Genomic DNA, 57671 nt, shown 5'->3' with positions numbered 1-57671 from the left:
AACCTGCCAGTAGCTATTACCAGTTGCCAGCGGCGCCGGTAACGGTGGGTAGCTCAATGGCAGAAACGAAATCTCTTTATGTTGAGCCGGTGCAGGTAGCCAGTTATCTCAATGGCCGCGGGCTGGTATTGCAGTTATCTGATGTTGAACTGGTTACCGCGCGACAACATCTGTGGGCAGAGGCGCTGGATCAGCAATTACAACGGCAGTTACGCGATAGGGTGGTGGCACAAACGTCAGGTTATGCTGCAGTGTTGCAGGCCCGGCCCGACACCGTGCGTATTTCTGTGCAGTTGGATCAGTTTCATGGCCTGGCGGATGGGCATGCTATTGTCAGTGGCCGCTTTGCCGTGAGCACGCAGCAAGGCTCGCAGCCATTTAATATTCGTATCGCATTAACTGACGATGGTTACCCCGCGTTGGTGCAGGCGCTGGGGCAGGCAGTGCAACAGCTTAGCCAACAAATCACCCGGCAATTGACTGGCGCGGCATAATTCACAGCTGCTTATTAGCTTAATGCGATAAGCAGCTGCTATCATTTATTCAGATGGCTAGACATTTGAATGTCTTTACGTGTAGTGTACGCATGTTATGCAAATTGTTAGCATAAATAGCAGCTATCACGGAGTTTTATTTAGCGTACTAGCGTTAACTGCGCATAATGCAGGGTCGGCCGGATAAAATCAGGCTGAGCCGGCAGTGTTCAACTATTCTGACTATACCTGTGTGTGTCAGCAAGGTGCAGCCAACTGAAGGAGAAAACGGCTATGGTCGCAGAATTATTATGGGAAGCCGCAAACCTGATGTTAATTGGTATGGTGGCGGTGTTTGCCTTCTTATTACTGCTGGTGTTTGTTGTGCAGCTATTAAGCGCCGTTATGCAGCGTTATTTCCCGGTGAAAACCACAGATAAAACTACCAGAGTAGAGAGTGGCAGCAGCGGCCCCAGCCCGGCAGTCATTGCCGCTATTTCCGGCGCTATACATCAGTATCGCCAACAACAATAAGAGGACTCAGGCATGAGCAAGCCATTATTACTTACTGAACTTGTGCTGCGCGATGCGCATCAGTCATTACTGGCAACCCGGTTACGGCTGGAAGATATGCTGCCTATTGCGGCCAAGCTGGATAAAGTGGGCTATTGGTCGATGGAGTCCTGGGGCGGCGCTACCTTTGATGCCTGTATCCGTTATCTTGGCGAAGATCCCTGGCATCGTATCCGTGAACTGAAAAAAGCCATGCCTAATACCAAACAGCAAATGCTGCTGCGTGGGCAAAATTTATTAGGCTACCGCCACTACGCTGATGACGTGGTAACAGCCTTTGTTGAACGTGCACATGAAAATGGTGTTGATGTGTTTCGTATTTTCGACGCCATGAACGACATTCGCAACCTGCAAACCGCAGTTCAGGCTGCCATTAAGGTTGGCGCCCATGCCCAGGGTACCATTTCTTACACGGTTAGCCCGGTACACACTATTGATATGTGGGTAGATATGGCGCGGCAACTGGAAGACATGGGTTGTCATTCGGTATGCATTAAAGACATGGCCGGTTTGCTTAAACCCTACGAGTGTGAAGAACTGGTTACCCGTATTAAAGAAGCTACCAAAATTCCGCTGGCAATGCAGTGCCATGCCACCACGGGCTTAAGCACCGCCACCTATCAAAAAGCCATCGACGCCGGTATTGATATGCTGGACACCGCTATATCATCAATGAGTATGACCTATGGCCATAGCGCCACTGAAACTATGGTCGCTATTGTTGAAGGCACAGAGCGCGACACCGGGCTGAATTTAGAATTGTTGGCTGAGATTGCCGCTTATTTTCGTGATGTGCGGAAGAAATATGCTCAATTTGAAGGTTCATTAAAAGGCGTGGATGCCCGTATTTTGCTGGCGCAGGTGCCAGGTGGCATGCTAACCAATATGGAAAGCCAGCTAAAAGAGCAGGGCGCACTGGATAAACTGGACGCCGTGCTAAAAGAAATTCCCCATGTGCGCGAAGATCTGGGCTTTTTACCGCTGGTTACGCCCACATCACAAATAGTTGGCACTCAGGCGGTGTTAAATGTGCTTACCGGTGAGCGCTATAAAAGTATTACCAAAGAAACCGCCGGCGTTTTAAAAGGCGAATACGGCGCTACGCCGGCGCCGATGAATGCAGAGCTGCAGGCACGTGTATTGGCGGGTGCCAAAGCAATTACCTGCCGCCCTGCTGATTTGCTGCAGCCAGAGCTGGATAAATTGCAGGAAGAACTTAGCAGCCTCTCTAAAAGCGAGAATATCCGGCTGGCGGATCAGCAGATTGATGATGTGCTGACCTATGCGTTATTTCCGCAGGTGGGCTTAAAATTTCTGAAGAACCGTGATAACCCGGCGGCGTTTGAACCGGTACCAGAGCAGGAAAGTACAGATAGTAAGAAGGTGCCTGCCAAAGCCAAGACAGTTCAGAGCGGCCCCGCCAGCTATAGCGTGCGGGTAGATGGCAAGGTATATGAAGTTGAGGTTGCCCCAACGGGCGAGCTAAGTTCGGTTAAACCTGTGGTGTCAGAAAATATCCCCGGCAGCGCTTCAGTTACCGGCAGTGCCACGTTAAACGCACCACTGGCGGGCAATATCTGGAAAATTGTCACTAAAGTCGGTGCTAATGTTAAACGCGGCGATGTGGTGATTATTATGGAAGCGATGAAAATGGAAACCGAAGTGCGGGCAGTATCTGACGGTACTGTGGTCAATATTCATGTTGCGGCAGGTGATGCAGTTAGCACCGGCGATGTACTGATCAGCTTTGACTAGACTGAACTGAGGAATTTTCATGGACGCTGTTGCAACCTTAATCGCTTCAACCGGTTTGGTGCATTTTACTGCCGGTCAGGTCGTGATGATGCTGGTCGGTTTTATCCTGCTTTATCTGGCGATTGCCCGCGGTTTTGAGCCCCTGCTGTTACTGCCTATTGGTTTTGGGGCCATACTGACCAACATACCGCTGGCGGGTATGGGCGACCCGGGTGGCTTGTTGTATATGATTTATGATGTTGGCATCAGCACCGGCATTTTTCCGCTGCTGATTTTTATGGGAGTTGGCGCATTAACTGATTTTGGCGCCTTAATTGCCAACCCAAGAATGCTGTTGTTAGGTGCGGCGGCGCAGTTTGGTATTTTTGCTACCTTGTTAGGTGCTGTGGCATTAAATGCGGTACCGGGTTTAAGTTTTACGCTAAAAGAAGCCTCGGCCATTGCCATTATTGGTGGTGCAGATGGCCCCACAGCCATTTTCCTGGCCTCCCGGCTGGCACCTGATTTACTCGGTGCTATTGCGGTAGCCGCGTACTCTTATATGGCGCTGGTGCCTATTATCCAGCCGCCGATTATGCGTGCCTTAACTACTAAAGCCGAACGTAATATTCAAATGGTGCAACTGCGTACCGTTAGTAAGAAAGAAAAGATTATTTTTCCGCTGGCGGTATTGCTGCTGACTATTTTATTGCTGCCAAGTGCTGCGCCGCTGATTGGCATGTTCTGTCTGGGTAACCTGATGCGTGAATCGGGAGTGGTAGACCGGTTAAGCAAAACAGCCCAAAACGAGCTGATTAATATTGTGACCATTTTCCTTGGCCTTGCCGTAGGCTCAAGGCTTAGTGCAGATAAGTTTTTAACGCTGCAAACACTGGGTATTTTAGTGCTGGGTGCAGTTGCCTTTGCCATAGGTACGGCTTCTGGTGTCATAATGGCGAAGATTATGGCTAAGTTCTCCAAGCAGCCAATTAACCCGTTAATTGGTGCGGCCGGGGTGTCTGCAGTGCCCATGGCAGCGCGGGTGGTCAATAAGGTGGGGCTGGAAGCTAACCCGCATAACTTCTTGCTGATGCATGCCATGGGCCCCAATGTAGCAGGTGTAATTGGCTCTGCTGTTGCAGCCGGTATTTTACTGGCACTGGTTGGTTAGACAGATAAACCGACAGATAAAAAAGCCCGGTTCATTTGACCGGGCTTTTTTAATGGGGCTATTTTAATGGTTGTCAGTCAAGGTGCTGCGGTTGCGTCTGTGGCAGTTTTCGCCAGCAGTACCCGCTCTTTAGTCGCCAGCTGGGCAATTATCTGCTGTGCCTGTTGGCTGAATAATTGTTTTTCCTTGCCTTGCAGCGGTGTGGCTTGCGGTAACTTAACGGTTCTTGGGTTACGGTGCACGCCATCAATAACAAACTCATAGTGTAAGTGCGCGCCGGTAACCCGGCCTGTTGCGCCCAAACGGCCAATTGCCTGGCCCTGACGCACTCTGTCACCTTGTTTAACATCACGACGTGACAGATGCAGGTACTTTGTCACAATATTATTGGCATGCTGAATAAATACATAGTGGCCATTAACGTTGTTGTAGGTAGACGCAATAACACGGCCGTCACCTGCAGCCATAATCGGCGTGCCTACAGGAGCAACATAATCTACACCGTTATGGGCGCGCACTGTGCCCAGCACCGGGTGTAACCGGCGCGGGTTAAAGTTTGAGCTGACATACTGAAAGCTAACCGGTGCACGTAAAAATGCCTGGCGCATGCTGGCGCCATCGGGTTTGTAGTAGTTACCGTCAGTATGGCGTACGGCCTGATACACATGCCCCTGGTTCTGGAACTGCGCAGCAACAATATTACCGTTGCTGATAAACTCACCGTCAACATATTGGGTTTCGTACAATACGCTGAAGCTGTCGCCACCGCGGATGTCTAAACCAAAGTCGATATCCCAGCCAAAAATACCGGCCAGGCTCATAATTTGCGCTTCACTTAAGCCTGCTTCTATGCCCGCACTCCAGAAATTACTGCGAATTTCTGCACTGGCAAACTGGCTACGTAGCTCAACTTCTTTTTTCAGCTCTTCGGCTACAAAGTTACCTTCAGCATTACGGCTCACACGTAAAGTGGTTAAGTGGTTCAGCGCATAGCGTAATTCCTGCAACTCGCCCGTTTCGTTTAAACCAAATTCAAGTTGCTCGCCCGGAAACAGCCGGGTCAGAGTTTTTACGCTATTACCCAATGCCAGTACGTCCAGCATAACCTGTTGGCTGATATTGGCTTTTTTGAACAGGGCTGACAGCGCATCGCCTTTTTGTACCTGCAGCACAGACCAGTTTAACGACAGATCCTCTTCTGGCAGAGCAGGTAATTCAGAAATGGCTTGCTCAAGGGTTAAATCTTCAGCGCTTTGTGGAATATCCAGGCTGTAGCGTTTGCCTATTTCCAGACTGTCGCTTTTACTGCCTTTAGAGGCAGAGGCCTGTTCTGATGGTAATAATAAAACAATAGATAAGAACACCGAAGTGGCGACAATTAAGACGCGGTGTTGTTTGGGTATTTTAGTTACTAATTGGCGCATAATGCTAGTCTTGGCTCAGGAAATGCACAAAAACCGAGCATATACCGTTTTTTTGCCTGACACCAGACTTTTGTGCGTTTCCCCCAGCCTGAACATGCTATAGAATGCGGTTTCTTTGCGCAATCAGGTTAAAAATCAGGAGACTAAAATGGCGGACTGGGAACTGGCTTTAGCTGAATTAAAACGCGGCTGCGAAGAAATTCTGCTGGAAGAAGAGCTAATTGCCAAGTTAAAAGAGGGCAAGCCTTTAAAAATAAAGGCCGGCTTTGACCCAACAGCACCAGATTTACACCTTGGTCATACCGTTTTGATCAATAAATTGCGGGCTTTTCAGCAGTTAGGCCATGAGGTGATTTTTCTGATCGGTGATTTCACCGGCATGATTGGTGATCCAAGCGGAAAAAACGTCACCCGCAAACCGCTAAGCCGTGAAGACGTGCTGGCCAATGCCGAAACTTATAAAGAGCAGGTGTTTAAAATACTCGACCCGGCTAAAACCCGCGTAGCATTTAACTCAGAGTGGATGGGCGAGCTGGGCGCAGCTGGTATGATTAAGCTGGCATCGCGCCAAACCGTGGCACGTATGCTGGAGCGCGATGATTTTAAAAAGCGCTTTGCGAACAATCAATCAATTGCCATTCATGAGTTTTTATACCCGCTGGTACAAGGCTGGGATTCTGTGGCGTTACAAGCCGATGTTGAAATGGGCGGAACCGATCAGCGCTTTAACCTGTTGATGGGCCGTGAGCTGCAAAAAGATGAAGGCCAGCGTCCACAAACTGTGATGATGGTACCGCTGCTGGAAGGCCTGGATGGCGTGCAGAAAATGTCGAAGTCTTTGGGCAACTATGTTGGTATTACCGATGCCCCGAATGACATGTTCGGCAAAATTATGTCTGTTTCAGACGAACTGATGTGGCGCTACTACGATTTGCTCAGCTTTAAGCCGGTTGAACAAATTACGGCATTAAAGCAGCAGGTTGCCGATGGTGCTAACCCGCGCGACATTAAAATTATCCTGGCAAAAGAAATTATTGCCCGTTTTCACGATGAAGCTGCTGCAGAGGCAGCGCATCTGGACTTTACCCAGCGCTTTAGTAAAAACGCCTTACCGGAAGATATTCCCGACGTTAGGGTAAGCTGTGATGCCGACGCTATGCCGATTGCCAACCTGCTAAAAGAAGCCGGTTTGGTTGACAGCACCTCAGAAGCTATTCGTATGATTAAGCAAGGTGCGGTAAAACTAAACGGTGAAACCCGGATTGAAGATGCCAAGCTGGAAGTGGTAAAAGGCAGTACAGAGATTTATCAGGTAGGAAAACGCAAGTTCGCCCGTATTACATTGATATAGTTAAAAAATAAGCTCCGATGGCCTGAATGTCAGCGGAGCTTAATATTACGCCTCCGCCTACAGCTGTATCATTAATGCAAACCTTATTGATAATCGTTGCTATTTAAAATAAAATGCAACTTCCTCATGCAGTCAAAGGTTTGTTTCCATGTCTACTATTCAATTCCGCTTGTTGCCGGTTGCTACGGCGGTATCGCTGGCAATCGTGACCATGTCATCTGCTGATGCTTTTGCTGAAGAACAAAGCAGTAAAGCAGTAGAAAGGCTTGAAGTTAAAGGCTCTTACACCGTAAACGAAGTTGTTGACACGGCAACCGGCCTTGGGCTGACACTGCGTGAAACGCCACAGTCCGTGAGTATCATTACTGAACAACGGATGCGTGATCAAAATATGAATACTATTTTGGACACGGTAAAACATTCTGTAGGTGTATCTTCTAATGAGTTGGATAACGTACGTAGCTCGTTTAGAGCACGTGGCTTTGACGTGAGTAACTATCAAATCGACGGTGTACCTATTGCCTGGAGTTTAGCTGGTGATGCGGGTGAAACAGTAGCCGATGTTTCGTTATATGAGCGAGTAGAATTTGTACGCGGCGCTACAGGGTTATTAACGGGTGCTGGTGATCCATCTGCTTCTATTAACCTAGTGCGCAAACATGCCAATAGCACAGATCTGACCGGTTATGTGAATGTTGCCGTAGGTCGTTGGGACAAACAACAAGTTACCGCTGATGTGAGCAATGGGTTAAATGACTCAGGCAGTATTCGTGGCCGGGTTGTAGGTAAATATGTAAAAGGTGATTCGTACTGGGATCAGTATGAAGAAGATACCAGCGTATTGTACGGGGTATTAGAAGCCGATTTAACCAATTCAACACTATTACGGGTTGGTGCGAGCTATCAAAATCGCGACCCTAAAGCGGCAACCTGGGGGGCTTTGCCAGGTGTGTTTAGCGATGGCAGTCTAGCTGTTTGGGATCGCTCTAAAACGTCGGGTGCCGACTGGACTCGCTGGGAAACCACCAATACTAACTATTTTGTGAATATTAATCATGGGTTTAGCAATGGTTGGCAGTTAGTGGCTAACTATAACCGTATGGAATACGAAAAAGACTCCAAATTGTTGTACATAAGCGGCCCTTTCAATTTGGATACTGGTCAGTATGAAGGCTTAGATAAAGAAACGGGCTCTGGATTGAATGTTCAGCGCTACCGGGCTTATGGTGAAACAAAGCAAGATAGTTTTGATATTCAACTAAAAGGCGATTACCAGCTGTTTTCGCAGCAACATGAGTTTGTTGTAGGCGCTATTAGTAGCAAGCAAGCTATTGAGACTGATTCATATCAGCCGTTAGGTGGTGGAATTTGTGGTGGTTATGATTGTATACCGGTAAGTAATTTCTACAACTGGAACAGTCTGGCCGAGTTAGCAGAGCCGGCATGGGATGAAACTCCAGTACGCGCTGAAGATGTGACCATTAACCAAAAAGGCCTTTACGCAGCTACCCGTATTGCTGCAACCGATAGCTTAAAGTTTATTGTTGGTGGCCGTATCTCTAACTGGGACCGTGCAGGTTTATGGTACAGCGCTAATGAAGATTTTGGTGACACAGGCGTATTTTTGCCTTACTTAGGCGCGTTGTATGATCTGACTGAGCAACACCGGATTTATGCGAGCTACACCGAAATTTTTAAAGTGCAAAATGCTTATGATGCCAATGATCGTATCCTCGACCCGTTGGAAGGAAAAAGCTATGAGCTGGGCTTGAAAAGTACCTTCTTAAACGATCGTTTACACACAACCGTAGCTATCTTCCAAATCAATCAAGATAACTTGGCTGAATCAACAGGTAGTGTGGGCCCTGGTAACCGCCCAGTTTCCAGAGCAATTGATGGTACCGAGAGTAAAGGCTTTGAGTTAGAGGTTGTTGGTAAACCAGTTGATGGCTGGAATATCAGTGCTGGCTATTCGCAATTTAAAGCCGAAGATAGCTATGGTAACGAGGTAAATACCGATAGCCCACGTAAGCAGTTTAAGTTGTTTACCACCTATCAGTTCTTAGATGTCTTGCCAGAATTAACCATTGGTGGTGGTGTTAATTGGCAAAGTGATACATACAAGACAGATGGTACCTTGCGTTTAGAGCAAAAAGCCTATGCTTTGGTTGATTTGATGGCGCGTTATGATATTGCCGATAATATGAACCTGCAATTTAACGTCGCTAACTTGTTTGACAAAGAATACTATAACTATATGACGGTATTTGATGTTGCCTATACGCAGTATCGCTATGGCACACCACGTAATGTTACCGTTAGTTTTAACTACGCTTTTTAACTAACGTACATTCTAAAGTCAGCGATATTTAAGCGCGTTATACAGATTGCCCGGCAGGGCAATCTGTTTTTGCTGTCCCATCACCCTGCGCCATTATTGCTGCTGGCGAAAGCTCACTCCCCCGCATAGCCCCGGCCTGAAACTGGCTGACACACTCTTTTTGTTGGCACAGTGGAAAAACAGCCACTTCACTTCTAAAGTTGTAACACTTGTCAATAAACTACAGTATAAATTAGCGGTTTATTGAATTAGCTTATAACAACAAGGTTACGCAGGGTATGGATACTTTTGAGCTTAGTCAGCTGCAGGATGCCATAGTGCATTGTGCAGTTGATGCCATTATTGTTATTGATCAGAAAGGTTTAATTTGCTTTTTCTCGCCCTCGGCAGAAAAATTGTTTGGTTATACTTCTGCCGAATGTGTCGGCCAGAATGTCCGTATGTTAATGCCGGAGCCATTTCATAGTGAGCATGACAGCTACCTGGCTAATTATGTTACGCGGGGTATGAGCGCCAAAATTATTGGCTCTGGCCGTAATGTACGGGGTAAACGCAAAGACGACAGCGTTTTTCCTATGCACCTCTCTGTGGGCGAAGCCAAAGCTGGCGTTAAACGCTATTTTGTTGGTATTTGTCATGATTTAACAGCATACGAAGCCAGCGTTAAAGCGCATCTTAGTTTACGCTCTATGCAGGATGCACTGCTGGAAGCTGCGGTAGATGGCATTATTTCTATTGATGAATGGGGCATAGTGCAAAGCTTTAACCGCGGCGCTGAGTTGTTATTTGGCTATAAAAAGCACGAAGTTATTGGCCAGAATGTCAGCATGCTGATGACCGCCGCGCACGGCAGCCGGCATGATAGTTATCTGCAAAATTATAAAGGCGGAGGTAAGGCTAAAATTATTGGCATTGGCCGCGATGTGCAGGCTCAGCGCAAAGACGGCTCAGTGTTTCCTATGCATTTATCGGTGGGCGAGTCGCATACTGAACATGGCCGGTTGTTTGTTGGCGTCTGCCATGATTTATCTGAGTTTAAAGCTGTATTGCAGCGGCTGACGTCTGCAGAGCAGCGTTATCGTGACATAGTCGAGAATCAAAAAGAGTTTATCTGTCGTTTAAGCAAAAATTCGCGACTTACCTTTGTTAACAATGCGTTTGGACGCCAGCTCAACCAGCAGGTTTTCCAGATGCTGGGTATTTCTATCTTTGAGTTTATTCATGCTGACGAGCGCTATAACGTTGAGTCGTTACTGGAGCAAATGCGCCATGCTGAACTGCCGCAAACAATTTCATTGCTGGTACGGATGCAGGGTGCTGATAACAGCATACATTGGGTTGACTGGACATTCAGCACATTAACCGGTAAAGCCAATTCGGTGGATGAAATTCAGGGGGTGGGTATTGATATTACAGAGCAGATAAAAGCAAAAAATCATGCGAAGTTTCTTACCAACTTTGATGCGTTAACGGGTTTATTAAACCGGGACGGTTTGCTGGAGCAGTTTAACCGGCGGCCTGATAAAACGCAGGCTTATGCTGTACTGTTTATTGACAGCCATCGCTTTCGCCTTATTAATGAGAAATATGGCCATGATTTTGGCGATCTAATGCTGATAGAGGCTGCCCACCGTTTACAAAGCATGCTGCCTGAAGGTTCTTTTGCCTGCCGTCCTGGCGCCGATGATTACATTTTGTTGGTGCCGGTTGAAGACCGCAGCAGCTTATTGTGTTTTGCCCAGTATTTGGTTGAACAATGTGCAGAGCCATACTGGCTGGCAAACCAGAAAATTTCCCCCTCGGTATGTATTGGTATCAGTACCTACCCGGATGATGACACCGATTTAAACGTACTGATCCGCCAGGCTGAGTCGGCCATGTTTGCAGCCAAGCAGCAGGCTTTGCCGTTAAGTATGTACCATGAAGATATTCACAATGCGTTGACCCGGCAACTTGAAATAGAGCAGGGGTTACGCCTGGCGCTGGAGCAGGATTTACTTAGCGTAGTGCTGCAGCCGAAGTACCATTTGTTAAGCAAAGAACTGGTGGGGTATGAAGCCTTAGTGCGCTGGCACGATGCTGAGCTGGGTTTTGTAGCGCCGGACATTTTTGTAGCCGTGGCAGAAGCGGTAAATCTGGGTAAAAAGCTCGATTGCTGGGTAATTAAAAGAGCGTTGCAGCAAATAAAACTATGGCGTCAGGCAGGTTTGCAGCCACAACCTGTTGCGGTAAACATTACTGCCAAACACTTTTCTGATCCGGCGCTAAACCAGTATGTGATAAATAAGCTGCAACTAATGGAATTACCGGCAGAATGCCTGCAACTTGAAATTACCGAAGGTGTAGCGATGGACAATTCACCGGCTATTTTGGAAAACCTGAATGCATTTCGCAGCGCAGGTATTAAAGTTGCGATTGATGATTTTGGTACCGGCTATTCTTCATTATCGTATCTTACATCCTTACCGATTGATTATATTAAGATCGATAAAACCTTTGTCCAGGCGCTGGAAAATGGTAATAACCTGAGCCTGGTTAAAGCTATGCTGGCAATGGCACAGGCAATAGATGTGGCTGTCATTGCTGAGGGCATTGAAACTGCAGCGCAGCAGGACTTACTGGCTGAGCTAGGCTGCGAGTTTGGCCAGGGCTATCTTTATGCCAGGCCAAGCAGCTTTGGTGATATTGAACGACAACTTTGTGCGATACAGCAGAGCGTGCCGCAGCATTAAATTTATAGCAGCTGCGGCACAGCGGTTGTCAGGCACGTTTTTTAAGCAACAGTGCAATATCGTCACTGCTACTTATTGGTTCTGCATTTTGCTCGGTTTTGCGTGGCCGCAGTTTTTCACCCAGTACGAGCATACATGGGGTTAAAAACAGGGTTAGCAGGGTGGCAAAGGTTAAACCGCCGGCGATGGCACTGGATAATTGCGTCCACCACTGGGTAGACGGTGCGCCAAACCCAAGGCTGGGTTCCAGCAGGTTTACATTTACGGCCAGTACCATTGGCATTAAACCCAGTACCGTAGTAATTGACGTTAACAGCACCGGGCGTAAGCGCAGGCAACCTGTTTCCAGTGCAGCCTCAAACGCCGATAAGCCGCTGTCACGCAGCTGATTGTAAGTGTCAATTAAAACGATATTGTTATTTACCACTATACCTGCCAGGCCAATAATACCCATACCCACCATAACTATGCCAAAGCTCTGGCCGTTAACCAGCAAGCCCAACAGAACACCGGCGGTGGAAAAGATAATGGCAGATAGAATCAGCAGGCTTTGGTACCAGCTATTAAACTGCACCAGTAAAATCATCAGCATCAGGAAGATAGCGGTAGCAAAAGCTCCCATCAGAAAGGTCATGGCTTCTTGCTGATCAGCACTTTCACCGGCGGTTTTAATATGCACGTTGTCAGGTAGTTTAATATCGCTTTTCAGCAGCGCCTGTAAGCGTTCGCCCACCTGATTTCCCGGTGCTAAATCACTTTTTATCGTTATAGCCCGGTTGCCGTCAATACGCTTAATGATGCTGGTTTTAGGGGCTGGCACCAGTTTGACAAAGTTGCTCAGTGGTACCTGACCCCGTTGAGTTTGAATGGTTAACCGGCCCAGTTGGTCTAAAGAACGCCAGTTTTCTGGAAAACGCACCCGAATATCGACTTCATCGCTGGCATACTCCGGGCGAAACTTGGCCAGCAACAAACCGTTACTGATCATTTGCACGGCATTACCTACTGTCAGCACATCGGCACCAAAACGGGCAGCGGCGGCGCGATCTACTTCTATGCGCCACTCTATACCAGGTAAGCTTCTATCATCTTCAATATCAACAAAGCCACCCATTTGCTGCATTTGGCTGATAATTTGCGTTACCGCCCGTTCAGTCGCTTCGGCTTCCATTGCACTTATCTGCAGCTCTATTGGCTTACCTGCGGCCGGGCCTTCCTGCTGCTGACGAAACTCCAGAATAATGCCGGGAATATCTTTGGTAAGTTCACGCATTTCGTTAAGAATATCGGCCGCGCGGCGCCGCTCGTACCAGTCAATAAACTGAAACTGCAAGGTACCTACCACATCAGGTGCCAGTTCGCCGCTACTACTGGCCAGCGAGCGGGCATAGAGTGCTTTTACTTCGGATAACCCCAGCAGGCGCTGTTCTACCTTTTGCAGCAGAATATCTTTTTCATAAATAGACATATCACCGCGGGCGCGCACCCATACCTGGGCTGATTCCGGCTCTACCGACGGGAAAAACTCCAGGCCGTGGTTGTATTTACCGTAGGTAAAAAAGATCAGTACCATAGCGCCAAGCATACCGGCAAAGGTCAGACCCGGGCGGCGTAACAACCGTGCCAGCAAGCCCCGATAGGCTTTACCTGCCCGGCTTTGTGCTACTTGGTGTGTGGGAGGCTGCGCTTTACTTAGCCCGCCCATTACCGGTAAGAAAATCAGCGCCATAAATAATGATGCCAGCAAACACAAAATAACGGTTGCTGGCAGGTATTTCATAAATTGGCCCACCACACCCGGCCAGAACAGCAGTGGCATAAATACCACAACAGTGGTAGCGGTAGAGGCGATAATAGGCCAGGCCATGCGTCCGGCAGCATTGGCCCAGGCTTGTTTCGGTTTTTGCCCTTCGGCCAGGTTGCGATCGGCCAGTTCGCTTACCACAATAGCGCCGTCTACCAACATACCGGCGACTAAAATCAGCGCAAACAGCACGATGATATTCATGGTATAGCCCAGCGCGTAAATCAGTAAAATACCGGCAAAGAACGCACCCGGAATAGTAATACCGACTAATACTGCCGAGCGTACACCCATGGTGGCTACAATCAGGAACAGCACCAGCACCACCGCGGTTAACACGTTGTTCAGCAGATCTGACAGCATGTTTTTCACTTCAGTAGACTGATCCATAATGTAGTTAATCTGCATACCTTCAGGAAAGGCTGCACTGGCTTGTTCAATCAGTACTTTGGTCTGTTCTATGGTGGAAATAATATTCGCGCCGCTACGTTTTTTCACTTCCAGTACTACTGCCGGCTGGCCATTAATACGGGCAAAACCGAGTGGATCTTTAAAACTGCGGCTGATGGTAGCTACATCGCCAAAAGTGATAACGGTATCGCCGTCGACCTTAATTGGCATCGACAATACATCGTCTAAGTTTTCAATAACGCCCGGCACTTTCATCGCCATACGGCCGGCACCGGTGTCTAAGCTACCGGCAGCAACCAGGCGGTTATTATTTGAAACCAGTGTGAACAGCTGCTGATAATCCAGACCGTAGCCTTCCAGCACCTGCGGATCTACCACTATTTCCAGTAAGTCTTCGCGGTCGCCGCCAATATCGACTTCCAGCACTTCAGGAATAGCCTCTATATTTTCCTGTAACTGGCGGGCGATAAATACCAGCTGGTTTTCTGATATCGGTCCGGATAAGCCCACTGACAATACCGGAAACAAGCCAACGTTAATTTCATTTACCGTGGGCTCATCTGCTTCGCTTGGTAGTTTAGCCCGGGCGGCATCAACTTTAACCCGCACATCAGCCAGTGCTTTGTCGGCGTCAAAACCGGCATCAAATTCCAGCATTACCGAGGCATGGCCTTCACTGGAGGTAGAAGTCATTTTTTTAATGCCTTCTAATGAGCGCAGTTCATGTTCCATCGGCCGCACCAGCAAGCGTTCACCATCTTCCGGGCTGATGCCGTCAAGCGACATCGACACGTACATCATCGGGATAGCAACATCGGGATTAGCTTCTTTGGGAATGGACTGATAGGCGGTAATACCGGCAATAAACAAGAACAGCAGTAACATTAAGCTGGCACGGCTGCGCTGAATTGCAGCCTGAATAATGCTATTCATGGCTTGGCTCCGGCAACCAGAACTTTATCACCAGCGCGGACAAAGCCGGCGCCCTGCGTAATAATTTGCGCCCGTTGTGGCAAGCCACTTACCCAGGCTCCGTCGTTATCAGCACTTAGTATCGCCACCGGATAAAACACCACCTGTTGCTGTTCGTCTACAACTGACACCCCAAGATGGCCACTGGTATCCAGGCTCAGCAGAGCGGGGGATATCCGGTGCGCTTGTACCGGCGCCAGCTGTACTTCAACAGTGGCGCTGCCACCGGCAATACGCAGTAAGTCAGGGTTGGCTACAGTCACTTCGATATAAAAACTGCGGGTGGCAGTATCGGCAGCGTAGCTGATAAAACTAAGCGTGCCGCTTAGCTCACGGCCTTCAAGTAAACGTAAAGTAACATTTTGGCCCAGCTTTAATGCTGAAATATGTTGCTGCGGAATTTGCGCCGTAACTTTAAGCTGGTCAATTTGTACCAGTTGCATCAGTTCGGTGCCGGTTTGAATTAAATCACCTACTTCAATATGGCGGCGATCTACCACACCATTAAACGGCGCTACCGGCTCAGTTTGTATTACAGCAAGCCGGGCAGTTTGCAGTTCAGCCTCTGCTTTAGCCATTTCGCTTTCCAGCCTGGTTAGCTCAGTGGCCGATAAAAACTTTGATTTCCCCAGTGTGCGGGCGCTTTCCAACTCGCTTTTGCGCAACTTCAGATTGGCCTGCGCCTGTGCCAGTAAGGCGGTACGGCTTTCATCAGACAACCGTAGCAGTTTGTCACCTTGTTTAACTGTGTCGCCTTGCTGTTTCAGTAAAGCTTCAACTGTGCCGGCCTGTTGCGATTTAATGCTTACTGTGCGCCAGGGCAATACCTGCCCCTGAGCAATTTGTTTTGCCTGATAGGGTTCGGCATCTGACCAGCGGGCTTCTACTCGTGACAACTCAATAACAGGGAGCTGTTGTTCTGCAGGCGCATCTGCTTTAGCGCTGTAATTGTCGCCGCTAAATAGCCAGAAAATAAGCGCCAGGCTTAATAACACAGCAATAACTACAGGGGAGAACGACAACTTTTTAAACATGAAAGATCCTTGGCAGCAGCAATAAACTCAGTGCAGTATAGCGTTAGAGGGGGAATATACCGGCAGCTATAAATACCAGCAAGTAAGCAACTGTAAGCAAATATAGCCAGCTTAACATTTTTTATCGATAGCTACCGCAAGCAGTATTTTACTGTTGGTTACGGGCAAAACGCGCCAGTTGCTGCTGAGTACGGGCGGTGCCAGATAACAGATCTTTGGCTGCCTGATCAATAGATGCCATTTGGTTATAGGCATCACCGGTTACTTGTTCAATAGCGGATAAATGCTGATGGGTTTGCTGGTAGCGTTGCTCCAGTTCCAGTACGGTGTTATTAATGTTTTGAATACCGCTTTTGGCTTGCTGCAGTTCTTGTTGCAACTGGCTGAATTCGGCGCTGGTGCTGTCAATTTGCTGTTGCGCTTGCTGTGCCTGTTGGTTAAGGCTTTGCGATTCAGTGCGGGTTTCGCCAACCAGTTGTTCCATTTCATTTAAAAAGCCGGAAATTTGCTTGGTGGCGTCATTTACTTTCGCGGCCAGCGTACGCACCTCATCAGCCACCACAGCAAAACCGCGGCCGGCATCACCGGCGCGGGCGGCTTCTATTGCGGCATTGAGCGCCAGCAGGTTGGTTTGATCGGAAAAGTTTTCTACCATCACCAGAATTTGCCGCACATTTTCAGAGTTTTTGTGTAAGCCGTTAATTGTGCTGCCAAAGCTGTTTAGCAGTTTAACAATGCCTGACAACTGGCCGGTAAGCTGCTGCATCTGGTTGCTGGCAACTCTGGCTTTATCTACGGCGACACCGGAAACCTGGCCCACCTGATCGCCATGCTGCACTATATCGGATAGGTACTGCAGTACTTCATCACTTTCACGGCGAATTTGGCCACTACGCTTTTCGGTATCCTGCAGATGGCTGCGGGTACTTTTTACTGCACCGGACACCTGTTCGTTAACTAAATGGGTTTCGCCGGCCTGCTGGTGAATATCGCCCAGCAACACGCCTAACTGGCTGACAAACTGGTTATATTCTTCCGACAGGGTACGAAATTCGTCATAAGTAAAAGCGGGTAGACGGTGGTTAAGATCGGTACCTTTGCGGTTGGTGTCGTGCAGGGCTGACACCAGAGCTTTAACCGGTCGTACAATCAGGTAGTGCATATAGCCGATAGTAAATACAAAGGCTGTTACACCAAGCACCAGCAATAACCACCAGCGGCTGTCTGCGCCGGAGGCAGGATACGCCAGATACAACGCCAGCAGAAAAAACAGCGCTAAAAAGCTGATATTACCAACAATTTTACGGCTTAAAGTGCCAAAGAAAGTGCGTTCAATAAACAGGTAAAGAGAGGTAAAACCAGCCATAAGGTCGCAAGTCCTGCCAGAATATAATAATAGCAATGAGCATAACATAGCCTTTTGCCAGCTGCGACTGTTGCTGTGCACTGGTGTTGATCTGGCACAAACTCCTGTTATTTAGTCAGTTGCAGGCTGATATACCAGCCGGCAGCCATAGCAGCAATGAAAGCCAGTGTGCCATAGCTACCAGAGCTGATTGCGGCCAGTGCCGGGCCGGGACAATAACCTACCAAACCCCAGCCGGCGCCAAACACTAAGGCACCGATTATCAGCGGTTTATCCAGCTCCTTCTTGTTTGGCAAGCTGAAGCTTTGGGCAAACACAGGTTTGCCTTTGCCGATCACCAGCCAATAACCGCTGCTATACACGGCCAATGCTGCGGCCATTACCAGGATTAAACTTGGGTCCCAGTTAGCATTAAGCGTTAAAAAGCCCAGTACTTTGTTTGGGTCTATCATTTGTGAATAAGCAATACCGGCTGACATCAGCAACCCGGCAATAAAAGCGACAATAATCGGCATGGCAGTCTCCTTAATGCAGCAGGGTGGCAACCAGCATGCCGCTTAACATAAACAGCACAGTGGCAGTAACAGAGCGTGGCGATAAGCGGCTGACACCACAAATACCATGGCCAGAAGTGCAACCACTGCCCCAGCCGGTGCCAGCACCTACTAATAAGCCGGCAACAATGACCTGCCAGCTAAGCTGGGGTGTGCTGTAGCTAAAATCAGTTAATATTGCGCCAAGCAGGATCGGGCCGGCAACAATACCGGCTAAAAACGCCAGCCGCCAACTGCGGCCGTCGCGGGTAAATAAAGCTGAACGGGCAATACCGGAAATACCGGCAATGCGGCCATAAAACACCAATAAGATCAGTGCACCAAGGCCTATCATGGCGCCGCCAATCAGGGCTTCAACCGGGGTGAAGTTTTCCATTACGTCCTCCTGCTATTGCTTAACCGGCAAACCTGCGTCCAGCCAGGCTTGCATACCACCGGCAACAGAGTAGATTTTGCTAAATCCCATCCGTTGCAGCGCCTCCGCGGCCAGTGCTGAACGGGCACCGGAGCGGCATATTAAATACATAGGGTGTTGGGCTAATTGTTGCAGTGCTATTTGCGGCTCGCAGCCGGTGGCGGCTACTTTTGGGTGGTGGTGAATATTCATTTCCAGTACACCGCGCGGGTAATTTACCGCACCAGTAATATGCTGCTGGGCGAATTCAGACGGTTCGCGCACATCTATCAACACGGTTTCGCTATCGGCTTTAAGTGCGCTGTTAAGCTCAGCAATACTGACTTCGTTAATGGCTGATTTAGCTTCGGCGACTAACTGTTGGGATGTTTTCATCTGATACTCCTGCTAGATGGGGTTAAAGTACGGATTGATAAACCACCACGGTGGCCATCATCAGCAAAAACACCGCAAAGGCACGTTGTAGCTGTTGTTTTGGCAAGCGTTTACCTACAGCCGCACCGACATAGCTACCGGCGATACCGGCAATGATCATCAGGCCGATAGTGTTCCAGTCAAATATTGCGCCGTCAGCGGCCATGACCCAATAGTATTTACCAAAACCCACGAAGGATTTCATGGCGATAATAACCAGGCTGGTAGCAACACCAACCGGCATGGCTAAACCGCCCAGTAACACTAATGCCGGTACGATTAAAAAGCCGCCGCCTACACCAACAAAACCGGTTACGGCCCCTACAGCCAAGCCATCAAGAACAATTTTTACCGGTTTAAATGCCTTACCGTTGCCCAGCTCGCCAATGTTGCTGCGCCACATCATCACTGCGGCTACCAGCATCAAAATAGCAAATACCAACAGCTGCCAGCGGGCATCGACCAGGGTACCCAACCAGGCGCCACAGTAGGTACCAGCCATACCCGGAAGGCCAAACCACATAACATGGCGCCAGCTAATCAGCCGTTGCAGGCCATTGCGCACTGAACCAAACAAGCTGATACCGGCTACAATCAACAGTGAAGACGCTATAGCCAGCTGTGGTGGCATGTGCAGCAGATACAGCAATACCGGCACAGTAAGTATTGAACCACCCGAGCCAAACAGGCCCAGACTTAAACCAATTACTATTGCGCCAACTAAGGCCAGCATAAGGTGTTTGTCCTATATAACATATTGGAATATGCTTATAACATGAATTGCATTCTAATGTGATTCTCGCTAAGCTGCAATGAAATTTAGATGTTTCTAATTTACGAGGTGTGTATGGCTGCTAATAACGTGCATATTGAAATGTTTTTCGATAAAGACAGTTCAACTTTTAGCTATGTAGTTACGGATAACAGCACTAAGGTCGCTGCTATTATTGACCCTGTACTGAACTACGATGCTGCCGCCGGCATGATTAGCACGACAGACGCTGACAATATACTTGCCTATATTGCCGCCAAAGATCTAACCGTAGCCTGGATTCTAGAAACCCATGCCCATGCTGATCATTTATCTGCAGCGCATTATCTGCATATAAAAACCGGCGCACCGGTGGCAATAGGTGAGGGCATTCGTAAAGTACAGCAAACTTTTAAACTGGTGTTTAACCTTAATGATGACGAATTGCTGGCCAAAGGTGACTATTTTGACAAGTTATTTGCCGATAACGAGCGCTTTAGTATTGGTAATCTCACTGCGCAGGTAATTAATACACCCGGCCATACCAACGACAGCGTTAGTTATTTGATTGCCGGTAATTTAGTTGTGGGTGATTCTTTGTTTATGCCCGATTCCGGCACTGCCCGTTGTGATTTCCCTGGCGGTGATGCCCATATTTTATATCGCTCTGTGCAGCGTATTTATCAGCTGCCGGATGACACGCGTATTTTTATCTGTCATGACTATCAGCCCAATGGCCGCGAACTAAGATACCAAACCAGTGTGGCTGAGCAAAAAACGCAGAATATCCATGTAAAAGCCGATACGCCTGAACAGGAGTTTGTGCAAAAGCGCGAAGCCCGCGATAAAACTCTGACAGTGCCAAGGTTAATTTATCCTTCAGTACAGGTGAATATCCGTGGCGGCCAGTTACCAAAGGCAGAGCACAATGGTGTTAGCTATATAAAAATTCCGCTAAAACAAGCCTGAACAACCAGCGATATGACCGGCTGGCCCTGACAGCCGATCTTTTATGCGCTATAAACCGTACTGCTGTGTAATGAATTAGTGCAATAAATCAGCAAAGAGAAGCATACGGATGAAAAAACCAGTGCAACAACCTTCTACTCAACTGCCCGACCAGGCCTTTGAGCTATATGACAAATACGCCCACGGCATGCTAAGCCGGCGCGATTTTTTCACTGCCATGGCTGGTTTGGCTGTCAATGCTGCGCTGGCGACTACTTTTATCAATAGTATGATGCCCAACTATGCGCTGGCGCAGCAGGTGTCGTTTAACGATACTGATATTACTGCCAGCTATCAGAAATTTGCCTCGCCGCTGGGCCACGGCGAAGGCCGGGGTTATCTGGTTAAACCAAAAAATGCCGCTGCAGCACTGCCAGTGGTGCTGGTGATCCATGAAAACCGCGGTTTAAACCCTTATATTGAAGATGTTGCCCGCCGCCTGGCGAAGGCCGGTTTTATTGCTTTTGCACCTGATGCACTGTGGCCGCTGGGGGGGTATCCCGGTAACGATGATGCCGGCCGTGAGATGCAAAGCCGGCTGGAACCTGCAAAAATTGTGGCCGATTTAGCTGCTGCGGCACAATGGCTGAAGCAACTTGACGGTGGCAGCGGTAAGCTGGGCGTAGTGGGTTTTTGTTTTGGTGGTGCCATGACGGGGCGTTTAGCTGCGGATCTGCCAAATGTGGTAGATGCCGGAGTACCGTTTTACGGCTCGCCACCTCCTGCTGACAAAATCGCAGCGATTAAAGCGCCATTGCTGGTGCAGTTAGGTGAACTGGACGAACGGGTAAATAACCAATGGCCAGCCGCTGAAGCGCTGTTTAAGCAGCACAAGGTCAATTACAAAATTGAAATGTATCCGGCATCGCACCATGGCTTTCATAACGATTCTACCGCGCGTTATAACAAAGAGATGGCAGAGCTGGCCTGGCAGCGTACCCTGGCGTTTTTCCGTCAGCATCTTGGCTAAGACTTGTTTGTGCACAGTGCTTTAGCGTAATCTGCCGGCAGACAAAACAAACAAGGTTACGGCATGAGAATAGCGTTGCTGGGGCTTGGCGATATAGCACAAAAAGCCTATTTACCATTAATAACTGCTATGGCGGGCATTACGCCGCTGCTGTGCACCCGCCAGGCAGCGCTATTGCAACAGTTAATGCAGCAGTACCGTATAAAAGAAGGCTACACAGAGCTTACGCAGCTAATTGCTGCCAAGCCTGACGCTGTAATGATCCACAGCAGCACCGACAGCCATTTTGCTGTTGCCACACAATTATTGCAGGCCGGTATAGCGGTGTTTATTGATAAACCGCTCAGTTACAACCTGGCAGAATGTGAGCAACTGCTGGCACTGGCACAGCAGAAAAATCTGCCATTATTTGTTGGTTTTAACCGCCGTTATGCTCCCTTGTATCAGGCTGCTTTAGCCATACCACCAGTGCAGCTGCATTATCAGAAAAACCGCTATAACCTGCCGGCTGATAGCCGTACTTTTATTTATGATGATTTTATTCATCTGCTGGATTTTGCGCTTTATGCCGGCGGTGTGCAAAACCCGGCACAGCTTAAACCGCAGGTATATGGTAGTTATACCGGCCAGCAACTGGCCAGCGTGCAGGTACACTGGCAATATCAGGGCGCGGCGTTTTCTGTATCAATGAACCGCATAGCCGGTAATAGTTTTGAGCGGCTGGAATACTTTGGCGCAAACCAGCACTGGCAAATTGATAATCTGGTGCAGGGGCATTACGCCGCTGATAATCAGCAGCAGCTACTAGGCTTTAATGACTGGCACAATACCTTATATAAGCGCGGTTTTGTTAACATGCTGCAGGCTTTTGTGGCGCAGCTGCAACAAGGTGGTACTAACCCTGCGATGAACCAGGCGGCGCTGTGCAGCCATCAGTTGTGTGAACAGGTAGTGCTGCAACTGCAGCAAGATAGCACCCGCTAAAAAAATGGCCGCGCAAAGGGTTGGGACTTTGAGCGGCCAATTACAACAAAAGGTACCACGCAACCGGCATACTATATAACTGCCATGCAGCGTGCTTTGATACAGCGCAAGAATAACCTCGTTAGCACTGCCTGCCCAGCGACAAAATGTAAGTGTTTATAACCGGTGTAACAACTCCCGCGGCAAGAGCCAAATCCTGTATAGCCAGCGGTAAAGCTGGTAAACTACGGCGTTATTTTTCGCTTAGGGGGCAGTAGTGCGTTACCAGTGGATTTTATTTGATGCCGATGAAACGTTGTTTCATTTCGATGCGTTCAAAGGGTTGCAGTTAATGTTTTCCCGCCAGCAATATCAGTTTAATGCAGACGAATACCAGTATTACCAATCAATTAACCTGCCGCTGTGGCAGCAATATCAGCAGGGCGAAATTAGCGCACAGCAACTGCAGGTAAACCGTTTTACACCGTGGGCAGAAAAGCTGGGTCAAACAGCTGGCGCATTAAACAGTGCCTTTATGCAGGCGATGGCAGATATTTGCACGCCGCTGCCTGGCGCTGCAGAGCTGATCACTTCGCTCAAAGGCCGGGTAAACATGGGTATTATCACCAACGGTTTTACTGAGCTACAGCAGATAAGGCTGGAGCGTACCGGTTTTGCTGATGTGTTTTCGCCGCTGGTGATCTCAGAGCAGGTTGGGGTAGCCAAACCTCATATTGATATTTTTAACCATGCTTTTGCCTTAATGGGTCACCCGCCGAAGCAACGTATTTTAATGGTCGGCGATAACCCGCATGCCGATATACAAGGCGGCATTAACGCTGGTATAGATACCTGCTGGTTAAACCGTCATGGTGCAACGCGGCCAGAAGGGGTCGCGCCGCATAAAGAAGTGAACTCATTGGCGCAGTTGCAGCAATGGCTGCTGGGCTAAGGGTGATAATGGCAAAAGCGAAACCGGTCGGGCTGATTCAGAGCATTATTTAATCAGCCGGTATTACCGTGCACCAGCACCACCGCATCAACACAGGCCGGTTGCTGTCGGCAACAATGGCAAAAAGGCTGGTAACTAGATAATTCTTATAGTTATACATGGTGTTAGCGCCTGTTGGGTTGCCACACAAGCTAAGCAGTTGGTGAAAAAGGCACCATAGCACTTTAGTGCTGAGGTAATAAGCTGAATATGTTTTTATACAATGGTCGCTTATGAGTAAAAAGTCCGCGACTTGCGGGCACAGTGCCTGCTTTTAGCTAAGATGTTTAGTAAGAGCAAAGGAAAAGTTGTTGATGATAGGTGTTTTTCGGGGTAGTTTTCAAAGATTAAAAATTTTGAAAAAGCGACTTGCTTGCACGACTTGCGGGCATCGCACATTCTATTAAATTTTTAAGCAGTACATGGAGAGCGAGACATGCCGCACCAGATTTTAAGTTGGATGGATATACGCGAAGATTTCAATGAAAGTGTGGTGCTCGGAAATGGCGCATCTATCAGTGTTAATCCAAGTTTCAGATATGGCTCACTAAAAAACCATGCACCACGCGGGAGGTAACTGAATTTTGGTATAGCGCTTTTCCTTGGTCGGGTAAAAGTTTAGAGCAAGTAGAAAATGAAGTTATTGACCGCGTAGCGACACTTATTATTGAAAAGGGTGAGCCAATGGAAGGAGTAAGAGAGGTTCTAGATTTTTTTCAAAAGAAGAGTCTAAGAATAGGCTTGGCAACAAATGCTCCTGCCAGATTAATCCCCGTAGTTCTAAATAAACTTGGTATCTCTAAGTATTTTCATAGTACATCCTCTTCGGAGGACGAAGTTCGAGGAAAGCCGCATCCAGCAGTATATTTAACCACTGCAAAAAAATTGAAGGTTAATCCTTCAAAGTGCATTGCATTCGAAGATTCTCTATCCGGAATAATCGCCGCGCGTAAGGCGAACATCAAGACTGTCGCAGTTCCACACCAGTCAGAGTTTACAGATAAAAATACGATTTATCTCATCTGAAAATTAGCCGGTTAGCGGACTTCACAGATATCCACTTAGAAGAATTAGCAAATTGTGTATAACTATGCATTATGCCAAGAGCCCTTTTAACCCATTTAACAAGGCCAGCAACGGCGAAGCTCGTACGTCGCGCGCGTTCTGGCGGCGTTATGTGTTCGCAAGGAACTAAGTATGGCTATATTAATGTCATTTATTTCCAGCCTCGCCATCCTGACGATAGCATGACAGCGAAAGGCCGGTTTGGCGCTTGAAGTAGCGGCAAAGGTAAGACGCATCCGCGAAGTGCAGTTTGTACGCGATCTGCCCAATTGCAAGGTTGCTATATGAAAGCAGGGCTTTGATCTCCAGAGTCAGCTGCCGGTCAATCAATTCCTTGGGTGTATGATTGAAAAACTCTTTGGTTAATTGCGACAAGTAAAATGGCGTGATACTAAGTGCATCAGCGTAGAACTTTACCCCTCGGTGTCGGGTGCAATGCTTGCCAACTAACTCCCAAAAGCGCCAACTGAACATTTCTTTGCGACTGAACTCTCGGCTGCCTGATTGCCCGCCTGGCATTTGTTCCGCAATCTTCAGGAAAAAATTCTGCAACTGATTTCTGAGCATGATGCGCTGGTAGGTTGGGCAATGCTGCGTAATGTCTTGCATCTGTTTCAGCCACATCGCTATTAATGGCTTATCTTTCGCGGCAGGCACACAATGAGGGTGATCATGCAGAAACATGAACAAGGGGTTAGGTAGTTGGTAGGCGACCTCAGCTGCAAAGCTTTTTGGCATCAGGCAAAAATAGACCCTGAAGCAGCGTGAGCGGCGTTTCAACAGGGCGATGGTGTCTTCTGCCAGCACCAACACATCATTAGGCCTGACAACATGATCCTTGAAGTTCAGGGTGAAATACGCACTTCCGGAAATGCAGACCAGTAGTGTCATGTAAGCATGCCCGAAGGAAAGAGGTATCCCTGGCAAGTCAGCTAGTGTACTTTCTCCTGTGACTATCGCATTGTCTGGGGCGAACAGTTTCGGAATATGCTGCATAATGACTGGATGCTCCCGTATACAAAGGCATAAAGCTTACCACAGGATATGCAAAAGTTGCTAAAAGTACCGAAACTGCCAAGGTAATGGCATTTACCATCGGCCAGTATCTTCATACACTGCCTGCTGCAAAATACAGCTAAATGAGGACTGGATGATGAGACTTGAAACACAACGACTACTACTACGCCCTTGGCAGGAGATGGATGCAGCCGATCTGTACGAATATGCCCGGGATGAACGGGTTGGGCCCATTGCGGGTTGGCCACCGCATACCAGTGTGGAGCAGAGCCGCGACATTATTCGTACGGTCTTTAACCATCCTGAGGTCTATGCGGTCGAGTTAAAGGAAACCCAGCACGCGGTTGGTTGCATAGGTATTCTGATCGGTACCAATAGCAACTTTGAGATCAGCGAACAGGAAGGCGAAATCGCATACTGGATTGGCGTGCCATATTGGGGCAAGGGTCTGATCCCGGAAGCAGTGCGTGCAGTAATGCGCCACGCTTTTGAAACCCTGAAGCTGAAGGCGTTATGGTGTGGTTATTTTGCCAACAATACGCAATCCCAGGTAGCCCAGTCCAAGTGTGGCTTCCGCCATCACCATATTGAAGAGAAAAAATACAACCAATTCATGCAGGACTACCGAACAGAACATATTAGCCGCATCACTTATGAAGAGTGGCTGGAGCTACCCTAATGGCTGCGGCCCTGTGCTCAAAATGGCTTTGTAAGGTCAGTACCAGGTAACGGCCATCTGGTGCTCCGGGCAAGGAGATTGTGCTCTTGTTGGCTGAGCACTGTGCGGCCTCACTACAAAGCCGCGCGTGCTGGCGGCGTTATTAGAGCTAAGGAAAGTTATGAGTATCACACTGGAAGAAATTAATAGTTCAAATTATGAAGCCGTATGCGGCTTAGATGTCACGGATGAGCAACAGGAATATGTTGCCAGCAATATGTGGTCATTGGTTGAGTCACATTATTGCCAAGGGCATACCTGCAGAGCTATCTATCAGAACGATAAACCTGTCGGGTTTTTCATGTGGGTATCTGAAACGCCTGAAAAAGTTTCTATATGGCGTTTCATGGTTGATCAGCGTTACCAACACGCTGGGATTGGTAGAATAGCTTTAAATTTGGCAGTAAATGAAATCAAAGCGTGCGATAAAATAAAGGTGATTGAAATTTGTTATGACCCTGCAAACCCCGTAGCTAAAGATTTTTATTCTAGTTTTGGTTTTCAGGAAGTCGGCTTTGATGAAGATGGCGAAGATATGTTGGCTGTCATCAAATTATGAGCTCTAACAAACGCTAGCACAATGCGCCTGCGGCGCTCGGGTTGCAGTAATGCTCGTGAGTTGCTGTCTCTGGCAGCATTGGGTGTCAAGCCCTTGCTGGGCATTGATCAATCTTCTCAATTTTTGGCCCAAGGAGCTGAACTGGCTTCAAAGGCTAAACTTAATCCGCGCTTGATTGAGGAAAACATTTACGAATTGCCAACAGGACTAGGCCAGTATGATTTGGCGCTTGTAGCGCAAATCCATATCTGCCGGAAATGAGTTATTTTGAGAAAAACCCTGTGAAGATTGAAGAGGCTGTTCCGAGGAGTAGAAATGATCGAGCAAAATAAGTTTGTTCAAAGCCTAGAAAAAGATTTCACAACAGCGGTCCCTATCTCTGATGGAGTAGTGACGATCCGGCTTATGTCTGATATCGATGCAGATGCCTATGCAGCGGGAGCAGACGATGCGCTAGTCAAGCGTTTTGCTCACCTTCCGCTGGAAAAATATACACCGCAGGTTGTCCGCAACATGATTCGAGGCGTAATCGCAGACAGGTTGCGCGATAGAACGTTGGCGGTTTTAACAATCGCTGACGCAAGCTCAGACTCGTTTCTTGGGAGCTTAGTGATATTTGATATTAAGAAGGAGGATGCAGAGATTGGCTACTGGGTTGCACCTACGCATAGAGGTCATGGTGTATCCGGGCGCGCCCTCATACTCAGCATAGAAATTGCACGTATTCTGGGATTAAAAAAACTGCGTGCTCGGACTGTTAGAGAAAACCCTGCATCAGAGAAAAGCCTTCTCAAGGCTGGATTTTCTTGGGTCAGTGAAGCGCAGCTTGAGGAAACACCATCTGGAAAAATTGAAATGAGCATATGCTATTGCGTTGAATTGTGAAATATCAGCCAAGGCACCTTAGTTTACATCGAATAGAACTTACGGCTTATCGTGACAACGTAGCGGCAATCAAAGCGTATGAAAAAGCAGGCTATCAGCACGAAGGGATCAAAAGAGAATCAGGCTATCGCAATGGTCGATTCATGGACAAAGTCCAAATGTCAGTTTTATCGCGAGAGTGGCCGGCCACATAACAAACATAAGCCTTCCCAGAGTCAATAGGTAAAACCTCTGTTCTGGCCGGATTAGCGGCCAGGCTGTAGTCCATCAGCAAGATAGGCTGCTTTATCTGTCATCATGATTTTGCGGTTGATAAGCCTATGCCGTTGAATTGTTCCTACCTTGCTGTTTCTCAGTGTTCAGAGTATTTTCAATGTGTTGTATGGCAGTAACCAGGTTGTAGCGGTGTGCTGGTTTACTGTTTGTGATTTGGAAGATGGTTAATTAAAACAAGGAAAACACTATGAGATCTTATGTTGCAGAGTTTATCGGTACTTTCTGGCTGGTGCTGGGTGGCTGTGGCAGCGCTGTATTGGCGGCGGCCTTTCCTGAACTGGGTATTGGTTTTGCCGGCGTGTCGTTAGCTTTTGGTTTAACGGTATTAACCATGGCTTATGCCATTGGCCATATTTCGGGTTGCCATTTAAACCCGGCGGTATCAATTGGTTTATGGGCCGGTGGCCGCTTTGCGGCGAACCAGCTGTTACCCTATATAGTGTCACAGGTGTTGGGGGCTATAACTGCTGGTGCTGTACTGTATTGCATTGCCACCGGCAAAGCTGGTTTTGATGTATCGGCGGGTTTTGCTTCCAATGGCTATGGCGCGCATTCGCCCGGCGGTTACAGTATGCAGGCGGCACTGTTGACGGAAGTGGTGCTGACGATGCTGTTTTTAGTGGTCATTATGGGCGCAACTGACAAACGTGCACCCCAGGGCTTTGCGCCGATAGCCATAGGCTTGTGTTTAACCCTTATTCACCTGATCAGTATACCGGTAACTAACACCTCGGTTAATCCGGCGCGTAGTACCGGTGTTGCTGTATTTGTGGGTGACTGGGCCGTAACGCAGTTGTGGCTGTTCTGGTTAGCTCCGATCGTTGGCGCTATAGCAGGTGCACTGTTGTATCGTTATATCAGTGGACCCAAAACTGCATAATTATTAGCGCTAGTATTAGCGCTAGCCTGTTGGCAGTTACAATTAGCTTTGTTGTTTTTGTTGTAACTGCCACATCCGGGCGTATTCGCCGTTGGCGGCCAGCAGTTCGTTGTGGCTGCCTTGCTCTGCCAGCCTGCCTTGTTTTAATACAATAATATTGTCGGCATCAGTAATGGTGGATAAACGATGTGCTATTACCACGCTGGTATGATTACGTGCCACTTCGCGCATGGCTTGTAATATGGCTTGCTCGGACGTTGAGTCGAGCGCTGAGGTGGCCTCATCGAATACCAGAATCGGCGATTTCTTTAAAATAGCCCGGGCAATAGCTATGCGCTGCTTTTCGCCACCTGATACTTTTAGCCCGCGCTCGCCTACCTGAGTCGCATCGCCGTGCGGCAGGCTGTTAATAAAGCCGCGCAGGTGTGCTAAGTCTATTGCTTGTTCAACCTCCTGCTCGCTGGCATTCGGGCGGCCGTAGCGGATATTGTCACGTATGCTGCTGTTAAACAGCACGGTGTCTTGTGGCACTATGGCAATAGCGCGGCGCAGGCTGTCGAGCGTAACGGTGCTGATATCCTGATCATCAATGCAGATACTGCCGCCGCTGATACGGTAAAAGCGGTATAGCAGCCGGGCGATAGTGCTTTTACCGGCACCACTGGCGCCAACAATCGCCACCTTGCTGCCGGGCGGTACCGTAAAACTTAACTGCTGCAAAATAGGCCGCCCGCTCTGGTAAGCAAAATCGACCTGCTGAAAACGGATACTGCCGTTAGCAAGTTGCAGGGTGGTGGCATCCGGTGCGTCGGTAATATCTGGTTTGCGCTTTAGTAAGCCGAGCATATTTTCTAAATCTGTTAACGCCCGGCGGATTTCGCGATAAACAAAACCCAAAAAGTTAAGCGGTAAAAACAGTTGGATCATATAGGCGTTAACCATCACTAAATCGCCCAGCGTCAGCTGTTTACTGACAACTTCGTCTGCCGCCAGCCACATTAGCGCGGTAATAGCCGCGGCAATAATCAGTGCCTGGCCCGAGTTTAATGCCAGCAGGCTTAAACGGTTTTTTAAGCGGGCTTGTTCCCACTTTGCCAGAAAGCTGTCGTAGGTTTGCGCCTCGTAGTGCTCGTTATTAAAATACTTTACCGTTTCATAGTTAAGCAGGCTGTCAACGGCGCGGCTGTTAGTGGTGTTATCAGCCTGGTTGGCTTCGCGGGTGTATTTGTTGCGCCATTCGGTAATCACCACAGTAAAAAAGATATACACCGCAACAGCCAGCACAGTAACAACCGAGTAAAGCGGAGAGAACAAGGTAGCGAAAATCAGCGCTACAGCCAGAATTTCAAATAAGGTTGGCGCGATATTAAACATTAAAAAGCGCATTAAAAAACTCAGGCCATTGGTGCCGCGCTCAATATCACGGCTAATACCGCCGGTTTGCCGGTCCAGGTGAAACGCCAGCTCTAAACTGTGCAAATGCTGAAATACCCGCAGGCCCAGCTTACGCATGGCATGCTCGGTTACCCGGCCAAACAGGGCGTCGCGTACTTCACCAAAAAACACACTGGCAAAGCGCAGGCCACCATACAGCAATAGCATAGCCAGCGGCACAACAAGCAGATTGTGCTGGCCCTGATCGAGTGCATCAACGATATATTTTAATGCCAGTGGCATTAACAGGGTGGCGGCTTTAGCAGCAACTAAAGCCAGCAACGCCAGCAATACGCGGTATTTAAATTGCCACAGATAAGGCCATAACATGGCCAGTGTCTGTCTCAGGCTGGTTGCTTCAGGTCTTTTGGCGGGGTCAGGCTGTTTAGCTGCAGAGCGCATACCGCGCATGGTGGTTCCTTGTTACTTTGGCATCGGGTTATTGTATCAGGCGTAAGTGCAAAGGTATGCTGTATCTACCGCTACCTGCACCTGAAACTTACTGTCAGCCGGCACCGAAAAATGCTGGCCCCGGCTAAAGGTTTGCCAGCCGTTTGCTCCTGGCAGTAAAACGGTCAGCGCGCCGCTTATTACTGTCATCACTTCATGCTGGCTGGTACCAAACTCATATTCACCCGGTGCCATTACGCCTACTGTTGCCGGTAACTGCTCGCCCTCAAAGGCAATAGAGGCAACTTTACCATCAAAATACTGATTCACTTTAAACATATCGGGCTCCGTTAATTATGGTCTGACACAGTAAACCTGATCCTGACGTCAGATGGAAGTAGCACTTTAAAATTAGATGGCTTTACGTCTATTTAATTTACATATTGATGTAAAACAGCTGGTTAGTGAGGTGTAAATTTTATTGACGGTAAGATGTAAGAAAATAAGCGAAATTCAGTAGATAAAGTTAATGAATCTGCCATAAAAGCGCTTTATATTCAGATGTCCTTAATAACACCTCCAGGGAGAACACATGAAAATCAGGACTCTATCAGCAACTATCGCCATGTTATTGGCACCGGCAGTGAATGCCGAATTGTTTATTTCCGAATATGTAGAAGGCTCGGGTAACAATAAAGCACTTGAACTATACAACCCGACCGAACAAGCTATTTCACTCAATGGTTATACAATACAGGTATTTGCCAATGGTGCTGCAACAGCAACCAATACCACTACGCTTAACGGTACTGTGCCGGCAGGTGGCACTTTTGTATATGTGCATACCAGTGCCGTAGCGGAGCTAAGAGACCTGGCAAATCAGGTGTCAGGTAATGCCTCCTGGAATGGCAACGATGCCATAACCTTGCGTAAAGATGGTGTTGTAATTGATTCATTCGGGCAGGTTGGTTTTAACCCCGGTACTGCCTGGGGCAGTGGCGAAACCTCTACCATTGACAGAACCTTACGCCGTAAGGCCGTGACCTATGACGCTAATCCGTTTGACGTATTTGAGCCAGCAAATGAATGGAATGGCTTTGCTATTAATGATTTTTCTGACATCGGTTTATTTAATGGTGAAGGCGGTGGCCCCGGGCCAGATCCTGAGCCGGAACCAGAGCCGATTTTAAGCTGTGGTGAGCCAGCAACGGCAATTTCTGCAATACAGGGTAGTGGTATGGCAAGCCCGCTGGTTGGGCAGATTTTGCAGGTAGAAGCCGTAGTCACGCAAACTTTACCGGGGCTGCAGGGCTATACCATCCAAGCCGTTGGGGCAGAGCAGGATAATGATCCGGCTACATCTGAAGGGCTATTTGTTTATGTAAATACCAGCAATCTTGGTGTTAATGTTGGCCAGCGTGTGCGTTTGCAGGGCACTGTGAACGAGTATTTTACCCAGACTCAACTTAGCAGTATTACTGCAACGCTTGATTGTGGCAGCAGTGCGTTACCACAGCCGGTTGAGATGACTCTGCCTGTACTGAATTTAAGTGAGCTGGAAGCGGTAGAAGGCATGCTGGTGCGCTTTAGCCAGCCATTAACGGTAAATGATACCTTTACTCTGGGCCGTTATGGCGAGTTAACGCTGGCCAATGGCCGCCGCTATACGCCAACTCAGGTTGTAGCACCGGGTGCGGATGCTATTGCACTGGCAGCACAGCATGCGCTGAATAAAATTGTGCTGGATGACGCCAGTACAATACAGAACCCTGCCACAGTGCCATATCCTACAGGCGGTTTATCGGCCGGTAATCCTGTTCGCAGCGGTGATACCGTGATCAATTTAACCGGTACCGTGCACTACTCATTTAATGAGTACCGAATTATGCCAACGACCAGCGTTAATTTTGTGCATAGCAACCCAAGAACGGCCGCGCCGGAGCTCTCTGCCGATGGCAATGTTAAAGTGGCCAGTTTCAATGTGCTGAATTACTTTAACGGTAATGGCACTGGCGGGGGCTTCCCGACAGCGCGTGGTGCTAATACTGCAGTAGAGTTTGAACGCCAGCGGGCGAAGATCCTGTCTGCTATGGTTGCGATGGATGTCAGCGTTATTGGCCTGATGGAAATTGAGAACGATGGCTACAGCAGTACTTCTGCTATTGCTGATCTGGTGCAGGGTTTGCGTACGGCTTCAGGCAACAACAGCTGGCAGTATGTTAGTGCAGCAGGCCCGGTTGGTACTGATGAAATAGCGGTAGGGTTGATCTACCGAGCTGATCAGGTGCAGCCAGCAGGTGAGTTGTTGATCCTTAATTCAGTAAACTCAGCTAAAGATGCCCAGGGCGCGGCCTTGTTTAACGATAGCAGTAACCGGCCTATGCTGGCACAGCGTTTTAACCTGGTAGAAAATAACGCTGAGTTTGCTGTGATGGTTAATCACTTAAAATCCAAAGGTTCTGCTTGCGGTGCCGCCGATCCGGATACCGGCGATGGCCAGGGCAACTGTAACCTGACACGCACCCGCGCAGCTCAGGCAATTGGTATTTTTGCTGCAGAGCACTTTGCCGATATTCCGGCAGTGGTAATGGGCGACTTAAACGCTTATGCCAAAGAAGATCCTATTACCACGCTGGCCCAGGCCGGATATATCAACGTGTTTGATGCACTGGGTAAATCGGGGCATGGTTATGTGTTCTCTGGCTTGTCGGGTTCATTGGACCACGCCTTGCTTAACGATATGGCACTGCAGTATCTGGCCGATGCCACTAAATGGAATATTAACGCCGACGAGCCAATAGCGCTGGATTATAACGTTGAGTTTAAATCACCGCAGCAGCAGCTCGATTTCTATGCGCCTGATGCCTACCGCTCGTCTGACCATGATCCGGTAATTGTATCCTTTAGTTTGCCAGGAGCATTACCACCACTGGACGCCAGCCTGGAACTACTGCGCACCGTGCGCGCCCGTTTTGGTATGAGCCTGGTGCAGCTGGACTGGAGCGGTGACGCGACAGGGCTAACCTTGTATCGTGACAATGAAGCGGTGAGGGATTTAACCGCGCCAGGGCGTATTAACGACAACTTCCGTTCTGAAGCGCCTACAGTAACATACAAAATTTGTCAGCAGGCAACAGCCAGCTGTTCAGCTGAATTAGTGGTGAACTTTAACTAAGCAGATTGCAGTAAATAAAAACGCCGGTGTGAAAACCGGCGTTTTTTTATCAGTTAAAAAATGATTTATGCAGCCTGATCTTTCTCTACTGCACCTGCACCTTGTTGGGTCAGGGTTTTATCTGCCGCCAGATATTCGGGGGCAAAATCATCAACATTAATGGCAAATAAACGGCCACGTTCAGCCACCCGCAGCTGTTCAGCTTCGGCTTCGCTAATAACTTTTAACTGTAAACCTAACTCGGCAACTTCATTCAGGCGATAGAACGGCAGGCGCTTACCGGCAGCATGGGTAACCTTATCAAACACCGGTTCTGCGGCCAGCACATCGCGCAATGCCTGCTCCATTAAACCTAACTGATTTAACGGCTCGTTCTTCAGGTATAAATGATGGCCCAGGCGTGAACGTGCTTCGCCCGGCGTTTGCATAATGCGGGCAACCTTGTGCTCAATAACATCTGAAGCTTTACGTAAGGTACGGCCCCATGGAAACACTACCCGTTTTAACACCACGCCCACTACGCGGTTAGGGAAGTTGTCAAATAACTCATTCAGTGCCAGCTGAGCTTTCGCCAGATTGTCTTCACAAGCCCATTGTACCAGGGGTAAATCGTCAATCTTACGGCCTTCGTCGTTGTAGCGTTTTAACACTGCAGACGTGAGGTACAGCATACTTAAAATGTCACCCAAACGGGCTGAGATCCGCTCGCGACGTTTTAAGTCACCGCCTAAGGTACCCATGGCAACATCTGACATCAGAGCTAACGCTGCACTAAAGCGGTTCATTTGCTTATAGTATTTTGCCGTTGCATCGCCATAAGGCGCGCTGCTAAAAGCACCACCAGTTAATGATAACCAGAAGGTACGGAAGAAATTACTGATAGCAAAACCAATATGGCCAAACAGCGCTTTATCAAAGGCGGTTACTGCCGCACCCTGATCGTCTAACTGGGCAGCTTGCAATTCGGCCAGTACATAAGGATGGCAGCGAATAGCGCCCTGACCGTAGATAATCATATTACGGGTTAAAATGTTGGCGCCTTCTACTGTAATGGCTACCGGAGCACCCTGATAACCGCGCGCCAGATAGTTGTTCGGGCCCATACAAATGCCCTTACCACCGTGAATGTCCATTGCATCGATAATGGCCTGGCGCATCCGTTCGGTCATATGGTATTTGGTAATGGCTGAAATTACTGACGGCTTCTCGCCTAAATCTATTGAGCCGACCGACATAGTAGTAGAGGCATCAGCCATATAGGCATAACCGCCGATACGTGCCATTGCTTCTTCCACGCCCTCCATCTTACCAATCGGCAATCTGAACTGACGACGAATACGGGCATAAGCGCCGGTGGCCATAGCTACCGCTTTAATACCGCCGGTGCTGTTAGATGGCAGGGTAATAGCGCGGCCTACAGACAAACACTCTACCAGCATACGCCAGCCCTGACCGGCCATTTTCGCGCCACCGATAATGTAATCCAGCGGCACAAAAATATCTTTACCCTGGGTAGGGCCATTTTGAAACGGCACATTTAGCGGAAAGTGACGGCGGCCAATTTTTACGCCCGGCGTACTAACAGGAATAAGGGCACAGGTAATGCCCAGCTCTTCTTTATCTCCCAGCAGTTTTTCCGGGTCGTACAGTTTAAATGCTAAACCCAGCACAGTCGCAATAGGCGCCAGGGTGATATAACGTTTGTCCCAGGTCAGGCGCATACCAATGACTTCTTCGCCTTCCCACTGGCCCTTACAAATAATACCGGTATCGGGGATTGCACCAGCGTCTGAACCTGCTTCCGGGCTGGTCAGGGCAAAACAGGGCACTTCAAGGCCTTTGGCCAGCCGTGGTAAATAATGTTTTTTCTGCTCGTCAGTACCGTAGTGTTGCAGCAGTTCTCCCGGGCCTAAAGAATTAGGTACACCGACAATACTGGATAACACCATGCTCTTGCTGGTGAGTTTTTGCAGCACACAAGACTGCGCGTAAGCGGAGAATTCCAGACCACCATATTCTTTTTTGATGATCATGGCGAAAAAGCCTTTGTCTTTTAAATACTGGTAAACTTCAGGCGTTAAATCTGCGCGTTCGTGCGTAGTATGCCAATCATCCATGATGGCCAGCACTTCTTCTACCGGACCGTCGAGGAAGGCCTGCTCTTCGGCACTTAACCGCGGTACCGGGAAGTTATGCATTTTATGCCAGTCCGGGTTGCCACGGAATAAGTCAGCTTCCCACCAGGTAGTACCGGCGTCGATCGCTTCTTTCTCAGTGCTGGACATTTCCGGCATGATTTTACGGTACACTTTAAGTAGCGGTTTAGTCAGGTATTGCTGGCGTACTGCGGCAATATTCAGCGGCAGTGTAATCAGTAAAAATACTATCCAGCTTATTACGCCAACTATATCTAATGCTGTGCCTGCTGCCAGTATTACTGCGATAACGGCAGTAAACATTGTTAAGCTGGCGCGGTTATACGCCAGTATGCCAATTGCGGCGATAAGTACCGCAGAAAAAACTAACCCTTCCATTTTTTTCTCCCAATGAGAGGTCTGACCACTGTGTGGTTAGAGTAAAACGCTTTAACTAAAGTTGCAAGCCTAAAAGCGGTTGTCGCATAAAGTGATTGTCAACTTTAGCCACAACTCTTAGGCTATTACGTTTAAGCATAGCCTTTTGGCTTAGTTTCGCCGCAGCACTTTCTCAGCTAAGGACGCGTATGTGTGAATTACTTGGTATGTCGGCTAATGTGCCAACTGATATTTGCTTTAGCTTTAAAGGCTTAAAAGAGCGGGGCGGGCGCACCGGCCCGCACAAAGATGGCTGGGGCGTAGCCTTTTATGAAAATAAAGGCGTATGTACTTTTAAAGATGCCTTGCCAAGCTATCAGTCAGAAATTGCCCGGCTGGTGTCAGATTATCCGATAAAGAGCAAAGCGGTTATTGCCCATGTGCGCCAGGCGAACCGCGGCAGGGTAGGGCTGGAAAATACCCATCCGTTTAGCCGTGAGTTATGGGGCCGGTACTGGACCTACGCCCACAATGGTCAGCTAAGTGGTTATCAGCAATTGCCGGTAGCACGCTTTACCCCGGTGGGCACTACCGACAGCGAGCGGGCGTTTTGTTATTTACTCAGCGAACTGGACAAAAGGTATCCACAAAAACCACCAGGGCGCAAAGCGGCATTTACGTTTATTCAGCGTAAATGTAAAGAGCTGCAAAAGCTGGGCGTATTTAATATGTTGCTGACCGATGGTGAGTACTTATTAACCTATTGCACCACCAAACTGCATTGGATAACCCGGCGCGCACCTTTTGGTATTGCCCGGTTGTCAGATGTTGATGTTGATATTGATTTTAGCCGTGAAACCACACCCAATGATGTGGTGACGATTATTGCCACTGAACCGCTAACCAATAATGAACAGTGGCATAAGATGGCAGCCGGAGAAAGCCAGCTGTTTCGCTATGGCGAACCGCTGGCCTGAACGGCGGGTGTCAGGTCAAGTTTGTGTAATTGTACGTCGAACTGTTCAACATTGTCTTCACCGCGCCATAAGCGCACCAGCATGTAATCCAGCTCTGGTGCGACCCAGGCGTAAATCTGTTTATCGCTGTTTTCTTCAATACGGGCGATACGTAAGGTTTTAATATTACCATAGGGCAGTGGCAGCATTTCTTCGGCCACCACTTTATAGTGGTAAGGCTTGCTGTCACCATGCCGGTTTAGCACATTGTATGTAAATTCAGTTTTACCGGCACGTAAGTCCAGCACCAGTTGCAGCTGATAACTTATCTGATCCAGCCAGTCGCTCTGCCACTCAACTGTTTTGGGTTTACGCGCTTTACCTTCGCTTAATACTTTAGCGACAGGGTCGAGGTTTAGCTCGTAGTAGCGGTTTGGGCCTGTGCCTGAGCGTGTCATCACATAACGCAGTGGCTGAATAGCACCATCGGTTACGGTAAAGTCTGAAGTTTCATGCCGCCTGTCAGAGAATATCATCCAACTGATATCACTGCTGTAACCCAGCTGATAGCCTTGTTCTGTGGTTTTTAAATAACGGTTGGCTTCGCCATGTTTTTTACCCGCCCGATACACAATGTAATCGGCGTTAAAACTGCTTAACGGTACGGTTTCAGCACTGGCGGCGCTGCAAAAGAGTGCCGTTATTACAACAAAAGGCGCCCATAAGCGCCAGCTAGTCTTCGTCTTCATCATTGGCATAACCGTTGGCTGCTAATAAATTGCCATCTAACCATGCCTGATCTGAGTGCTGTTGTAAACGGTTTTGGCAAAACCAGCGAACTACCAGCGGATAAATACGGTGTTCCTGTTCATGTACCCGCTCAGCGAGGCTTTGGGCATCATCATCGGCAAATACCGGCACTTTCGCCTGTAAAATGACCGGGCCACCATCAAGCTGCTCGGTAACAAAATGTACACTGCAACCATGCTCGCTATCACCTGCATCAATAGCGCGTTGGTGTGTAGTCAGGCCCTGATATTTAGGTAATAACGAAGGGTGAATGTTAAGCAGGCGGCCGTTAAAGTGTTGTACAAAAGCCGGCGTAAGAATACGCATAAAGCCGGCTAATATCACTAAATCAGGTTTGTGCTGCTCAATGGCGTCAGTTAGTGCCAGATCGTATTTGTCGCGGCTGGCATAATTTTTATGGCTGAGTACCTGCGTGCTGATACCCGCTTCATTCGCCCGTACCAGCCCGTAGGCATTCGCTTTATTTGAAATCACGGCACTGACTTTACCAGGGATAAAACCACTGCTGCAGGCGTCAATAATGGCCTGCAGGTTTGACCCGCTGCCGGAAATCAGTACTACGATAGATTTCATCGGTTGCCTTATTCGTTAATAATAACCAGCTCATCGCCTGCCGCTGCAGACTGAATTTCACCCAGGTGCCATACTGTTTCACCGGCATCACGCAGTATGCTGATGGCCTGTTGCAGTTTGTCCTGCGGTACTACCACCAACATGCCCACACCACAGTTAAAGGTGCGGTACATTTCGTGGCGGCTGATATTGCCTTGCTGCTGCAGCCAGTTAAAAATGGCTGGCCACTGCCAGCTATTACCATCGATAACGGCTTTGGTATTCTCCGGTAATACCCGCGGAATATTTTCCCAAAAACCACCACCGGTAATATGACACAACGCATGCACCGGGGTTTGCTTAAACAGGTTAAGCAGGTTTTTCACATAAATGCGGGTAGGCTCCAGCAGGTGGTCGGCCAGAGACTTGCCTTCAAGCAGTGTATCCGGGCTTTGGCCGCTGACTTCCAGTACTTTACGAATTAACGAGAAACCATTGGAGTGTGGGCCGGAAGACGCCATGGCAATTAACTGATCGCCTGGTTTTACCTTACTGCCGTCGATAATATCGGCTTTTTCCACTACGCCAACACAGAAACCGGCAATATCATAATCTTCGCCGTGATACATGCCCGGCATTTCGGCGGTTTCGCCGCCAACCAGTGAACAACCAGACTGATAACAACCTTCAGCAATGCCGTTAACTACAGCCGATGCGGTGTCGACATCCAGCTTGCCTGTGGCGTAATAATCAAGGAAAAACAGCGGCTCTGCACCTTGAACGACCAGATCGTTAACACACATGGCTACTAAATCAATACCTACACCGTCATGACGTTTTAAGTCCATGGCCAGTCGCAGTTTGGTGCCTACACCGTCAGTGCCTGATACCAGTACCGGTTCTTTATAACCGGCCGGAATTTGGCACAGCGCACCAAAGCCACCTAAACCCCCCATAACCTCAGGGCGACGTGTGCGTTTGACTGCGCCTTTAATACGTTCAACTAACGCATTACCTGCGTCAATATCAACTCCGGCGTCTTTGTAGCTTAACGATGTTTTCTGCTCGCTCACGGCAATCCTCGAATGACTGAAAGTGGAAAGGCTAAAAATTGGCGGCATTTTACCTGCTTAACGCCGCCGACAAAAGCCTTACTGCATAGCATTTGCCATGGCCTGCTTTACATAGTCATATAAACTGATGCTGTTGTCGCGGGTGATTTTGTGGTAACACACTGAAGCGAATGGAAATTCTTTGTCATTCAGCCTTATATAAACAAAGGGCGCTTCGCTGTCAGTCTGATCATGCTGCCAGTGGCCGCCAACATTGGCGATAAACAACTCACCAATATAAGCGCCGATAATGTTACATAAGGTAAACACCACTTCAGCTGAATGACGTTGCTTTTGCTCCCGGCTGTGTAATTCTGCCAACAGCACATCAATTTGCTGCAGGCTGTCGATGCTGTGATCCAGCGTTAATTTGTGTTCTTCTGCGGCGTAGTTTACCGCGTCTGCGGCCGCGGCCTGCATTAAGTTGTTCAGTTCTTGTTGTTGCATCGTTGCCTCAGGATTTTTGATGAGCCGCCAGAATTAACTGGCGTAATTGTTTACTGCCGGGGCCAAGTGTTTCCTCTTTCGGAGCTACCAGCGATATGGTCGCTATGCGCTCGCTGCTTTGGTTCAGGCTTAGTTGTATCAGAGTGCCACGGGCAATATAGTCTGTCACCATAAAATCCGGTAGCCAGCAAAACCCCAGCCCGAGTTGCAAAATTTCTATTGCTTCAAAAAAATTATCTACCGTCCAGCGTTGTTCTGCCCGCAACCAACCGGCATTTTCCTGCGGTTTTTGCGCAGTATCACGGATCACCAGTTGCAAATGCTGGCTTAGCTCATTCTGATCAATATGGTTTGCTGTGGCCAGTGGATTCTGGCTGCCTGTAACCGGAATAAAGCGGGTGCTGCATAAATGTTCACCGAGGTAGCCTTTGGGAATAACCGACGAAGCGGCAATAACCAGATCGGCCCGCTTTTGCAGGATCATTTCTGCTGTACCGGTAATAACACAGTCGATAAGCTGAATACGGCTGCCGCGGCTAAGCGGATAAAAAGCTGCCAGGGCTTCATTTAAAAAGCGTCGCGGGTAGGCCAGTTCTACCGCAATGCGAATTTCCGGCTCCCAACCCTGATCAATATTGGCCGCTAGCAATTCCAGATCTTCTACTTGTTGTGTCAGCAAACGGGAGCGGCGCAGCATCACTTCACCGGCTTCGGTCAGATAGGCTTTGCGGCCGCGCACTTCCAGCAGTTCAACACCCAACTGGTTTTGCAATTTCGCTACGGCGTGGTTGAGTGATGACTGGCTTTTATTCAGCATCTCAGCCGCCTGAGCATAGCCGCCGGCATCGACCACTGCTTGCAAAATGCGCCATTGCTCCAGAGTTGAACGTGGACGATAAGGCATAACGGGTGTGCGCTCCTGTGGCGTTAAACGTTGGCGACAATCACCGCTCGAAGCGGTGCCGGATAGCCTTCGATGGTTTTACTATGATCAGTTGCATCAAGAAAATCAATTAAACTTTCATTGTCCATCCAGTCGGTTTTACGCTGCTCATCTAACGTAGTGCGGTTTAAATCTACCAGCCGTACATTGCTAAAGCCCAGCCGCTGCAGCCAGTGCGTTAAGGCGGCTACGCTGGGAATAAACCAGACATTGCGCATTTTGGCATAACGCTCGCCGGGCACTAATACTGTATTTTCGTCGCCTTCTACCACTAGAGTTTCCAACACCAACTCGCCACCGGGGCGCAGCTGGTTTTTCAGCTGCTGCAGAAAATCCAGCGGTGAGCGGCGGTGGTACAATACGCCCATCGAGAATACGGTATCAAACTGCTTTAGCGCCGGCATCTCATCAATACCGATGGGGATCAGGTTTACCGCGGGATCAGGGTTAAAGTGTTTTATCGCCTGAAACTGGGCATAAAACAGCTGCGACGGGTCAATGCCGACGACAAATTCTGCGCCTTCGCCGCGCATGCGCCACAGGTGATAACCACTGCCACAGCCCACATCCAGCACAGTGCGGTGTGCCAGCGGCGCAATATGCGGCAGTACCCGATCCCATTTAAAGTCAGAGCGCCATTCGGTATCAATAGCAATACCGTGAATATTAAACGGACCTTTTCGCCAGGGCTTTAACTGCTGCAGTAAGTAACGAATTTGCTGCGCTTCACCGCTGCTGATATCGTCTGCACTGCCAAACTGCACCGCAGTTTTTAGCTCAATCATGCTGGGTGTGGTGGTTGGCAGATTGCTGATTACCTTTTGCCACTGTTTAAAGTCGCCATGCAGGGCGTCTTTGCTCCAGCTTGCCAGCTGCGCAGGTAACGTCTGCAGCCAGCTATGCAATTTATTACTGGCCAGTTGGGCATAAAAAGGTGTGAAGTCGAGCATAGCTAACCTTATGTAAGAGCGGTCTTATTTAATCGCGACCATTGAGCAGAAATTAAAACACTGAAACCATAGTGTCTGGCTGGTAAAACCGGCTTGTTGCAAGCGTTGCTGGTGTTCCGGCAGGGTATCTGGCTTCATTACATTCTCCAGTGCGCTACGTTTTTGGCTGATTTCCAGCTCGCTGTAGCCGTTAGCGCGTTTAAAGTCGTGGTGTAACTCCACCAATAAGTCGTTAGTCTGCGCGTCTTTATTGATAAACTTTTCTGACAGGATCAGTAAACCGCCCGGTTTTAGGCCCTGATATACGCGGCTAATCAGGGTATTACGGTCTTCTTTGGGTAAAAACTGCAAGGTAAAGTTAATTACCACTATAGCGGCCTGTTCAATCGGTTGCTGACGAATATCAGCCAGTTTTACCTCAACCGGTATATCAGAGCGAAACGCCAGCAAATGCCGCTCGCAGCGCTCTACCATAGCACTACTGTTATCTACCGCGATGATCCTGCTGTTGGCTACGCTGATATTGCGCCGCATTGCCAGTGTTGCGGCACCAAGCGAGCAGCCCAGATCGTAGTAATTACTGTCAGGCTGTTGAAAGCGGCCGCTTAACTTGCCAATGGTTTGAATAATAGTTTGATAGCCGGGTACCGAGCGCTGGATCATGTCGGGGAATACGTCGGCGACCTGATCGTCAAAACGAAAATCCTGAATATGAGCCAGTGGCTCGGCGAAAATAGCATCTTTTTGCATAAAAACTTGTCGGTAGAAAGCAGTGTAAGTGGCGCTATTTTACCTTAAATATCGCAAAACTACAGCAAACTGAATTGCTGCTCGCCTGGCCAGGGCGCGAGGCAGCTGTGGGCGTAAGCTAAATCCTGTGCAAACTGGCGGCATAGTTGTGGTGCTAAATGGTTATCCGGCGTATGAAAAAAGCAAAACGGGCTTTTGCCTTCATCGAGCCATTGCGGCACTTTAGTAAGCCATGGCTGATAAAACTGCCGGTTTACTGCCATATCATCAGTACCGATAAACCTTAACATAGGCGTTTGGCTGAAACTTATTGCATGCACCGGTACCCGTGGTTTTTTGGCTTGGGCATCAATTAACGCCTGAGTGGTTGCAGGCACAGAAAATAAGGCTCTGCTGTCGATTACTACGCGCTCAGCTTTATAGTGCTGCAACATTTTGTGCAGCTGAATTTCATATTGGCCTTTGTCAAAAAAAGCCGGATGGCGTACTTCCAGTGCACAGCGGTACTGTTGGCTAATTTGCTCAACCAGTGTACTGATTTGGCCAAAGTCGGCCGGGCCTGTGCGGGCGGGCAGTTGCAGATGCACCAGCGCCAGCTTCTGGCCAAGTACAGCCATGCGTTTAAGCCAGTCTGCCAGCTGCACCAGGCTGTCTGCACCACCATGATGGCTGATGCGCTGCGGCACTTTTAAAGTAAAACGGTAGTGCTCGGGCGTGTCTTGCTGCCAGCGCTTTAATGTGTCATCTGATGGATCAGCATAAAAGGTGGTGTTGCCCTCAGCACTGTTAAAATAACGGGCATATTGCGGCAAAAAGTCGGTTGCTTTTGCGTCTACAGTGTAGATCGCGTTTTTCCATTTTGGGTTGGCCCATACCGGGCAGCCGAGATATAACATAGCTGACTTGACCTTACTCCCGTGGCGGCGTACAACTAACAGACTAAGGCTGGGAAGCATAACATAATGATTGGTAAATCTACCTTAGCTTTGTTGCTGATGTTGTCGCTGGCACATACTTATGCGTCTGAAACCGGCTTACCTGCGAGGTTGCAGGTGGCGTTAAGTGCAGACACTTATCCTTATATGTTTACCAATGCTGACGGCGAAGTAGCCGGGCTGGCCGTTGATTACTGGCGCGAAGTGGGTCGCCAGGAAAACATTCAGATAGACTTTATTGCTGCCGATTGGCCAGACACTTTAAAACTGCTGCAACAAGGCGATGTGCAGTTACATGGCGCTATGGCTAGCACGCCAGAGCGCAGTGCCATGTTTAAGCTTACAGAGCTTAATATTGAGGCTTTTAGCAATATCTACGTAATGCGCGATTTAACCGGGGTTAACTCGTTAACAGACCTGCAACCCTTCGTGATAGGTGTGGTGGAAAATACCGGCCACCTGGCGGCGTTAAAACAACAATTGCCGCAAGGCAACTTTATGTATTTTCCTAATATTACTGCCTTGTATCAGGCTGCCCTTGATGGAAAAGTTGCCGCTTTTACCGGTCTGGACCGGCTGCCTACGCAAGACCCCCGCTATGAAGAGCTTAACCGTAAGTTTCCTTTGTTCCGCCGTATTGCATTGCGCAAGATGGAGCTGGTATATGCGGTGCTGCCTGCCAATAAGCAACTGGCACAACAGTTGGCTGAGGCAACTGCGCGGCTTAACCGTAGCTTTCTTGATGAGCTTGAAAGACGCTGGCTGGGAGTGCCTGCAGAGCAGGATACCTTGTTGCTTGGTGTGTCTATTGATAACCAGCCATATATGCATGTCTCGTTGCAGGGCGAGGCGCAGGGGCTGTTTGTTGATATGTGGCAACACTGGTCTGAGCAAACCGGTACAAAAATCGCTTTTGTACCAGACACTTCATTCAATAATCTGAGCAATCTGCAAAAAGGCCGGATTGATGTAGTGGTGGCTTTTCCTGACAACAAAGGCCTGCCCGACAATCTGCAGGATGCACATCAGCTTTACAGTTTTAATTCAGAATTCTTCAGCCCGACAAAATTGCAGCTGAAACAATTGGACGACACCACTACCGGTAAAGTGGGGGTGTTTGAAAATGCGCCTTACGTAGCCGAGTTACAGATACGCTATCCGCAATTAGAGTTTGTCAGGTATCGCTCCCTGAATGAGATGCTGGACGCCTCGTTAAGCGAAGAGCTGCTGGGCTTTTTTGGTGCCTCTGCCACTATGCCGATGCGCTTACAGCAATTAAACGTTTGGGACAGTTTTAACCGGCTGGAATCAAGCAGTGTCAGTTCGCCTTTGTACAGCCTGGTCAGAGCGGATAAACCTGAGTTGGCAGAGCATATCCGGCAAGGTTTTACAGCATTGAAGCTCGATACGCTGATACAGGCAGAGCAGCGTTGGATCACGGATAAATCGCAATATTATTTTTCGACTTTTCGCGACAAAGTACCGTTATCTTTTAAAGAAACCGACTGGCTGAACAACCATAGCAAGCTGCGTGTTGGTATGCTCAGCGACTGGGCACCAATGGAATTTGTCGATGAGGATGGCAACCCGGCAGGTGTTACCGTTGATATGTTTAATTTACTCAGCAAGCGGATGAATATTGATTTTGACATCAGCGTTTACAGCCAGTTCGACGTTATGCTGGCCGACTTACAGCAAAAAAAGCTCGACCTTATTGCTAATGTTTCGCAGCGGGAAGATCGTAAAAGTTATGCGGTGTTTAGCGACGAGTTCTGGTCAATACAATGGGCGGCTCTCAGCCGCGGAGATGCCGCTACAGTGGTCAGTACCGCTGATCTGAATGGTAAACGGGTGGCAATATACAAAGACTATCAATTGGCTAAACACCTTAATGATGCTTATCCACAAATTGACGTAAAGCCTGTTGCTGACTTGCGCCGTGGATTGGATCTTTTGCTGCAGCACGAAGTCGATTTTGTTATTGATTCCGTCGAAGCTGCCAGCGAAATGTTGCGCCAGACTGGCTATATGTATCTGCGCGTGCAGGTGCTGGATGATTTACCGTCTTACCCATCGTTGATTGCGGTACGCAATGATTACCAGCCGTTATTAGAGATCCTCAACAAGGGGCTGCGCAGCATCGGCCAGGCAGAGCGGCAGCAGTTGTATCAAAAGTGGTTTAGCTTTCAGATCACGCAGGGCATTAACAAAGCTCAGTTTAACCGCATGATGTGGCAAATTGGTGGCGCGGCATTGGCATTGCTGACCTTTTTTGTGATTTGGAATCTTTCGTTGCGCAAAGAAGTACGTCTGCGCCGGCAAGCCGAACAAAAAATGCGTTTTATGGCCACACATGATGATTTAACACAATTACCTAATCGTGGCCTGATTAAAGAGCGGATAGAGCAGGCTCTGTTACAACATGCCCGGCATAATGAAATTCTGGCGTTGTTATTTATCGACCTGGACGGTTTTAAAGAGGTAAATGATCTTTACGGCCATGATGTTGGCGATGAGCTGCTGCTGAAACTTGCTTTGATACTCAAAGACGCGGTCAGAAAAAGCGATACCGTTGCCCGTTTTGGCGGCGATGAATTTGTGGTGTTACTCACTGGCCTGCTCAGCCGTGAAGATGCCGCCATTGTGGCAGAGAAAATGTTGCACCAGCTAAGCCAACCGGTAACCCTCTCGGTAGGTGAGGTTAAGATAGGTGCCAGCATCGGTATTGCCGTATATCCGGATGATGGTACCGACAGTGCCAAATTGCTGAAAGTGGCTGACAGCCTGATGTACCGGGTTAAGCAGCAAGGCAAGAATCAGTATTGTTTTTCCCGTTCGGTGTTTTCGTAAGCGGGCAGTGACATTAGGCGTCATTTCTATATAATTAGCCGTCATTTTAGTACCGCTGATTAGCAAGGTAGAAGGAAGGTTTAATGCGTAGCCATTATTGCGGCTTATTAACCGCACAACATGTTGGGCAACAAGTGTCTTTATGCGGCTGGGTTAACCGGCGCCGCGATCTGGGTGGTTTAATTTTTTTAGACCTGCGCGACCGTGAAGGCATGGTGCAGGTAGTTTGTGACCCGGATCTAAAAGACCTGTTTGACGTTGCCTATACACTGCGCAATGAATTCTGCATTCAAATTAAAGGCCAGGTGCGGGCGCGGCCGGATTCTCAGATTAACAAAGATATGGCCACCGGCGCAGTCGAAGTATACGCCAGTGAGTTGGTTATTCTTAATAAAGCAGCCCCGCTGCCGCTGGACTCCAACCAGAATAACAGCGAAGAGCAGCGCTTAAAGTACCGTTATCTGGACTTGCGCCGCCCGCTGATGAGTGATCGGTTAAAGTTTCGCGCTAAAGTAACCAGCTTTGTGCGTAACTTTATGGACAGCCACGGCTTTATGGATGTTGAAACACCCATTCTGACCAAAGCGACGCCGGAAGGCGCGCGCGACTATTTAGTGCCAAGCCGTACGCATAAGGGCCAGTTTTTTGCGCTGCCACAATCACCGCAGTTGTTTAAACAATTGCTGATGATGTCAGGCCTGGACCGTTACTACCAAATAGTTAAATGCTTCCGTGATGAAGACTTACGTGCTGATCGCCAGCCGGAATTCACCCAGATTGATATTGAAACCTCTTTTATGAGTGCCGAGCAGGTCATGGCAGTGACTGAGCAAATGGTGCAACAGATGTTTAACCAGTTGTTGGGTGTCGATTTAGGCAAGATGCCACGCATGCAATATTGGGAAGCGATGCGGCTGTATGGCTCAGACAAACCGGATTTGCGCAACCCGATGCAGTTTGTCGATGTGGCCGATTTACTCAAAGACGTTGAATTTAAAGTGTTCTCCGGCCCGGCTAACGATGCCAAAGGCCGTGTAGTAGCCCTTAAAGTGCCGGGCGCTGCCGAAAAAGTATCGCGTAAAGATATCGATAACTACACCAGCTTTGTCGGCATTTACGGTGCTAAAGGCTTAGCCTGGATGAAGGTGAATGATGTCGCAGCAGGCGCGGATGGCGTGCAATCGCCGGTTGCCAAGTTTTTAACACCGGACATTATCAGCACTATTATTGCCCGCACTGGTGCTGCCAATGGCGATTTAATTTTCTTCGGTGCCGACAGCTACAAAGTGGTCTGTGAAGCCATGGGTGCGCTGCGCTTAAAGCTGGGCGAAGACTTAGGTATTACTCAGCCGGGCTGGAAACCACTGTGGGTAGTGGATTTCCCGATGTTTGAAGAAAACGACGATGGTAGTTTTTCTGCTGTGCATCACCCCTTTACCTCGCCACTGGATACGGCGGCGTTTTTAAACACTGCCAATAACGAGCTTGAGCTGGGTAAACTGCTGTCTAATGCCTACGATATGGTATTAAACGGTACCGAGTTAGGTGGCGGTTCGGTGCGTATTCACACTGCTGAAGTACAGGCTAAGGTTTTCACCTTGCTGGGGATCAGCGATGAAGAAGCGGCAGAGAAATTTGGCTTCCTGCTTGAAGCATTAAAATACGGTGCGCCACCGCACGCTGGTTTGGCTTTCGGCCTGGATCGTTTAGTCATGTTAATGACTGGCGCTACGTCAATTCGTGATGTGATGGCGTTCCCGAAAACTGCCACTGCGGCCTGCCCGTTAACGGATGCCCCGGGCGCCGCTAACCCGGCGCAACTGGCTGAGCTGGGTATCGCAGTGGTGGCTAAAGCGCAATAAGTTTTAATTTTACCTGCAACACCGTGGCAGCAATCTTGCTGCCACAACTAAGGAGTAACTGATGGCCGGCCATAGTAAATGGGCGAACATGAAGCATCGCAAAGCCCGTCAGGATGCGAAAAAAAATAAAATATTCACCAAAATTATCCGTGAGCTAACCGTCGCTGCCCGTTTAAACCCTGATGTTAGCGCCAACCCGCGGTTGCGTTTGGCGGTAGATAAAGCCCTGTCAGAAAATATGACCCGCGACACCATAGACCGCGCGATAAAGCGCGGTGCCGGTGCCAGCGAGGGTGAAAACTACGAAGAGCTGGTATACGAAGGCTACGGGCCGAATGGCGTAGCCGTGATTGTCGAAACCATGACCGACAACCATAAACGTACCGTAGCCGATGTACGCCACGCTTTTACTAAAGCCGGCGGCAGCCTGGGTACCAGTGGCTCAGTAGCCTATTTGTTCAGTCGCCGTGGTGTACTGATATTTGCCCCCGGCGCAGATGAAGACAGCCTGATGGAAGCGGCACTCAATGCCGGTGCCGAAGATATCGTTAGTCATGATGATGGCAGCTTTGAAGTGCTGACCGCAGCAGAGCAGTTTAATGACGTGAAAGACGCGTTGATAGCCGCCGGTTTTAAGCCGGATAGCAGCGAAGTAACGTTAATACCCGCAACCCGCGCTGAGGTAGATGCAGATCATGTTGCGGCGTTTTTTAAACTGCTCGACCAGTTGGAAGACTCAGACGATGTGCAAAACGTCTATCACAATGCCGATATCAGTGACGAGCTGATGGCTGAGCACGGTTAAGCGTGAATGTTATTCTTGGGATTGACCCCGGCAGCCGCTTAACCGGTTATGGTGTAGTGCGCCAGGTAGGCATGAAGTTTGAGTATGTCGCCAGCGGCTGTATTCGTTTGACCACTACTGATTTACTGCCCGAGCGCCTGCTGGATATTTTTAATGGCGTCAGCGAAATTATCAGCCAAACCCGGCCGACTATTTTTGCTATTGAGCAAGTGTTTATGGCGCGAAATGCTGACTCTGCGTTAAAGCTGGGCCAGGCACGTGGCGCTGCCATAGTTGCCGCCAAACATGCCGGGCTTGAGGTGTATGAATATTCAGCACGCCAGGTTAAGCAGTCGGTGGTAGGTACTGGTGCCGCCGACAAAGCCCAAGTACAACATATGGTGCGTACCTTACTCAAATTACCGGCTAACCCCCAGGCCGACGCTGCCGACGCGCTTGCAGTAGCGCTGTGTCATGGGCATACTCAACAGAGTTTAATCAGTTTGGCCGGCCAGGCGCGTAAAACCGTACGCGGCCGGCTACGCTAAGCGGATTTATCACCTTATTCTATAAGCAGACCTTATGATTGGACGTTTACGCGGTATTCTGCTGGAAAAGCAGGCACCGGATCTATTAATAGAAGTGGCCGGTGTCGGCTATGAAGTGCAGCTACCGCTGACCAGTTTTTATCAGCTGCCGGCTACCGGCGTTGAAGCCACTATTTATACCCATTTTGTCGTACGCGAAGATGCGCAGCTGCTGTACGGCTTTGTTAATCAGGCTGAGCGTGCCCTGTTTCGTCAACTGATTAAAGCCAACGGTGTCGGCCCCAAGCTGGCCCTGACTATATTATCCGGTATGACAGCACAGCAATTTGTCCGCTGCGTGCAGTCAGATGATGTCAGCACCCTGGTTAAGTTACCAGGCGTGGGTAAGAAAACGGCAGAGCGTTTAGTGGTAGAAATGCGTGACCGGTTAAAAGACTGGGGCATAGCGCCGAATACGCCGGTTACCGATGGCTTAGTATTGCAGGATGATGACGCGATAATCAGCCCGGAGCAAAGTGCCGAGCAAGATGCCGCCAGCGCACTGGTATCGCTGGGTTACAGCCAGTTGCAGGCCGATAAAGCTGTGCAAAAGGTTAAACAAAGCGGCATGAGCAGTGAACAGCTGATTAAAGCGGCACTGCGGAGCATGATGTAAACCATGATAGAAGCTGATCGTTTAATTCAAACCAGTGCCACCCGTGAAGACGAGGTCATTGACCGGGCGATAAGACCAAAAACCCTGGCCGATTACACCGGGCAAGAGCATGTCTGCCAGCAGATGGCGATTTTTATTGAAGCCGCCAGAGGCCGGGGCGATCCGCTGGACCACCTGCTGATCTTCGGCCCGCCGGGGTTGGGTAAAACCACGCTGGCGATGATCGTTGCCAATGAAATGGGCGTAAACATTAAAACCACCTCCGGCCCGGTGCTGGAAAAAGCCGGAGACTTAGCAGCACTGCTAACCAACCTTGAGCCAAATGATGTACTGTTTATTGACGAAATCCACCGCTTAAGCCCGGTAGTAGAGGAAATTCTTTATCCGGCGATGGAAGACTATCAACTGGATATTATGATAGGCGAGGGCCCTGCGGCGCGCTCAATTAAGCTGGATTTACCGCCTTTTACCTTAGTAGGTGCAACTACGCGGGCCGGCGCCTTAACCTCACCACTGCGTGATCGCTTTGGTATAGTGCAGCGGCTGGAGTTTTATAAAGTGTCAGAGTTAACGCAGATTATTCTGCGCTCGGCGCATTTTCTTAATTTAGTATTAGATGAAGCCGGAGCGGCAGAAATTGCCCGGCGCTCCCGTGGTACGCCACGTATTGCCAACCGTTTACTGCGCCGTGTCCGCGATTATGCCCAGGTTAAAGCCAATGGCGAGGTAACAGTAGAGATTGCCTCACAGGCGTTGCTGATGGTAGATGTGGATGCCGAAGGCTTCGACTATATGGACCGCAAACTTATTCTGGCTATTATAGAAAAGTTTATGGGCGGTCCGGTTGGCCTGGATAACTTAGCTGCTGCCATTGGTGAAGAGAAAGACACCATTGAAGATGTCATAGAGCCGTTTTTAATTCAGCAGGGCTTTATTCAGCGCACCCCGCGTGGCCGTATTGCCTCGCCACGGGCCTATGCTCACTTTGGCTTTGACTTACCGCAAACAGATTAAGCTGAAGGAAAGTATCCACTAACTGGCTGGTGCTGCAGCTAGGCGACAAGTTAAAGTGCAATACGAGCATAGTGGACTATGTGAGTGTTGCGCTTTAATGCCGGCAACAACGCTGCAGTGCGAGCCAGGACGTAGATAAAAAAAGCCCGCTCAGGGAGCGGGCAACAAGTTGAAGGAGTGCTTCAAAAAATCCAGGGAACATGCTTAAACAGCAACAAAATTTGGTGATAACACAAATCTCGCTGCCAAATGATCTTCACTAAAGTGCGGTAACTTCTTGCCTCACTCTTGCGCTAGCTCAGAACACAGGTGCAATAATAAGGATTTCGAGTAATTACTTCAAACGAGAAAATTTAGCACCCAAGCATAAAAAAAACTAATGCTTGTGCAAGGTGCCTTAGCGTTAAATTTAGCCAACCTCTGAAAGAGCATCCCTACAAGTGCAGTGTTCATCTGAGGTTAATCTTAAGCGTGGAAGATACAGCACATTACTTTTTATCGGGCTTCCATAGGTAGGTATTAGGCTAAGTGTATCTGGCATATAGGGTTAAATGAGGAATAAAAAATGTATTTTTTACGGAACCTCACAAAATTATATGGGTCAACAGAAACAAATGAAAATTACAAGTAGCTGATGAAGAAAAATATAGTTGCCGTTCTGCTTGTCAGGCAATTGAGTTAGTGTGCCAGCTTACTTATCATATGCAGCAATTAAAGCGAATGCTCATGTCAGAAACAGTCTTTACATTTCCTGTGCGTGTGTACTATGAAGATACCGATGCAGGGGGAATAGTATATTATGCTAATTATTTAAAATTTTTTGAGCGAGCGCGCACCGAATGGTTGCGCGCACTGGGTATTGAACAGGATTTGTTATTGTCAAATAATGTCGCTTTTGTTGTTACACAAGTTTTAATGGATAACAAAAAGCCAGCAAGATTTAATGAATTATTGACGGTATCCAGCCAGATCAGTACCTTAAAGCAAGCTAGTATGGTTTTTGAGCAAAATATTCATAATGGTGCGGCGGAGTTGGTCTGTTCAGCACATATTAAAGTAGCCTGTATTTCATTACAGGGGATGAAGGCCAGGGCTTTTCCGGCCGAAGTGTCAGAGGTGTTAGCGCGTGGCAGGTGAAATTTCTATTTTAAGTTTGTTGATCGAAGCCAGTTTTGTTGTACAACTGGTTATGCTGATTTTACTGGCGATGTCAGTAATGTCATGGACTATGATTTTCCGCCGCCGTAAAGCCTTAAGTGAAGCTGTGGTTGAAGCGAAAAAATTTGAAGATAAGTTCTGGTCGGGTGTCGACTTAGCTAAATTGTATAACGAAGTCAGTGCCAGAGCATCAAACAATGGTTTAGAAACCCTGTTTAAAGCCGGTTTTAAAGAATTTGCCCGCTTGCATAAAACTAACAGCCGTCAACCTGCTGCAGTAATGGAAGGCACTCAGCGCGCAATGCGTGTTGGCTTGTCCCGCGAAGTAGAGCGGCTTGAAATGCACTTGCCGTTTTTAGCCACCGTTGGCTCTATTAGCCCTTATATCGGTCTGTTCGGTACGGTGTGGGGTATTATGAACTCATTTATCGCCTTAGGAGCTGTAGAACAAGCTACTTTGGCTATGGTTGCTCCGGGTATCGCTGAGGCGCTTATTGCTACGGCCATTGGTTTATTTGCTGCGATTCCTGCGGTAATTGCTTATAACAAGTTCTCACATCAGGTGGAAATGCTTGAAAGCAGCTATGCCAACTTCGTTGAAGAGTTTGCCAATATTCTGCACCGGCAGGCTGTATCTAACGGCGGAGAAGCTGCCTGATGTATGTACGTAAAAAACGTCGTCTGAAGGCTGAAATAAACGTAGTGCCTTATATCGATGTTATGTTGGTGCTGCTGGTTATTTTTATGGTAACAACGCCGTTGATTACTCAGGGGGTGAAGGTAGAGTTGCCTAAATCTGCGGCAGAGCCTATAAAGCAGATGCAAGAAGGTAAAACACCGCTTGTGGCTACGGTAGACCAGGATGGTTTGTACTATTTCGAGAAAGACGGCAAGCAGCAAGGACCATTTACTGCAGCTGAGTTAACTGTTGAGGTTGCCAGTTGGCTGAAAATAGAACCGGGTACGCAAGTGATAGTAAAGGGTGATCGTAAAGTTAGTTATGATGCTGTTATCCGCCTGATCAATGTGCTTAAAGGTGCTGGTGCACCTTCTGTTGGACTGATGACAGATAACGTGGATTCAAATTAAAATGGCTGTTGCAATAGATCCACAACTAGCGAAGTCGCTTGGCCTGCATCTGGCTATAGTGATAGTGCTGGTTTTTGGTGCAGACTTTTCCAGTACACCTGAAATGGTGAGTGTTAGTCTGGAATCTGAAGGTAAAGCGCCAATTGAAGCCGTTGCGATAGATCAACAGCAGTTAAACAGCCGGGTGCAGCAAATGCAGCAGGAGCGTGACAACGCCCGTGCCGCTGAAGAGAAACGCATTCGTGATTTAGAGCGCCGGGCACAGCAGGCAGAAAGAAACCGTGCAGAAGAAGAGGCGCGTTTAAAGCGGGTAGCGGCGGAAAAACGCCAGGCAGATGAAGAGGCGCAAAAGTCCAGAGCCGCAGCTGCCGATGCGAAAAAGCAGCAGGAACAGGAAGCCGCTAAAGCGCGCGAAGCAGAGCAAGCCAGGATAGCGAAAGAGCAGGAACGGAAAAAAGCAGAAGATGCTGCTAGAGCCGCTGAACAAAAGCGTAAAGCTGAGCAGGAAGCAGCAGAGAAAGCTGCTGCTGAAAAAGCTGCAGCGGAGAAAGCTCGTCAGGCTGCAGAAGCTAAAGAACGTGCCGAACAGGAAAGAGCCATGCAAGAACAGATGGCGAAAGAAGCTCAGGCCCGTTCAGCTGCCAGAGCAAGGCAAGCGGCAACAGAAGTGCAGCGCTATACCGCGTTGATCCGCGATGCTGTGCAGCGTAATTTGTTAGTTGATGAAAGTATGCGTGGCCGGTCGTGCCGGATAAATATTCGCTTAGCGAGTAATGGTTTTGTTACCAATGTGGGCGTTATTAGCGGTGACAAAACAGTATGTGACGCCGCTATACGGGCTGTAAACCGCGCAGGTACTTTACCTGTGTCGCCAGACCCGGATGTGTATAACCAGTTGAAAGACATTAACTTAACGGTGAGTCCAGAATTTTGATTATGTTTAAATTGTTCAGAAATGCAGTTGTTATTATATCGCTGATGCTAAGTACGGTTGCTCAGGCATCATTAGAGATTGTGATTACCGAGGGTATCGACTCTGCCAGACCGATCGCAATACTGCCATTTACCTTTAAAGGTGCTAATTTACCTAAAGAGCGGATAGATGAAGTTATTGCCGCTGATCTGATGCGCAGCGGCAAATTTAGCCCGCTGGCCAGTATAAAGATGCCACAGCGGCCGCCAACTTCGGCACAAATTGACTACGCTGCCTGGGCGCGCGAAGGTGTTGAAGCTATTGTAATTGGCCAGATAACAGAAATAGGTATTGACCGTTATACGGTTAGCTTTGAATTGATTGATGTATTGAAGGGCAGTAACAGCGCAGATCGACAGTCGTTAAATGCCGGGCGTTTAACCGGCAGTAATGCCCACATCCTTGATAGCCGTGAAACCACGATCAATGGCAGCCAGTTCCGTCAGTATGCCCACCGTATCAGCGACATAGTATATGAAAAGCTGACCGGCGAGCGCGGAGCGTTTTTAACCAAAATTGCCTACGTATTGGTAAATCGCAACCAGCAGTTCCCTTACCAGCTGGTTGTTGCTGATTATGATGGTGCAAATGAGCAGGTGTTACTGCGCTCAAAAGAGCCGTTAATGTCGCCAAGCTGGTCACCTGATGGTACCAAGTTGGCGTATGTAACATTTGAGAAACGCCAGTCACAGATCTATATTCAGGATATTTATAGCGGACGTCGTACTATGTTAAGCAGCTCACCGGGTATTAACGGTGCGCCAACATGGTCGCCGGACGGTAAGCGCTTGGCCCTGGTGCTGTCGAAAGACGGTAATGCTGAAATCTACTTGATGGATGTAGCTACTAAGGCGTTAACGCGAGTAACAAATCATCGTGCTATCGACACTGAACCGTCGTGGTCACCTGATGGTAAGGAGCTGCTATTTAGTTCGGAGCGAGGTGGCAATCCGCAACTTTATAGCGTAAATTTGTTAACGGGTGCGACCAGACGTTTAACCTTTGAAGGTGAAATGAACCTGGCGGGCTCTTACACTCCGGATGGAAATTCGGTTGTAATGGTGAATCGCACCAGAGGGCAGTATCACATTGCAAAAATGGATCGTCAGACCCGTTTTCTGCAAGTGTTAACAAAAACAAATCTGGACGAGTCACCCAGCGTGGCGCCAAATGGTTCTATGATTATTTATAGTACCACTCATGGTTCTTCGCAGGTGTTAGCACTGGTTTCTATGGACGGTCGTTTTAAAGCGCGTCTGCCGGCGGTAGAAGGGCAAGTTAAGTCTCCGTCGTGGTCGCCTTTTTTATAAAAGAAAAGCGTTATTACATTTAAATACTAAGGACAACATCATGAAATTAAATAAAGTGTTAAAAAGTTTATTGATCGCATTACCAGTGCTGACCATGGCTGCTTGTAGCTCAACTTCTTCAACTGATGCATCTGATGCTGATACCTCTGGTGTTGGTCGTGAAACTGTGCAAGTTGACACTGTTGGCCAAACAGTAAGCCCTGCTGAGCAGTTACGCCAGAAGCTGGAAGCTCTGCGTCAGGAAAATACTGTTTACTTCGATTTTGACAAAGCGACTGTGCGTCCTGAGTTCATTGAAGTACTGCAGGCTCACGGTGCTTTCTTAACAGCTAACCCAAGTGTTCGCGTTACTGTCGAAGGCCACACTGACGAGCGCGGCACTCCAGAATACAACATCGCCCTGGGCGAGCGTCGTGCTATTTCTGTAGTACAGTATCTGCAAAACCTGGGTGTTTCTGCCGGCCAAATCTCTACTGTTAGCTACGGTGAAGAAAAGCCAGCTGATACTTCACGTGGTGAAGCAGGCTTTGCTAAAAACCGTCGTGCAGTGTTAGTCTACTAATCCAGACTCATTACTATATTGATACGCATGACAGTGAAATATACTCTGCTTACAGCGATAACACTGGCCCACGCCAGTGCTATCGCAAATCCGGCACCGGTTACTGATATTAACCGCAACCGATCTGCTATTAGCACTACTCAACAGGCTCAGCCTGCGGGTTCAATGGAACAACGCTTAACTGCGCTTGAGCGTATTGTTGAAGCAAGATCAGATGCACAGCTTCGTTTGGCACAACAGTTACAACTGTTGCTGGATGAAGTCAGCGAGCTGCGCGGAGTAACTGAAACACATACGTATCAGCTTGACGAAATCCTGCAGCGTCAGCGTGATATCTATCAGGAAATAGACCGGCGTGTCAGCGCGATACAGACAACGCCGTCTGCCAATATACCGACAATACCTGCTAATACCTCAGCACCTGCTGCGGGGGCTGCAGTGTATTCATCTGATGTTTCTGAAAATGAAGCCTATGATAAAGCGGTAAACATGGTACTGAAAGAGCGCCGCTATGACGCAGCAATTCCTGAGTTCGAAAGCTTTATCAAGAGTTACCCTGATTCAGGCTATGCGCCTAACGCACATTATTGGCTGGGACAGTTGTTATTTAACAATAATGAACTGGCTAAAGCGAAGACGCATTTTGAGCGGGTAGTGAACAACTTCCCGGATTCCGGTAAAGTGGCCGATGCCTTATTAAAATTAGGGCAGGTGGCAGAGCGCGAGAACGACAAAAATACAGCACTGCGATATTATCGCCAGCTGCTGGAAAAACAGCCCAACGCTACTTCAGCGAAGCTGGCGCAGGATAGAATCAACGCACTTAAATAATAGGAACCCGGCTTAGCCCGGGTTTTTTCTGCAAGCCTGAATACCTCCAAACGCTGGCATTTTGAGCAGTCAGACCATATAGGCGTGGTTTTTAACACTTTTTGGTTGCACAAAAGCCGTAAATCAGTAAGATATGCCTCCGCGGTTAGGGTCATTAGCTCAGCTGGTAGAGCAGCGGACTTTTAATCCGTTGGTCGATGATTCGAATTCATCATG

53 protein-coding genes (1 of these 53 only partly in view) are annotated in these 57671 nt (G+C 48.6%); 33 read left to right on the top strand and 20 right to left on the bottom strand.

Translation table 11 applies throughout. The features are described 5' to 3' along the window. From BLW68_RS15015 to BLW68_RS15000, 4 genes are all read left to right on the top strand, one after another. Window positions 1-494, top strand: the 3' portion of a protein-coding gene (locus BLW68_RS15015; protein ID WP_092795109.1) for a PqiC family protein. 52 nt of this gene lie to the left of the window's left edge; the window shows 494 of its 546 coding nt (coding positions 53-546); its start codon lies off the left edge, out of view; it ends in the stop codon at window positions 492-494. 273 nt (window positions 495-767) lie between these two features. Then, on the top strand, window positions 768-1007 hold the full coding sequence (locus BLW68_RS15010) for an OadG family transporter subunit (protein WP_092795107.1): 240 nt from the start codon (window positions 768-770) through the stop codon (window positions 1005-1007). A gap of 12 nt (window positions 1008-1019) precedes the next feature. Beyond that, a complete protein-coding gene (gene oadA / locus BLW68_RS15005; RefSeq protein ID WP_092795106.1) occupies window positions 1020-2801 on the top strand; it encodes a sodium-extruding oxaloacetate decarboxylase subunit alpha in 1782 nt (593 codons plus the stop codon). Window positions 2802-2820: 19 nt separating this feature from the next. Then, window positions 2821-3951 carry a sodium ion-translocating decarboxylase subunit beta gene (locus BLW68_RS15000; RefSeq protein ID WP_092795104.1) on the top strand — a complete coding sequence of 377 codons (1131 nt, stop codon included), beginning with the start codon at window positions 2821-2823 and terminating at the stop codon, window positions 3949-3951. 77 nt (window positions 3952-4028) lie between these two features. Here the strand turns inward: BLW68_RS15000 and BLW68_RS14995 are convergent, their stop codons facing one another. Next, window positions 4029-5375, bottom strand: coding sequence for a peptidoglycan DD-metalloendopeptidase family protein (locus BLW68_RS14995; RefSeq protein WP_092795103.1), 1347 nt, complete (start codon window positions 5373-5375; stop codon window positions 4029-4031). Between the two features lie 148 nt (window positions 5376-5523). Between BLW68_RS14995 and tyrS the strand changes: the two genes are divergently transcribed. The 3 genes from tyrS (at window position 5524) to BLW68_RS14980 (ending at window position 11799) form a co-directional block, all read left to right on the top strand. Further along, entirely contained in the window at window positions 5524-6726 is a 1203-nt protein-coding gene (gene tyrS, locus BLW68_RS14990) for a tyrosine--tRNA ligase (protein WP_092795101.1), read from the top strand. A 211-nt stretch (window positions 6727-6937) separates the two neighbouring features. After that, the gene (locus BLW68_RS14985; protein ID WP_245728355.1) at window positions 6938-9067 is read left to right on the top strand and encodes a TonB-dependent siderophore receptor; all 2130 of its coding nucleotides are present in this window, start codon (window positions 6938-6940) and stop codon (window positions 9065-9067) included. 278 nt (window positions 9068-9345) lie between these two features. Further along, a complete protein-coding gene (locus BLW68_RS14980) occupies window positions 9346-11799 on the top strand; it encodes a sensor domain-containing protein (protein WP_092795099.1) in 2454 nt (817 codons plus the stop codon). A gap of 28 nt (window positions 11800-11827) precedes the next feature. Here BLW68_RS14980 and BLW68_RS14975 read toward each other — a convergent pair whose 3' ends face one another. The 7 genes from BLW68_RS14975 to BLW68_RS14945 all read right to left on the bottom strand — a co-directional run bounded on the left by BLW68_RS14975 (window position 11828) and on the right by BLW68_RS14945 (window position 19502). Beyond that, window positions 11828-14947 (bottom strand): efflux RND transporter permease subunit, encoded by a 3120-nt coding sequence (locus BLW68_RS14975; RefSeq protein ID WP_092795097.1) that lies wholly within the window; start codon window positions 14945-14947, stop codon window positions 11828-11830. Beyond that, entirely contained in the window at window positions 14944-16020 is a 1077-nt protein-coding gene (locus BLW68_RS14970; protein ID WP_092795095.1) for an efflux RND transporter periplasmic adaptor subunit, read from the bottom strand. Before BLW68_RS14970 ends, BLW68_RS14975 begins: the two co-directional genes overlap by 4 nt. Window positions 16021-16168: 148 nt before the next feature. Next, window positions 16169-17386, bottom strand: a complete 1218-nt coding sequence (locus BLW68_RS14965) for a methyl-accepting chemotaxis protein (protein WP_092795092.1) — start codon at window positions 17384-17386, stop codon at window positions 16169-16171. A gap of 107 nt (window positions 17387-17493) precedes the next feature. Next, complete coding sequence (locus tag BLW68_RS14960) at window positions 17494-17901, bottom strand: DUF6691 family protein (RefSeq protein ID WP_092795090.1); 408 nt, start codon at window positions 17899-17901, stop codon at window positions 17494-17496. Between the two features lie 10 nt (window positions 17902-17911). After that, complete coding sequence (locus tag BLW68_RS14955; RefSeq protein ID WP_092795088.1) at window positions 17912-18316, bottom strand: YeeE/YedE family protein; 405 nt, start codon at window positions 18314-18316, stop codon at window positions 17912-17914. A gap of 12 nt (window positions 18317-18328) precedes the next feature. Then, the gene (locus BLW68_RS14950) at window positions 18329-18730 is read right to left on the bottom strand and encodes a rhodanese-like domain-containing protein (protein ID WP_092795085.1); all 402 of its coding nucleotides are present in this window, start codon (window positions 18728-18730) and stop codon (window positions 18329-18331) included. A 22-nt stretch (window positions 18731-18752) separates the two neighbouring features. Next, the gene (locus BLW68_RS14945; protein WP_092795082.1) at window positions 18753-19502 is read right to left on the bottom strand and encodes a sulfite exporter TauE/SafE family protein; all 750 of its coding nucleotides are present in this window, start codon (window positions 19500-19502) and stop codon (window positions 18753-18755) included. A 114-nt stretch (window positions 19503-19616) separates the two neighbouring features. Here BLW68_RS14945 and BLW68_RS14940 point away from each other — a divergent pair, with 114 nt between their 5' ends. The 5 genes from BLW68_RS14940 (at window position 19617) to BLW68_RS14920 (ending at window position 24478) form a co-directional block, all read left to right on the top strand. Next, entirely contained in the window at window positions 19617-20489 is an 873-nt protein-coding gene (locus tag BLW68_RS14940; RefSeq protein ID WP_092795140.1) for an MBL fold metallo-hydrolase, read from the top strand. 109 nt (window positions 20490-20598) lie between these two features. Then, the gene (locus BLW68_RS14935; protein ID WP_092795080.1) at window positions 20599-21498 is read left to right on the top strand and encodes a dienelactone hydrolase family protein; all 900 of its coding nucleotides are present in this window, start codon (window positions 20599-20601) and stop codon (window positions 21496-21498) included. A 63-nt stretch (window positions 21499-21561) separates the two neighbouring features. Continuing rightward, entirely contained in the window at window positions 21562-22482 is a 921-nt protein-coding gene (locus tag BLW68_RS14930; protein ID WP_092795078.1) for a Gfo/Idh/MocA family protein, read from the top strand. Between the two features lie 256 nt (window positions 22483-22738). Beyond that, window positions 22739-23413, top strand: coding sequence for a pyrimidine 5'-nucleotidase (gene yjjG / locus BLW68_RS14925; protein ID WP_092795076.1), 675 nt, complete (start codon window positions 22739-22741; stop codon window positions 23411-23413). A gap of 576 nt (window positions 23414-23989) precedes the next feature. Next, window positions 23990-24478, top strand: coding sequence for an HAD-IA family hydrolase (locus BLW68_RS14920; protein WP_218141385.1), 489 nt, complete (start codon window positions 23990-23992; stop codon window positions 24476-24478). Window positions 24479-24664: 186 nt separating this feature from the next. Here BLW68_RS14920 and BLW68_RS14915 read toward each other — a convergent pair whose 3' ends face one another. Then, window positions 24665-25513 carry a helix-turn-helix transcriptional regulator gene (locus tag BLW68_RS14915; protein WP_092795074.1) on the bottom strand — a complete coding sequence of 283 codons (849 nt, stop codon included), beginning with the start codon at window positions 25511-25513 and terminating at the stop codon, window positions 24665-24667. Between the two features lie 154 nt (window positions 25514-25667). On the opposite strand from BLW68_RS14915, the gene BLW68_RS14910 reads away from it, so the two are divergent. The 6 genes from BLW68_RS14910 to aqpZ all read left to right on the top strand — a co-directional run bounded on the left by BLW68_RS14910 (window position 25668) and on the right by aqpZ (window position 28852). After that, window positions 25668-26213: a GNAT family N-acetyltransferase gene (locus tag BLW68_RS14910; RefSeq protein ID WP_245728353.1), complete on the top strand. Its 546-nt coding sequence runs from the start codon at window positions 25668-25670 to the stop codon at window positions 26211-26213. A gap of 160 nt (window positions 26214-26373) precedes the next feature. Next, on the top strand, window positions 26374-26811 hold the full coding sequence (locus tag BLW68_RS14905) for a GNAT family N-acetyltransferase (RefSeq protein WP_092795070.1): 438 nt from the start codon (window positions 26374-26376) through the stop codon (window positions 26809-26811). Window positions 26812-26832: 21 nt separating this feature from the next. Beyond that, window positions 26833-27072: a class I SAM-dependent methyltransferase gene (locus BLW68_RS14900; protein WP_092795068.1), complete on the top strand. Its 240-nt coding sequence runs from the start codon at window positions 26833-26835 to the stop codon at window positions 27070-27072. A 54-nt stretch (window positions 27073-27126) separates the two neighbouring features. Next, window positions 27127-27696 carry a GNAT family N-acetyltransferase gene (locus tag BLW68_RS14895; protein WP_092795066.1) on the top strand — a complete coding sequence of 190 codons (570 nt, stop codon included), beginning with the start codon at window positions 27127-27129 and terminating at the stop codon, window positions 27694-27696. After that, the gene (locus BLW68_RS21685; protein WP_425438502.1) at window positions 27693-27890 is read left to right on the top strand and encodes a GNAT family N-acetyltransferase; all 198 of its coding nucleotides are present in this window, start codon (window positions 27693-27695) and stop codon (window positions 27888-27890) included. The genes BLW68_RS14895 and BLW68_RS21685 overlap by 4 nt, the downstream gene beginning before the upstream one ends. A gap of 269 nt (window positions 27891-28159) precedes the next feature. Next, window positions 28160-28852, top strand: coding sequence for an aquaporin Z (gene aqpZ, locus BLW68_RS14885; protein WP_092795064.1), 693 nt, complete (start codon window positions 28160-28162; stop codon window positions 28850-28852). A 42-nt stretch (window positions 28853-28894) separates the two neighbouring features. Here the strand turns inward: aqpZ and BLW68_RS14880 are convergent, their stop codons facing one another. Together BLW68_RS14880 and ppnP are read right to left on the bottom strand one after the other, a co-directional pair. Further along, complete coding sequence (locus BLW68_RS14880; RefSeq protein WP_092795062.1) at window positions 28895-30697, bottom strand: ABCB family ABC transporter ATP-binding protein/permease; 1803 nt, start codon at window positions 30695-30697, stop codon at window positions 28895-28897. 36 nt (window positions 30698-30733) lie between these two features. Beyond that, entirely contained in the window at window positions 30734-31015 is a 282-nt protein-coding gene (gene ppnP, locus BLW68_RS14875; protein ID WP_092795058.1) for a pyrimidine/purine nucleoside phosphorylase, read from the bottom strand. A 253-nt stretch (window positions 31016-31268) separates the two neighbouring features. Between ppnP and BLW68_RS14870 the strand changes: the two genes are divergently transcribed. Beyond that, on the top strand, window positions 31269-33851 hold the full coding sequence (locus tag BLW68_RS14870; protein ID WP_092795056.1) for an ExeM/NucH family extracellular endonuclease: 2583 nt from the start codon (window positions 31269-31271) through the stop codon (window positions 33849-33851). Window positions 33852-33916: 65 nt separating this feature from the next. Here the strand turns inward: BLW68_RS14870 and fadE are convergent, their stop codons facing one another. Beyond that, entirely contained in the window at window positions 33917-36385 is a 2469-nt protein-coding gene (gene fadE / locus BLW68_RS14865; RefSeq protein WP_092795054.1) for an acyl-CoA dehydrogenase FadE, read from the bottom strand. A 188-nt stretch (window positions 36386-36573) separates the two neighbouring features. Here fadE and BLW68_RS14860 point away from each other — a divergent pair, with 188 nt between their 5' ends. After that, a complete protein-coding gene (locus BLW68_RS14860) occupies window positions 36574-37341 on the top strand; it encodes a class II glutamine amidotransferase (RefSeq protein ID WP_092795052.1) in 768 nt (255 codons plus the stop codon). On the opposite strand, the gene BLW68_RS14855 is transcribed toward BLW68_RS14860, so the two are convergent. The 8 genes from BLW68_RS14855 to BLW68_RS14820 form a co-directional block, all read right to left on the bottom strand. After that, complete coding sequence (locus BLW68_RS14855) at window positions 37320-38072, bottom strand: DUF3108 domain-containing protein (RefSeq protein WP_245728352.1); 753 nt, start codon at window positions 38070-38072, stop codon at window positions 37320-37322. The two genes, BLW68_RS14860 and BLW68_RS14855, sit on opposite strands and share 22 nt — an antisense overlap. Beyond that, window positions 38053-38703: a phosphoribosylglycinamide formyltransferase gene (gene purN / locus BLW68_RS14850; protein ID WP_092795048.1), complete on the bottom strand. Its 651-nt coding sequence runs from the start codon at window positions 38701-38703 to the stop codon at window positions 38053-38055. Before purN ends, BLW68_RS14855 begins: the two co-directional genes overlap by 20 nt. 8 nt (window positions 38704-38711) lie before the next feature. Next, entirely contained in the window at window positions 38712-39755 is a 1044-nt protein-coding gene (purM, locus tag BLW68_RS14845) for a phosphoribosylformylglycinamidine cyclo-ligase (protein WP_092795046.1), read from the bottom strand. A gap of 78 nt (window positions 39756-39833) precedes the next feature. Then, on the bottom strand, window positions 39834-40241 hold the full coding sequence (locus tag BLW68_RS14840; RefSeq protein WP_092795044.1) for a hypothetical protein: 408 nt from the start codon (window positions 40239-40241) through the stop codon (window positions 39834-39836). 7 nt (window positions 40242-40248) lie between these two features. Beyond that, window positions 40249-41145, bottom strand: a complete 897-nt coding sequence (locus BLW68_RS14835; RefSeq protein WP_092795042.1) for a LysR family transcriptional regulator — start codon at window positions 41143-41145, stop codon at window positions 40249-40251. A 23-nt stretch (window positions 41146-41168) separates the two neighbouring features. After that, window positions 41169-42134 carry a tRNA 5-methoxyuridine(34)/uridine 5-oxyacetic acid(34) synthase CmoB gene (gene cmoB / locus BLW68_RS14830; protein ID WP_092795040.1) on the bottom strand — a complete coding sequence of 322 codons (966 nt, stop codon included), beginning with the start codon at window positions 42132-42134 and terminating at the stop codon, window positions 41169-41171. A gap of 24 nt (window positions 42135-42158) precedes the next feature. Beyond that, window positions 42159-42884, bottom strand: a complete 726-nt coding sequence (gene cmoA / locus BLW68_RS14825; RefSeq protein WP_092795037.1) for a carboxy-S-adenosyl-L-methionine synthase CmoA — start codon at window positions 42882-42884, stop codon at window positions 42159-42161. A gap of 59 nt (window positions 42885-42943) precedes the next feature. Next, window positions 42944-43780: a DUF72 domain-containing protein gene (locus BLW68_RS14820; protein WP_092795035.1), complete on the bottom strand. Its 837-nt coding sequence runs from the start codon at window positions 43778-43780 to the stop codon at window positions 42944-42946. Window positions 43781-43846: 66 nt separating this feature from the next. Between BLW68_RS14820 and BLW68_RS14815 the strand changes: the two genes are divergently transcribed. From BLW68_RS14815 to ybgF, 13 genes are all read left to right on the top strand, one after another. Continuing rightward, a complete protein-coding gene (locus tag BLW68_RS14815) occupies window positions 43847-46669 on the top strand; it encodes a transporter substrate-binding domain-containing protein (RefSeq protein ID WP_092795033.1) in 2823 nt (940 codons plus the stop codon). An 83-nt stretch (window positions 46670-46752) separates the two neighbouring features. Continuing rightward, the gene (gene aspS / locus BLW68_RS14810; protein WP_092795031.1) at window positions 46753-48531 is read left to right on the top strand and encodes an aspartate--tRNA ligase; all 1779 of its coding nucleotides are present in this window, start codon (window positions 46753-46755) and stop codon (window positions 48529-48531) included. 61 nt (window positions 48532-48592) lie between these two features. Further along, window positions 48593-49336, top strand: coding sequence for a YebC/PmpR family DNA-binding transcriptional regulator (locus BLW68_RS14805; protein ID WP_092795028.1), 744 nt, complete (start codon window positions 48593-48595; stop codon window positions 49334-49336). A gap of 2 nt (window positions 49337-49338) precedes the next feature. Continuing rightward, a complete protein-coding gene (gene ruvC / locus BLW68_RS14800) occupies window positions 49339-49863 on the top strand; it encodes a crossover junction endodeoxyribonuclease RuvC (RefSeq protein ID WP_092795026.1) in 525 nt (174 codons plus the stop codon). Between the two features lie 34 nt (window positions 49864-49897). After that, window positions 49898-50518, top strand: coding sequence for a Holliday junction branch migration protein RuvA (gene ruvA / locus BLW68_RS14795; protein ID WP_092795024.1), 621 nt, complete (start codon window positions 49898-49900; stop codon window positions 50516-50518). 3 nt (window positions 50519-50521) lie between these two features. Further along, on the top strand, window positions 50522-51532 hold the full coding sequence (gene ruvB / locus BLW68_RS14790) for a Holliday junction branch migration DNA helicase RuvB (protein ID WP_092795021.1): 1011 nt from the start codon (window positions 50522-50524) through the stop codon (window positions 51530-51532). 726 nt (window positions 51533-52258) lie between these two features. Next, entirely contained in the window at window positions 52259-52669 is a 411-nt protein-coding gene (gene ybgC / locus BLW68_RS14785) for a tol-pal system-associated acyl-CoA thioesterase (protein WP_177172259.1), read from the top strand. After that, window positions 52659-53348, top strand: a complete 690-nt coding sequence (gene tolQ, locus BLW68_RS14780; RefSeq protein WP_068229636.1) for a protein TolQ — start codon at window positions 52659-52661, stop codon at window positions 53346-53348. The genes ybgC and tolQ overlap by 11 nt, the downstream gene beginning before the upstream one ends. Continuing rightward, window positions 53348-53779: a protein TolR gene (tolR, locus tag BLW68_RS14775; RefSeq protein WP_092795016.1), complete on the top strand. Its 432-nt coding sequence runs from the start codon at window positions 53348-53350 to the stop codon at window positions 53777-53779. Before tolQ ends, tolR begins: the two co-directional genes overlap by 1 nt. A 1-nt stretch (window position 53780) precedes the next feature. Next, complete coding sequence (tolA, locus tag BLW68_RS14770) at window positions 53781-54713, top strand: cell envelope integrity protein TolA (RefSeq protein WP_092795014.1); 933 nt, start codon at window positions 53781-53783, stop codon at window positions 54711-54713. A gap of 2 nt (window positions 54714-54715) precedes the next feature. Then, complete coding sequence (tolB, locus tag BLW68_RS14765) at window positions 54716-56062, top strand: Tol-Pal system beta propeller repeat protein TolB (protein ID WP_092795012.1); 1347 nt, start codon at window positions 54716-54718, stop codon at window positions 56060-56062. 40 nt (window positions 56063-56102) lie between these two features. Further along, the gene (gene pal, locus BLW68_RS14760) at window positions 56103-56624 is read left to right on the top strand and encodes a peptidoglycan-associated lipoprotein Pal (RefSeq protein WP_092795010.1); all 522 of its coding nucleotides are present in this window, start codon (window positions 56103-56105) and stop codon (window positions 56622-56624) included. Between the two features lie 27 nt (window positions 56625-56651). After that, complete coding sequence (gene ybgF, locus BLW68_RS14755) at window positions 56652-57455, top strand: tol-pal system protein YbgF (RefSeq protein ID WP_092795008.1); 804 nt, start codon at window positions 56652-56654, stop codon at window positions 57453-57455. Window positions 57456-57671 lie beyond the last annotated feature (216 nt).

Origin of the sequence: Rheinheimera pacifica (genome assembly GCF_900108485.1) — a bacterium.
Classification (GTDB): domain Bacteria; phylum Pseudomonadota; class Gammaproteobacteria; order Enterobacterales; family Alteromonadaceae; genus Alishewanella; species Alishewanella pacifica.
Note: the sequence above shows the minus strand (reverse complement) of the source record. Positions and strands in the feature narration are given on the sequence as shown.

Coding starts and splice junctions, on each gene's coding strand:
- fadE (WP_092795054.1), bottom strand. CDS start 36,385: ATGGAAGGGTTAGTTTTTTCTGCGGTACTTATCGCCGCAATTGGCATA.
- BLW68_RS14815 (WP_092795033.1), top strand. CDS start 43,847: ATGATTGGTAAATCTACCTTAGCTTTGTTGCTGATGTTGTCGCTGGCA.
- BLW68_RS14915 (WP_092795074.1), bottom strand. CDS start 25,513: ATGCAGCATATTCCGAAACTGTTCGCCCCAGACAATGCGATAGTCACA.
- BLW68_RS14870 (WP_092795056.1), top strand. CDS start 31,269: ATGAAAATCAGGACTCTATCAGCAACTATCGCCATGTTATTGGCACCG.
- tyrS (WP_092795101.1), top strand. CDS start 5,524: ATGGCGGACTGGGAACTGGCTTTAGCTGAATTAAAACGCGGCTGCGAA.
- BLW68_RS14960 (WP_092795090.1), bottom strand. CDS start 17,901: ATGCCGATTATTGTCGCTTTTATTGCCGGGTTGCTGATGTCAGCCGGT.
- ruvA (WP_092795024.1), top strand. CDS start 49,898: ATGATTGGACGTTTACGCGGTATTCTGCTGGAAAAGCAGGCACCGGAT.
- BLW68_RS14840 (WP_092795044.1), bottom strand. CDS start 40,241: ATGCAACAACAAGAACTGAACAACTTAATGCAGGCCGCGGCCGCAGAC.
- BLW68_RS15010 (WP_092795107.1), top strand. CDS start 768: ATGGTCGCAGAATTATTATGGGAAGCCGCAAACCTGATGTTAATTGGT.
- BLW68_RS14965 (WP_092795092.1), bottom strand. CDS start 17,386: ATGGCTGGTTTTACCTCTCTTTACCTGTTTATTGAACGCACTTTCTTT.
- aspS (WP_092795031.1), top strand. CDS start 46,753: ATGCGTAGCCATTATTGCGGCTTATTAACCGCACAACATGTTGGGCAA.
- BLW68_RS14930 (WP_092795078.1), top strand. CDS start 21,562: ATGAGAATAGCGTTGCTGGGGCTTGGCGATATAGCACAAAAAGCCTAT.
- BLW68_RS14985 (WP_245728355.1), top strand. CDS start 6,938: ATGTCATCTGCTGATGCTTTTGCTGAAGAACAAAGCAGTAAAGCAGTA.
- oadA (WP_092795106.1), top strand. CDS start 1,020: ATGAGCAAGCCATTATTACTTACTGAACTTGTGCTGCGCGATGCGCAT.
- tolB (WP_092795012.1), top strand. CDS start 54,716: ATGTTTAAATTGTTCAGAAATGCAGTTGTTATTATATCGCTGATGCTA.
- purN (WP_092795048.1), bottom strand. CDS start 38,703: ATGAAATCTATCGTAGTACTGATTTCCGGCAGCGGGTCAAACCTGCAG.
- BLW68_RS14970 (WP_092795095.1), bottom strand. CDS start 16,020: ATGTTTAAAAAGTTGTCGTTCTCCCCTGTAGTTATTGCTGTGTTATTA.
- BLW68_RS14895 (WP_092795066.1), top strand. CDS start 27,127: ATGATCGAGCAAAATAAGTTTGTTCAAAGCCTAGAAAAAGATTTCACA.
- BLW68_RS14940 (WP_092795140.1), top strand. CDS start 19,617: ATGGCTGCTAATAACGTGCATATTGAAATGTTTTTCGATAAAGACAGT.
- BLW68_RS14905 (WP_092795070.1), top strand. CDS start 26,374: ATGAGTATCACACTGGAAGAAATTAATAGTTCAAATTATGAAGCCGTA.
- tolR (WP_092795016.1), top strand. CDS start 53,348: ATGTATGTACGTAAAAAACGTCGTCTGAAGGCTGAAATAAACGTAGTG.
- BLW68_RS14820 (WP_092795035.1), bottom strand. CDS start 43,780: ATGTTATATCTCGGCTGCCCGGTATGGGCCAACCCAAAATGGAAAAAC.
- cmoA (WP_092795037.1), bottom strand. CDS start 42,884: ATGCAAAAAGATGCTATTTTCGCCGAGCCACTGGCTCATATTCAGGAT.
- BLW68_RS14975 (WP_092795097.1), bottom strand. CDS start 14,947: ATGAATAGCATTATTCAGGCTGCAATTCAGCGCAGCCGTGCCAGCTTA.
- BLW68_RS14950 (WP_092795085.1), bottom strand. CDS start 18,730: ATGAAAACATCCCAACAGTTAGTCGCCGAAGCTAAATCAGCCATTAAC.
- BLW68_RS14910 (WP_245728353.1), top strand. CDS start 25,668: ATGATGAGACTTGAAACACAACGACTACTACTACGCCCTTGGCAGGAG.
- ybgF (WP_092795008.1), top strand. CDS start 56,652: ATGACAGTGAAATATACTCTGCTTACAGCGATAACACTGGCCCACGCC.
- ruvB (WP_092795021.1), top strand. CDS start 50,522: ATGATAGAAGCTGATCGTTTAATTCAAACCAGTGCCACCCGTGAAGAC.
- cmoB (WP_092795040.1), bottom strand. CDS start 42,134: ATGCTCGACTTCACACCTTTTTATGCCCAACTGGCCAGTAATAAATTG.
- BLW68_RS14805 (WP_092795028.1), top strand. CDS start 48,593: ATGGCCGGCCATAGTAAATGGGCGAACATGAAGCATCGCAAAGCCCGT.
- BLW68_RS14855 (WP_245728352.1), bottom strand. CDS start 38,072: ATGATGAAGACGAAGACTAGCTGGCGCTTATGGGCGCCTTTTGTTGTA.
- BLW68_RS14955 (WP_092795088.1), bottom strand. CDS start 18,316: ATGGAAAACTTCACCCCGGTTGAAGCCCTGATTGGCGGCGCCATGATA.
- pal (WP_092795010.1), top strand. CDS start 56,103: ATGAAATTAAATAAAGTGTTAAAAAGTTTATTGATCGCATTACCAGTG.
- BLW68_RS14860 (WP_092795052.1), top strand. CDS start 36,574: ATGTGTGAATTACTTGGTATGTCGGCTAATGTGCCAACTGATATTTGC.
- BLW68_RS14995 (WP_092795103.1), bottom strand. CDS start 5,375: ATGCGCCAATTAGTAACTAAAATACCCAAACAACACCGCGTCTTAATT.
- ppnP (WP_092795058.1), bottom strand. CDS start 31,015: ATGTTTAAAGTGAATCAGTATTTTGATGGTAAAGTTGCCTCTATTGCC.
- BLW68_RS14835 (WP_092795042.1), bottom strand. CDS start 41,145: ATGCCTTATCGTCCACGTTCAACTCTGGAGCAATGGCGCATTTTGCAA.
- ybgC (WP_177172259.1), top strand. CDS start 52,259: ATGTCAGAAACAGTCTTTACATTTCCTGTGCGTGTGTACTATGAAGAT.
- tolA (WP_092795014.1), top strand. CDS start 53,781: ATGGCTGTTGCAATAGATCCACAACTAGCGAAGTCGCTTGGCCTGCAT.
- BLW68_RS14980 (WP_092795099.1), top strand. CDS start 9,346: ATGGATACTTTTGAGCTTAGTCAGCTGCAGGATGCCATAGTGCATTGT.
- BLW68_RS14935 (WP_092795080.1), top strand. CDS start 20,599: ATGAAAAAACCAGTGCAACAACCTTCTACTCAACTGCCCGACCAGGCC.
- BLW68_RS14880 (WP_092795062.1), bottom strand. CDS start 30,697: ATGCGCGGTATGCGCTCTGCAGCTAAACAGCCTGACCCCGCCAAAAGA.
- BLW68_RS15000 (WP_092795104.1), top strand. CDS start 2,821: ATGGACGCTGTTGCAACCTTAATCGCTTCAACCGGTTTGGTGCATTTT.
- BLW68_RS14900 (WP_092795068.1), top strand. CDS start 26,833: ATGCGCCTGCGGCGCTCGGGTTGCAGTAATGCTCGTGAGTTGCTGTCT.
- aqpZ (WP_092795064.1), top strand. CDS start 28,160: ATGAGATCTTATGTTGCAGAGTTTATCGGTACTTTCTGGCTGGTGCTG.
- BLW68_RS14945 (WP_092795082.1), bottom strand. CDS start 19,502: ATGCTGGCCTTAGTTGGCGCAATAGTAATTGGTTTAAGTCTGGGCCTG.